The 55,791-nt window shown below is 56.7% G+C and carries 58 protein-coding genes and 1 tRNA gene (1 of these 59 only partly in view); 26 read left to right on the plus strand and 33 right to left on the minus strand.

Annotation, left to right across the window (positions count from 1 at the left end; genetic code table 11):
* Positions 1-8 precede the first annotated feature (8 nt).
* Entirely contained in the window at positions 9-134 is a 126-nt protein-coding gene (gene ykgO / locus GRI39_RS08715; RefSeq protein ID WP_007165381.1) for a type B 50S ribosomal protein L36, read from the minus strand.
* Between the two features lie 90 nt (positions 135-224).
* Complete coding sequence (gene galE / locus GRI39_RS08720; protein WP_425482330.1) at positions 225-1,247, minus strand: UDP-glucose 4-epimerase GalE; 1,023 nt, start codon at positions 1,245-1,247, stop codon at positions 225-227.
* Between the two features lie 111 nt (positions 1,248-1,358).
* Between galE and GRI39_RS08725 the strand changes: the two genes are divergently transcribed.
* Positions 1,359-1,955 (plus strand): DUF4136 domain-containing protein, encoded by a 597-nt coding sequence (locus GRI39_RS08725; RefSeq protein WP_246204998.1) that lies wholly within the window; start codon positions 1,359-1,361, stop codon positions 1,953-1,955.
* Entirely contained in the window at positions 1,952-3,082 is a 1,131-nt protein-coding gene (locus GRI39_RS08730; RefSeq protein ID WP_160739341.1) for a M14 family metallopeptidase, read from the plus strand. Before GRI39_RS08725 ends, GRI39_RS08730 begins: the two co-directional genes overlap by 4 nt.
* A gap of 49 nt (positions 3,083-3,131) precedes the next feature.
* Here GRI39_RS08730 and GRI39_RS08735 read toward each other — a convergent pair whose 3' ends face one another.
* Genes GRI39_RS08735 through GRI39_RS08745 form a run of 3 tightly spaced genes read right to left on the minus strand, consistent with a single transcriptional unit; the run spans position 3,132 to position 4,748 of the window.
* Entirely contained in the window at positions 3,132-3,551 is a 420-nt protein-coding gene (locus tag GRI39_RS08735; protein WP_160739342.1) for a cytidine deaminase, read from the minus strand.
* Positions 3,548-4,246 carry a glycoside hydrolase family 25 protein gene (locus GRI39_RS08740; RefSeq protein ID WP_160739343.1) on the minus strand — a complete coding sequence of 233 codons (699 nt, stop codon included), beginning with the start codon at positions 4,244-4,246 and terminating at the stop codon, positions 3,548-3,550. Before GRI39_RS08740 ends, GRI39_RS08735 begins: the two co-directional genes overlap by 4 nt.
* 19 nt (positions 4,247-4,265) lie before the next feature.
* On the minus strand, positions 4,266-4,748 hold the full coding sequence (locus GRI39_RS08745; RefSeq protein WP_160739344.1) for a UPF0262 family protein: 483 nt from the start codon (positions 4,746-4,748) through the stop codon (positions 4,266-4,268).
* Positions 4,749-4,891: 143 nt separating this feature from the next.
* Between GRI39_RS08745 and GRI39_RS08750 the strand changes: the two genes are divergently transcribed.
* Positions 4,892-6,436, plus strand: a complete 1,545-nt coding sequence (locus tag GRI39_RS08750) for a replicative DNA helicase (RefSeq protein WP_160739711.1) — start codon at positions 4,892-4,894, stop codon at positions 6,434-6,436.
* Between the two features lie 166 nt (positions 6,437-6,602).
* Here GRI39_RS08750 and GRI39_RS08755 read toward each other — a convergent pair whose 3' ends face one another.
* Both GRI39_RS08755 and GRI39_RS08760 read right to left on the minus strand, forming a co-directional pair.
* A complete protein-coding gene (locus GRI39_RS08755) occupies positions 6,603-7,124 on the minus strand; it encodes a hypothetical protein (protein WP_160739345.1) in 522 nt (173 codons plus the stop codon).
* 90 nt (positions 7,125-7,214) lie between these two features.
* On the minus strand, positions 7,215-8,414 hold the full coding sequence (locus tag GRI39_RS08760) for a phospholipase D-like domain-containing protein (RefSeq protein ID WP_160739346.1): 1,200 nt from the start codon (positions 8,412-8,414) through the stop codon (positions 7,215-7,217).
* Between the two features lie 108 nt (positions 8,415-8,522).
* Here GRI39_RS08760 and rpoZ point away from each other — a divergent pair, with 108 nt between their 5' ends.
* From rpoZ to GRI39_RS08775, 3 genes are all read left to right on the plus strand, one after another.
* On the plus strand, positions 8,523-8,867 hold the full coding sequence (rpoZ, locus tag GRI39_RS08765) for a DNA-directed RNA polymerase subunit omega (protein WP_160739347.1): 345 nt from the start codon (positions 8,523-8,525) through the stop codon (positions 8,865-8,867).
* A gap of 219 nt (positions 8,868-9,086) precedes the next feature.
* Complete coding sequence (locus GRI39_RS08770; protein WP_160739348.1) at positions 9,087-10,145, plus strand: CNNM domain-containing protein; 1,059 nt, start codon at positions 9,087-9,089, stop codon at positions 10,143-10,145.
* Positions 10,146-10,241: 96 nt separating this feature from the next.
* A complete protein-coding gene (locus tag GRI39_RS08775) occupies positions 10,242-10,976 on the plus strand; it encodes a ParA family protein (protein WP_160739349.1) in 735 nt (244 codons plus the stop codon).
* Between the two features lie 77 nt (positions 10,977-11,053).
* Here the strand turns inward: GRI39_RS08775 and ftsH are convergent, their stop codons facing one another.
* The gene (ftsH, locus tag GRI39_RS08780) at positions 11,054-13,006 is read right to left on the minus strand and encodes an ATP-dependent zinc metalloprotease FtsH (protein WP_160739350.1); all 1,953 of its coding nucleotides are present in this window, start codon (positions 13,004-13,006) and stop codon (positions 11,054-11,056) included.
* A 93-nt stretch (positions 13,007-13,099) separates the two neighbouring features.
* On the minus strand, positions 13,100-14,275 hold the full coding sequence (locus GRI39_RS08785) for a BaiN/RdsA family NAD(P)/FAD-dependent oxidoreductase (protein WP_160739351.1): 1,176 nt from the start codon (positions 14,273-14,275) through the stop codon (positions 13,100-13,102).
* A 497-nt stretch (positions 14,276-14,772) separates the two neighbouring features.
* Between GRI39_RS08785 and GRI39_RS08790 the strand changes: the two genes are divergently transcribed.
* Genes GRI39_RS08790 through GRI39_RS08805 form a run of 4 tightly spaced genes read left to right on the plus strand, consistent with a single transcriptional unit; the run spans position 14,773 to position 19,911 of the window.
* Entirely contained in the window at positions 14,773-17,058 is a 2,286-nt protein-coding gene (locus GRI39_RS08790) for a glycosyltransferase family 4 protein (RefSeq protein ID WP_246205000.1), read from the plus strand.
* Positions 17,059-17,110: 52 nt separating this feature from the next.
* On the plus strand, positions 17,111-18,400 hold the full coding sequence (locus tag GRI39_RS08795; RefSeq protein WP_160739352.1) for a glycoside hydrolase family 130 protein: 1,290 nt from the start codon (positions 17,111-17,113) through the stop codon (positions 18,398-18,400).
* Between the two features lie 31 nt (positions 18,401-18,431).
* Positions 18,432-19,331: an XdhC family protein gene (locus GRI39_RS08800; protein WP_160739353.1), complete on the plus strand. Its 900-nt coding sequence runs from the start codon at positions 18,432-18,434 to the stop codon at positions 19,329-19,331.
* Positions 19,303-19,911 (plus strand): nucleotidyltransferase family protein, encoded by a 609-nt coding sequence (locus GRI39_RS08805; RefSeq protein WP_160739354.1) that lies wholly within the window; start codon positions 19,303-19,305, stop codon positions 19,909-19,911. The genes GRI39_RS08800 and GRI39_RS08805 overlap by 29 nt, the downstream gene beginning before the upstream one ends.
* Here GRI39_RS08805 and GRI39_RS08810 read toward each other — a convergent pair.
* The 7 genes from GRI39_RS08810 to GRI39_RS08840 all read right to left on the minus strand — a co-directional run bounded on the left by GRI39_RS08810 (position 19,908) and on the right by GRI39_RS08840 (position 26,870).
* The gene (locus GRI39_RS08810) at positions 19,908-20,321 is read right to left on the minus strand and encodes a TadE/TadG family type IV pilus assembly protein (RefSeq protein ID WP_160739355.1); all 414 of its coding nucleotides are present in this window, start codon (positions 20,319-20,321) and stop codon (positions 19,908-19,910) included. The two genes, GRI39_RS08805 and GRI39_RS08810, sit on opposite strands and share 4 nt — an antisense overlap.
* On the minus strand, positions 20,318-20,806 hold the full coding sequence (locus GRI39_RS08815; protein ID WP_160739356.1) for a TadE/TadG family type IV pilus assembly protein: 489 nt from the start codon (positions 20,804-20,806) through the stop codon (positions 20,318-20,320). Before GRI39_RS08815 ends, GRI39_RS08810 begins: the two co-directional genes overlap by 4 nt.
* Before the next feature lie 11 nt (positions 20,807-20,817).
* A complete protein-coding gene (locus tag GRI39_RS08820; RefSeq protein WP_160739357.1) occupies positions 20,818-22,851 on the minus strand; it encodes a Tad domain-containing protein in 2,034 nt (677 codons plus the stop codon).
* A gap of 670 nt (positions 22,852-23,521) precedes the next feature.
* Complete coding sequence (locus GRI39_RS08825) at positions 23,522-24,040, minus strand: DUF3237 domain-containing protein (RefSeq protein ID WP_160739358.1); 519 nt, start codon at positions 24,038-24,040, stop codon at positions 23,522-23,524.
* Between the two features lie 12 nt (positions 24,041-24,052).
* Positions 24,053-24,802, minus strand: a complete 750-nt coding sequence (locus tag GRI39_RS08830; protein WP_160739359.1) for an SDR family oxidoreductase — start codon at positions 24,800-24,802, stop codon at positions 24,053-24,055.
* A gap of 23 nt (positions 24,803-24,825) precedes the next feature.
* Positions 24,826-25,215: a nuclear transport factor 2 family protein gene (locus GRI39_RS08835; protein ID WP_160739360.1), complete on the minus strand. Its 390-nt coding sequence runs from the start codon at positions 25,213-25,215 to the stop codon at positions 24,826-24,828.
* Positions 25,212-26,870 carry a GMC family oxidoreductase gene (locus GRI39_RS08840; RefSeq protein WP_160739361.1) on the minus strand — a complete coding sequence of 553 codons (1,659 nt, stop codon included), beginning with the start codon at positions 26,868-26,870 and terminating at the stop codon, positions 25,212-25,214. The genes GRI39_RS08835 and GRI39_RS08840 overlap by 4 nt, the downstream gene beginning before the upstream one ends.
* 93 nt (positions 26,871-26,963) lie before the next feature.
* Here GRI39_RS08840 and GRI39_RS08845 point away from each other — a divergent pair, with 93 nt between their 5' ends.
* From GRI39_RS08845 to GRI39_RS08855, 3 genes are all read left to right on the plus strand, one after another.
* On the plus strand, positions 26,964-27,359 hold the full coding sequence (locus tag GRI39_RS08845) for a nuclear transport factor 2 family protein (RefSeq protein ID WP_160739362.1): 396 nt from the start codon (positions 26,964-26,966) through the stop codon (positions 27,357-27,359).
* A 131-nt stretch (positions 27,360-27,490) separates the two neighbouring features.
* The gene (locus tag GRI39_RS08850; RefSeq protein WP_160739363.1) at positions 27,491-28,618 is read left to right on the plus strand and encodes a cobalamin-independent methionine synthase II family protein; all 1,128 of its coding nucleotides are present in this window, start codon (positions 27,491-27,493) and stop codon (positions 28,616-28,618) included.
* The gene (locus tag GRI39_RS08855) at positions 28,618-29,403 is read left to right on the plus strand and encodes an IclR family transcriptional regulator (protein ID WP_160739364.1); all 786 of its coding nucleotides are present in this window, start codon (positions 28,618-28,620) and stop codon (positions 29,401-29,403) included. Before GRI39_RS08850 ends, GRI39_RS08855 begins: the two co-directional genes overlap by 1 nt.
* A gap of 9 nt (positions 29,404-29,412) precedes the next feature.
* Here GRI39_RS08855 and GRI39_RS08860 read toward each other — a convergent pair whose 3' ends face one another.
* Both GRI39_RS08860 and nhaA read right to left on the minus strand, forming a co-directional pair.
* A complete protein-coding gene (locus tag GRI39_RS08860; RefSeq protein ID WP_160739365.1) occupies positions 29,413-30,360 on the minus strand; it encodes a calcium/sodium antiporter in 948 nt (315 codons plus the stop codon).
* On the minus strand, positions 30,357-31,544 hold the full coding sequence (gene nhaA, locus GRI39_RS08865) for a Na+/H+ antiporter NhaA (protein WP_160739713.1): 1,188 nt from the start codon (positions 31,542-31,544) through the stop codon (positions 30,357-30,359). Before nhaA ends, GRI39_RS08860 begins: the two co-directional genes overlap by 4 nt.
* A 346-nt stretch (positions 31,545-31,890) precedes the next feature.
* On the opposite strand from nhaA, the gene GRI39_RS08870 reads away from it, so the two are divergent.
* The 3 genes from GRI39_RS08870 to rplA all read left to right on the plus strand — a co-directional run bounded on the left by GRI39_RS08870 (position 31,891) and on the right by rplA (position 34,115).
* On the plus strand, positions 31,891-32,802 hold the full coding sequence (locus tag GRI39_RS08870) for a hydrogen peroxide-inducible genes activator (protein WP_160739366.1): 912 nt from the start codon (positions 31,891-31,893) through the stop codon (positions 32,800-32,802).
* Between the two features lie 172 nt (positions 32,803-32,974).
* Positions 32,975-33,406, plus strand: a complete 432-nt coding sequence (rplK, locus tag GRI39_RS08875; protein WP_160739367.1) for a 50S ribosomal protein L11 — start codon at positions 32,975-32,977, stop codon at positions 33,404-33,406.
* 4 nt (positions 33,407-33,410) lie between these two features.
* Positions 33,411-34,115: a 50S ribosomal protein L1 gene (gene rplA, locus GRI39_RS08880; RefSeq protein ID WP_160739368.1), complete on the plus strand. Its 705-nt coding sequence runs from the start codon at positions 33,411-33,413 to the stop codon at positions 34,113-34,115.
* 218 nt (positions 34,116-34,333) lie between these two features.
* Here the strand turns inward: rplA and GRI39_RS08885 are convergent, their stop codons facing one another.
* The 5 genes from GRI39_RS08885 to GRI39_RS08905 form a co-directional block, all read right to left on the minus strand.
* Positions 34,334-35,308, minus strand: a complete 975-nt coding sequence (locus tag GRI39_RS08885) for a DUF8021 domain-containing protein (RefSeq protein WP_160739369.1) — start codon at positions 35,306-35,308, stop codon at positions 34,334-34,336.
* Positions 35,309-35,371: 63 nt separating this feature from the next.
* Positions 35,372-36,133, minus strand: a complete 762-nt coding sequence (locus GRI39_RS08890; protein WP_160739370.1) for a competence/damage-inducible protein A — start codon at positions 36,131-36,133, stop codon at positions 35,372-35,374.
* 95 nt (positions 36,134-36,228) lie between these two features.
* On the minus strand, positions 36,229-37,092 hold the full coding sequence (folD, locus tag GRI39_RS08895) for a bifunctional methylenetetrahydrofolate dehydrogenase/methenyltetrahydrofolate cyclohydrolase FolD (RefSeq protein WP_160739371.1): 864 nt from the start codon (positions 37,090-37,092) through the stop codon (positions 36,229-36,231).
* A gap of 16 nt (positions 37,093-37,108) precedes the next feature.
* On the minus strand, positions 37,109-37,963 hold the full coding sequence (gene purU / locus GRI39_RS08900; RefSeq protein WP_343033319.1) for a formyltetrahydrofolate deformylase: 855 nt from the start codon (positions 37,961-37,963) through the stop codon (positions 37,109-37,111).
* A 61-nt stretch (positions 37,964-38,024) separates the two neighbouring features.
* Positions 38,025-38,897, minus strand: coding sequence for a methylenetetrahydrofolate reductase (locus tag GRI39_RS08905; RefSeq protein WP_160739373.1), 873 nt, complete (start codon positions 38,895-38,897; stop codon positions 38,025-38,027).
* A 132-nt stretch (positions 38,898-39,029) separates the two neighbouring features.
* Here GRI39_RS08905 and GRI39_RS08910 point away from each other — a divergent pair, with 132 nt between their 5' ends.
* Together GRI39_RS08910 and desA are read left to right on the plus strand one after the other, a co-directional pair.
* Positions 39,030-39,722 carry an alpha/beta fold hydrolase gene (locus tag GRI39_RS08910; RefSeq protein ID WP_160739374.1) on the plus strand — a complete coding sequence of 231 codons (693 nt, stop codon included), beginning with the start codon at positions 39,030-39,032 and terminating at the stop codon, positions 39,720-39,722.
* A gap of 41 nt (positions 39,723-39,763) precedes the next feature.
* Entirely contained in the window at positions 39,764-41,167 is a 1,404-nt protein-coding gene (gene desA, locus GRI39_RS08915) for a syringate O-demethylase (protein WP_160739375.1), read from the plus strand.
* Positions 41,168-41,343: 176 nt separating this feature from the next.
* Here the strand turns inward: desA and nusG are convergent, their stop codons facing one another.
* The gene (nusG, locus tag GRI39_RS08920) at positions 41,344-41,880 is read right to left on the minus strand and encodes a transcription termination/antitermination protein NusG (protein ID WP_160739376.1); all 537 of its coding nucleotides are present in this window, start codon (positions 41,878-41,880) and stop codon (positions 41,344-41,346) included.
* A gap of 32 nt (positions 41,881-41,912) precedes the next feature.
* Positions 41,913-42,107, minus strand: a complete 195-nt coding sequence (secE, locus tag GRI39_RS08925; RefSeq protein ID WP_160739377.1) for a preprotein translocase subunit SecE — start codon at positions 42,105-42,107, stop codon at positions 41,913-41,915.
* Positions 42,108-42,379: 272 nt separating this feature from the next.
* On the opposite strand from secE, the gene GRI39_RS08930 reads away from it, so the two are divergent.
* Positions 42,380-43,924, plus strand: coding sequence for an amino acid carrier protein (locus tag GRI39_RS08930; protein WP_160739378.1), 1,545 nt, complete (start codon positions 42,380-42,382; stop codon positions 43,922-43,924).
* Positions 43,925-44,001: 77 nt separating this feature from the next.
* On the opposite strand, the gene GRI39_RS14390 is transcribed toward GRI39_RS08930, so the two are convergent.
* Positions 44,002-44,151 carry a hypothetical protein gene (locus GRI39_RS14390; protein WP_170324285.1) on the minus strand — a complete coding sequence of 50 codons (150 nt, stop codon included), beginning with the start codon at positions 44,149-44,151 and terminating at the stop codon, positions 44,002-44,004.
* A gap of 194 nt (positions 44,152-44,345) precedes the next feature.
* A tRNA-Trp gene (locus GRI39_RS08935) sits at positions 44,346-44,421 on the minus strand.
* A gap of 148 nt (positions 44,422-44,569) precedes the next feature.
* Between GRI39_RS08935 and aat the strand changes: the two genes are divergently transcribed.
* Positions 44,570-45,265, plus strand: a complete 696-nt coding sequence (gene aat / locus GRI39_RS08940) for a leucyl/phenylalanyl-tRNA--protein transferase (RefSeq protein ID WP_170324286.1) — start codon at positions 44,570-44,572, stop codon at positions 45,263-45,265.
* Here the strand turns inward: aat and GRI39_RS08945 are convergent.
* The 4 genes from GRI39_RS08945 to GRI39_RS08960 all read right to left on the minus strand — a co-directional run bounded on the left by GRI39_RS08945 (position 45,190) and on the right by GRI39_RS08960 (position 47,345).
* Complete coding sequence (locus tag GRI39_RS08945; RefSeq protein WP_160739379.1) at positions 45,190-45,735, minus strand: DUF2155 domain-containing protein; 546 nt, start codon at positions 45,733-45,735, stop codon at positions 45,190-45,192. The genes aat and GRI39_RS08945 overlap by 76 nt on opposite strands.
* Before the next feature lie 2 nt (positions 45,736-45,737).
* Positions 45,738-46,136 (minus strand): NADH:ubiquinone oxidoreductase subunit NDUFA12, encoded by a 399-nt coding sequence (locus GRI39_RS08950; protein WP_160739380.1) that lies wholly within the window; start codon positions 46,134-46,136, stop codon positions 45,738-45,740.
* A gap of 67 nt (positions 46,137-46,203) precedes the next feature.
* Positions 46,204-46,692 (minus strand): DUF192 domain-containing protein, encoded by a 489-nt coding sequence (locus tag GRI39_RS08955; protein WP_343033320.1) that lies wholly within the window; start codon positions 46,690-46,692, stop codon positions 46,204-46,206.
* Positions 46,689-47,345: a regulatory protein RecX gene (locus GRI39_RS08960; RefSeq protein ID WP_246205001.1), complete on the minus strand. Its 657-nt coding sequence runs from the start codon at positions 47,343-47,345 to the stop codon at positions 46,689-46,691. Before GRI39_RS08960 ends, GRI39_RS08955 begins: the two co-directional genes overlap by 4 nt.
* A gap of 69 nt (positions 47,346-47,414) precedes the next feature.
* Here GRI39_RS08960 and GRI39_RS08965 point away from each other — a divergent pair, with 69 nt between their 5' ends.
* Entirely contained in the window at positions 47,415-49,148 is a 1,734-nt protein-coding gene (locus GRI39_RS08965; protein ID WP_160739382.1) for a fatty acyl-AMP ligase, read from the plus strand.
* 75 nt (positions 49,149-49,223) lie between these two features.
* On the opposite strand, the gene GRI39_RS08970 is transcribed toward GRI39_RS08965, so the two are convergent.
* Positions 49,224-50,738: a DUF389 domain-containing protein gene (locus tag GRI39_RS08970; protein WP_246205002.1), complete on the minus strand. Its 1,515-nt coding sequence runs from the start codon at positions 50,736-50,738 to the stop codon at positions 49,224-49,226.
* Positions 50,739-50,905: 167 nt separating this feature from the next.
* On the opposite strand from GRI39_RS08970, the gene GRI39_RS08975 reads away from it, so the two are divergent.
* From GRI39_RS08975 to GRI39_RS08985, 3 genes are read left to right on the plus strand one after another with little or no spacing between them, the layout of a single operon-like run.
* A complete protein-coding gene (locus GRI39_RS08975) occupies positions 50,906-52,111 on the plus strand; it encodes a toxic anion resistance protein (RefSeq protein ID WP_160739384.1) in 1,206 nt (401 codons plus the stop codon).
* Positions 52,112-52,118: 7 nt separating this feature from the next.
* Positions 52,119-52,868 (plus strand): hypothetical protein, encoded by a 750-nt coding sequence (locus tag GRI39_RS08980; protein ID WP_160739385.1) that lies wholly within the window; start codon positions 52,119-52,121, stop codon positions 52,866-52,868.
* Entirely contained in the window at positions 52,868-53,176 is a 309-nt protein-coding gene (locus GRI39_RS08985) for a polyhydroxyalkanoic acid system family protein (protein WP_160739386.1), read from the plus strand. The genes GRI39_RS08980 and GRI39_RS08985 overlap by 1 nt, the downstream gene beginning before the upstream one ends.
* 26 nt (positions 53,177-53,202) lie before the next feature.
* Here the strand turns inward: GRI39_RS08985 and GRI39_RS08990 are convergent, their stop codons facing one another.
* Complete coding sequence (locus tag GRI39_RS08990; protein WP_160739387.1) at positions 53,203-53,643, minus strand: DUF2721 domain-containing protein; 441 nt, start codon at positions 53,641-53,643, stop codon at positions 53,203-53,205.
* A gap of 207 nt (positions 53,644-53,850) precedes the next feature.
* Between GRI39_RS08990 and GRI39_RS08995 the strand changes: the two genes are divergently transcribed.
* Positions 53,851-54,381, plus strand: coding sequence for a biliverdin-producing heme oxygenase (locus tag GRI39_RS08995; RefSeq protein ID WP_160739388.1), 531 nt, complete (start codon positions 53,851-53,853; stop codon positions 54,379-54,381).
* Positions 54,378-55,791 carry the 5' portion of an HWE histidine kinase domain-containing protein gene (locus tag GRI39_RS09000; protein WP_160739389.1) on the plus strand. It continues 1,181 nt past the right edge of the window, so 1,414 of the gene's 2,595 nt are visible here — the first part of the coding sequence; its start codon is at positions 54,378-54,380; its stop codon lies off the right edge, out of view. The genes GRI39_RS08995 and GRI39_RS09000 overlap by 4 nt, the downstream gene beginning before the upstream one ends.

Here is a 55,791-nt window from a genome sequence, read left to right on the forward strand (position 1 = left end):
GGGAATGATTAGCCCTGACGCGCTTTGAAGCGACGGTTTGTCTTGTTGATCACATAGGTCCGGCCGCGACGACGGATGACGCGGCAATCGCGGTGGCGGTTCTTCAGCGACTTGAGGCTGTTACGAATCTTCATCTTGGCGGCTTTCCAATAAAATTTGGGCACCGGGGATAGCCCCGATGCCATCAATTCAGGCGCGCTCGTTAAGCCGAGCGCATCTGCGAGTCAAGTTTCGTTACGAATTTCGGTCAGTTTCCGTTCCCACGCCAGCGCATGGGTAATAATTTCGTCCAGATCAGCATGCTGTGGCTGCCATGGAAGCACCTGCTTGATACGCCGATTGTCAGAAATAAGCGAATCAGGGTCGCCTGCCCGGCGCGGAGCCATCACACGCGTAATCGTGCGGTTGGTCGTCCGGTCCACCGCATCCAGCACTTCGAGCACAGAGAAGCCCCGGCCATAGCCGCAATTCATCGTCATGGATTCGGTGGAATCAGCGATCAGCTTCTCCAGCGCCAGCACGTGAGCGGCAGCAAGATCGCTCACATGTATATAATCGCGCACGCCGGTGCCATCGGGCGTGTCGTAATCCGTGCCAAACACGCCAACGCTTTCGCGCTTACCCAGCGCAGCTTCCACCGCCACCTTGATAAGATGCGTCGCGCCAGCCGTCGATTGCCCACTGCGCGCTTCAGGATCAGCGCCTGCGACATTGAAATAACGCAAGGCGCAATAATTGATCGGATGGGCCGCTGCCGTGTCCGCCAGCATCTGTTCGGTCATCAACTTTGACCAGCCGTAAGGGTTGATCGGCTGCTTGGGCGTGTCTTCCGTGACCGGCGATTCTTCTGGAATGCCATACGTCGCCGCTGTTGAACTGAAGATAAAGTGTTTGAGGCCGCCCTTCACTGCCGCTTCAATCAATGCCCGGCTCTTCACCGTATTGTTGTGATAATATTTGAGCGGGTCTTCCACCGATTCCGGCACCACGATGGACCCTGCAAAATGCATGATCGCCTGCGTGCCCTGTTCGGCAAAAATCCGTGCCAGCAGCGCACTATCTTCAATATCGCCTTCATAAAGCGGCACCCCATCCGGGATGGCAAAGCGAAAACCAGTGGTCAGATTATCGATCACCGCCACCGGCCAGCCCGCATCTTTCAGCGCCAGCACGGCATGACTGCCAATATAACCTGCACCGCCAGTAACAAGCACGGGGCATTTACGGGTCGCATCCATGACAGTCATGTGAGAATAATCCGGACAATGAAGATAGAATAAGGAACGCAGCGCGTGAACAATAGCTGTCGTATTCACTTCCTTGATGCAACCCGAATAGTGCCCATGCGTTGCAAGCCCATGAACACTTTTCGCTCTCTCGCCCTGTTCGCGCCAGCTTTGCTGCTGGCAGGCTGCTCCACCACCTATGTTTCGCCTGTTGAGGTGACGCGATTCGTGGGGAAAAATGAAGCGCAATTGGGACAAGGCACTATTGCTGTGGTGCCGGCTCCAGGCCGCACCATGGACCAGCTTGCCTTCCGCAACTATGTCGCGCCGATTGAACAGGAGCTGGCAGCGCTTGGCTATCGCATTGTCGATGAAGGTGCTGCCTTGCAGATCGCGCAGGTGCGGATTGAGCGGTTTGTGGACCAGCCGCAGAAAAATGGCTCCCCCGTCAATGTGGGCGTGGGCGGATCGACCGGTTCTTATGGCTCAGGGCTTGGCCTTGGCATCGGGCTGGATCTCTCCGGCAAGCCGCAGGCGCGCATTAGCACAAAGCTTGGCATTACCATCAAGGACAAACGCAACGGTGAGCCCTTGTGGGAAGGCCGGGCGGATTTTGTCGCCGAAGAAAAGAGCGAATTTGCCAATGCGGGACCAGCAGCCACAAAACTGGCGCAAGCCATCTTCAAGGACTTCCCCGGCGTGTCCGGTGAAACTATCGAGGTAAAATGACCAATATTTCCATCAATGCCGCTTTTGACAGCGGCAATATCGACGTTGTTTCCATCAATGGCGCTGAAGCCACGCTGAAAATCCGCAAGGATAAGGATAGCGATTTCAACCAGTGGTTCCATTTCCGTGTCACTGGCGCTGAAGGCCGCGAACTGGTGCTGAAGATCGTCAATCTCGAAGAATCAGCCTATCCCCAAGGCTGGCCCGATTACCAGGCCTGCGTTTCGGAAGACCGCGATTATTGGGGCCGCGCTTCCAGTTCTTACGATGCCAATGAAAACGGCGGTACGCTCACCATCCGCTATGCGCCTGCAAGTGACATCGCGTGGTTTGCCTATTTCGCGCCCTATTCGATGGAACGCCATCACGATCTGGTGGCCGAAGTCGCCGCCACCGAAGGCGTGTCCTACAGCCAGCTTGGCACCACCTTTGAAGGCCAGCCGATTGATTGCCTCACCATGGGTGAAGGCGACACCAAAGTGTGGCTCTATGCCCGGCAGCATCCGGGTGAAAGTATGGCCGAATGGTGGATGGAAGGCGCGCTGGAAGTGCTGTGTGATCCGGCCGACCCGGTGGGCCGCACTCTGCGCCAGAAATGCCAGCTCCACATCGTGCCCAATTGCAACCCGGACGGCTCATGCCGTGGCCATCTTCGCACCAATGCCAAGGGGGTCAATCTCAATCGCGAATGGGACAATCCCACGGCTGAGAAATCCCCCGAAGTGCTCGCCATTCGCAATGCGATGGACAAAACTGGCGTCGATTTCGCCATGGATGTTCATGGCGATGAAGCGATTGCTGCCGTTTTCCTCGCCGGTTTTGAAGGCATCCCAAGCTGGAGCGAAGAACAGGGCGACGCCTATGCAGCCTATCGCAGCATTCTTGAACGCCGCACACCCGATTTCCAGACCGCCAAGGGTTATAGCATCGCCGCCAAGGGAACAGCCAATCTCTCGATGAGCACCAACCAGTTGGCGGAACGCTTTGGCGCTTGCTCCATGACGCTGGAAATGCCGTTCAAGGATAATGACGACCTGCCCGACACGGCGCAGGGCTGGAGCCCGGAACGCTCCAAACTGCTTGCCCGCGATTGCCTCGCATCGCTGGTGGAATGGCTTGAACGATAAGCTCTGATTGGATGGCGAGGCCCGCAAGTTTCGCCATCCTTATAATGGCTTAGAGATTACTCGGCCCAAACGCATGGGGCAGTAGCTCAGAGAGCTTCACTTCCAGTACTTTATCAGGCGCGCAGCACCAGACTACCGGGTCGGTTCCGCCCAGATCAGCCAATTCATGCAACACCTGGCGGCAGCGGCCGCATGGCGTCACCAGATCATCCCCGCTGCCCGTCACGGCCACCGCAACCAGACCGCCACGGCGACCATCGCCCATCGCTTTGGCCACAGCCGAGGTTTCGGCACACAGCGTCAGACCATAGCTCGCATTTTCAACATTCGTGCCGGTGACAATGGTGCCATCGTCGAACAATAAAGCCGAACCGACGCGGTAGTTCGAATAAGGTGCATAGGATTGCTCACCCGCTTTGCGCGCAGCAGCAACCAAAGCGTCCCGCTTGTTTTCGAGAGATAATGTCATGGCATGGCCACTACCCAGCGCAGAGGCATCGCGCTAGCCGCGTTCCGCAATTCATCATTTGCGGTCCACAGCGCCCATGGCCTGCCGCCATATTCGGGTTCAAAGAAATTGCGTTCCAGCCACAGGTTCCGATCAATCCGGGACGCGATGTGATAGCGTTCTTCAAACCGGGGCGAAATCATCAGCAAGGCCGGCTTGCCCACATGGCCTTCAATCTGGTTGAGGAAGGTGGTCAATTCACTTTCCACTGCCGGATCGCTCACCTGGGTGGGGCAATTCTCCGCCAATTTGTCGAGCGATATCACCGGCGGCAAAAGGTCAGGATCGCGCGGCACGATGGTGACGAAATTGGCCGCCTGCTTTTCGGCCGGAATGCACGGATCATAAGCGTGAACGGCGCCGAAGGGCAGGCTGGACTGGCGGACAGCCTCCAGATTGCGGGCAAAGGACGGATCACGCCCCCTCTCTCCCTTGCTGGCCTCCAGATAAACGAAATCAGCCCCAATCGCCGCCAAAGCTTTGAAATTGGGTGTTTCATCACGAGCACCGATCAAAACACCCTGCACAGGATAAGCGTCACGATCCGGTGTCCAATGTTCCCATTTCCACCATGCAAAAGCAGTGCCTGCTATGACCAATAGCAATATGGCAGCAGCCAGACGGCGATGCCAGGGAAATGCCCTTTTCTTACCCATAGTGGATTTGTAACGCCCCTTAGGCCTTGATGTGAAGCACGCAAATCAACGTAAACAGCCGCCGCGCGGTGGCAAAATCCGTCTCGATCTTGTCCTCCATCGCTTCCAGCAAAAGCCGGGTCGCCTGATCGTGAGTCGCCCGGCGCGCCATGTCGACGGTCTCGATTTCCTGTGCGGAAGCGCGGCGAACGGCTTTGAAATAGGAATCGCAAATGGCGAAATATTCCCGCACCGGGCGGCGCAGACGAGCCAGCCCCAGCGTGATCGTATCGACCGCTTCGCCTTGCGAATCGCTGATCACCATGGACAAGCGCCCATCCTGAATCGAAAGGCGCAAACGCCACGGCCCCTGCGCCCCGTTTTCCACAGCCCGCAAAGGCGTGAAACTGTTTTCCTCGATCAGATCGGCAAGCGCAATGTTGCGCTCCTGCTCGACATCGGCATTGCGCCACAGGATCGTGGTTTCGTCCAGTTCGACGTGAGAGATGCACTGCGTTTCCATATTCGCCTTACGGCTTTCGCAGAGCATGGCCGTTTGAGCAAACAGGAAAACTTGCTAGCTTTTCCACAGGGGGCATGAACTCTTACGATCTTGCGGCAAAGGCGCTCTGGGCGCATCACGCGCACATGGCCGATCAAACCCTTATGACTCGCACTTCCGCCCTCCCTCACGCCCTTTCTGCGCAAGAGGGTGATTCGCCCGCGAATCAGGCGGTTACGCCCGCAGGCCGTGCGTTGCCTGCCAATCTGGAAGCAGAAGCAGCTTTTCTGGGTGCTGTGCTGATCGACAACCGGGTGCTGGAAGAATTGCCCGTCACCGTGCGGCCGGAGCATTTTTTCGAGCCGCTGCATGGCCGGATTTTTGAACGCGTTCTGACCCTGATTGACCGGCAGATGGTCGTCACGCCGGTGACGCTCAAACCCTATTTCGATGCCGATGAAGCGCTGAAGGAACTGGGCGGCACCGGCTATCTCGCCAAGCTGACCGCGGATGGTCAGGGCCTACTCGCCCCACGCGAACTGGCGCAGCAGATCTATGATCTGGCACTCTTGCGTGAACTTGTCACCGTGGGCCGCGAATTGGTGGAAGGCGCGCTCGACACGTCAGATGAAGTCGAACCGATGCGCCAGATTGAACATGCCGAAGCCGCGCTTTACCGCGTAGCTGAAGGAGCCGCCGGTACCAAGGACGCCGAAAGCTTCCGGGGCGCGACCAATAAAGCGCTCGAAATGATCGAAACCGCGCTCAATTCAGGCGGCCATGTTTCGGGCAAGACCACTGGTCTAACATCGGTGAATGAGAAAATCGGTGGCCTCCATGATTCCGATCTGATCATCCTTGCCGGGCGTCCGGGTATGGGCAAAACCTCGCTCGCCACCAATATCGCCTTTAATTGCGCCGACCGGCTGCTCCGCGATCAACGTGACGGGATTGAGAAATCCGTGGGTGCTGGCGTAGCCTTTTTCAGCCTCGAAATGTCGAGCGATCAGCTCGCCACCCGTATTCTGGCAGAACAGGCGGGAATTTCTTCCGAAGCCTTGCGCATGGGGAAGATTTCCAAGGATGATTTCCAGCAGCTTTCCTATGCCAGCCAGCGTCTGGCCGATTTGCCGCTCTATATTGATGATACGCCCGCCCTCACCATCGGCGCGCTGCGCACCCGCGCAAGGCGGTTGAAGCGGCGGCATGATATCGGCCTGATCGTGGTCGATTACCTGCAATTGCTGCAAGGTTCCGGCCGCGCGCAGGATAACCGCGTGAACGAAATTTCCGAAATTAGCCGTGGCCTGAAAACGCTCGCCAAGGAACTGGAGCTTCCGGTGATCGCCCTCTCGCAGCTGTCGCGTGCGGTGGAACAGCGCGAAGACAAGCGCCCGATGCTCTCTGACCTGCGTGAATCCGGCTCGATCGAGCAGGATGCCGATATGGTGTGGTTCGTGTACCGTGAAGATTATTACATCGCCTCGCGTGAACCCAAGCTGCCGCAAGGCGATGCGGATGTGAAAGCCCATGAAGCCCATGCCGCCTGGCAGGCCGATATGGAACGAGTCTATGGCCTGGCTGAACTGATCGTAGCCAAGCAGCGCCACGGCTCCACCGGCAAAGTCCGCATGAAATTCGAATCCAAGATCACCCGCTTCTCCGATCTGGCAGAAGGCGATATGGCCAGCGGATATGATGACGATTGATTGGGTGGGGTTTAAGTCTCGCGGGCTGGTTGTGTAAATCGACAGGTAGCTTATACTGGCACATGCCTCGGTGCTGGTAGAGCCGCCGTCCGGTGCATCATTCGGGCTACGGCGAGATGTCAGGCCCGGCGGGGCAACTCCATTCATCCGTTCAGATACAACCGACTTAAGGGCCGCAGGTCCATAGGCCGTTCATGGCATTTTCTGCGCCACTTTCGCCGGAAAGAATCATCTTCGCAGGGTAGGGCGGCGATTCTGCGCTGCCATTTGTTGTATTGGCCGGGGAATCCTTGCTCAGCCGCTCAATTGCGACTGTTACGGCAGGGCCTTCAAAAGTGGCGCCATCTGCCAGCCCATCAAAACCCGATGGCTCGCGTGATTTGAGCGGAATAGTCCGCCCGGCGATTTTGATGATGCCGCTGGCCGGGGTGGTGCTGCCGACATTGCCGCGCGCGATCAGCAGGGCGGGCGATTGCTTCTCCAGTGCAAAGGCACAGCCCAGCTCTCCATTAACGGAAACCTGTTTCATATCATCCGCGCTTAAGGCTTCAGGGCTGAACGCCATATCTGCACCGCCAGCGGTTTCAGCAGGCTTGGGAGCGGTTGGCTCCTCTGCATTTTGGGGTTGCGAACAGGCGGCAAGGCCGCAGGCAGCGGCAAAAACAACGGTCAAACGCGGCCAGAACATCAGCAATCTCCCAATTTCTCAGCAGTGGTAGAGAGGTAACGCGCCACCGGCTATCCTTATCCTAGAAACTGGCCTTTCCCGATACCCGGCTCAAATGCCCAGATTGAGCCTCCGGCTGACGGTGTAATCCACCACCGACACCAGAAACCAGCTTGCCCACCAGCGGGCGCGGTTGAACCAGCCTGCATGCTGGCGATAGAGCGCCGGCGTCACTTCCCGCGACGCCTTGGTGTGCTGGCCGATAAATTCCCGCATCCGTTCGGCCAATGCCGCATCTTCGATCCGGAGCACGATTTCCAGATTGATATAGAGGCTGCGCATGTCAAAATTGGCGCTGCCGAAATAGACAACATCATCGAGCACAATCAGCTTGGTGTGGAGCTTGCAAGGCTGAAATTCGAACAATTTGGCGCCCGCTTTCAGCAACCGCCCATAGAGCGCCCGTGATGCAGCGATGGTGGCACTGTTGTCAGACTTGCCCGCCAGAACCAGCCGCGCCGTGCCGCGCCTGGCGATTCGCCTGATCCGCTTGCGCAAGCGCGGTGACGGGGAGAAATAGGCCATGAGCATATCGAGCCGCCTGGCAAACAGCAGATCATGCCCCACCGCCCGCGCCCAACTGGAAAGGCCGCGCGTCGGCCCTCCCACCAGCAAACGCACCGGACCCGAACCGCCTTCCCAATGCCGAACGATCCGGCTGATCGCGCGCCATTGGGCATCCGGGTTGCCGGTCCATTCTTCCAGTCGGTTGAACCAGCGGCCCAGATCATCCACCACCGGCCCTTTAATCATCACCCCCAGATCGTTCCAGCCATTGTCCTGCGGCGGGGCGAAGTAGCTGTTTTCAATATTGAAGCCGCCCAGCATCGCGCGCTTTTCATCGGCAATCACAATCTTCTGATGGTTGCGAATCAGATAGCGTCGCCCCCAGTGTGAGCTGAATTCGCGGAAATTTCCCCCGGCTGCTGAGAAGTCCGCAAAGAAATCAGCATTTACCCCCGCGCCGAAATTATCCAGAATCAGCACCACATGCACGCCCCTGCGCACGGCAGCTTCCAAAGCGCTGCGCACGCGAATGCCCACCTCATCAGGCGCATAGATATAAAAGCACAGGCGCAGGCTTTCCTGTGCGCCGTCAATCAACTCCATCAAAGCCTCAAGCCGGGCGCTGCCTTGCGGGTGAAAGGTCAGATCCAGCCCCTGCGCCTGAAGGGAGAAGCTCTCCGGGTCGCGGTATTGGGCGACGGCTTCGGGATCAGATTGCGATTCGGTCAAGGAAGAGCTGAGCATATATCCCCTTAGCACTCCGGGCAGGTTGGAAAACCTTGACTTTGCAACGCTTCCCCCCTAGAGACTGCGCTTTCAAGACAGACCCGTTCATTTAATCGGAGTGCCCCTATGGCGCGCGTTACCGTCGAAGATTGCGTCGACAAGGTCCCCAACCGTTTCGATCTCGTCCTGCTGGCCGCTCAGCGTGCCCGCGAGATTGCCGGTGGCGCAGAACTCACCGTTGATCGTGACCGGGATAAGAATCCTGTTGTTGCCCTGCGTGAAATCGCTGAAACAACCATCAAGCCCAAGCATCTTCAGGAAAGCCTCACGCAGTCTATGCAGCGCGTACTGCCTGATGATGAAGATGAAGCAGATGCCATCGGTTCACTCAGCCAGTCGGCTGAAGCCATGCGCGTGACCGCTTCGGCACCAGCCCGTTCGACCTCTGTCGGGTCCGATTACGACGGCTAATTGCCACCATCATGATGCGAATAAGGCCGCGCCCTTTTCGGGGGTAGCGGCCTTTTTCTTTGGCGATTGCTCAGCGCCACGCTCTGGCGACCCCACCTTCTGACAGATAGGGCCCACGCCTAAGCGCGATTGGGAAAAGAGCCGCATTGTGCCATCCCGCTGCACTCTCTATGCCTACGGGTTCATGCCTTTTTCGATCAGGACATTTTTGCCCCAACGATGACATTGCTGTTTTTCTACGTCGGCATTGCCCTTGGCATTTCCTTTTTGTGTTCGCTGTTGGAAGCCTCGCTTCTCACGCTGACCCCCACTGCCATTCAAACCGGCAAGACGGCGGGTGCGCGCTGGGCAGACAAGGTGAATATGCTGAAACAGGATGTGGACCGGCCCCTGGCAGCGATCCTCACCCTCAACACTGTGGCGCACACCATGGGTGCAGCAGGCGCGGGCGCGGAATATGCCCGCCTGTTCGGCAGCACCACACAGGCGATCTTCGCCGCCGGGCTGACCGTGGCCGTGCTGGTGCTGACAGAGATCATCCCCAAGACCATCGGCGCGCGCTATGCGCTGGCGCTGGCCCCGTTCCTTGCCCGCATTCTGCCGGTGATGATCTGGCTGCTCGCCCCCCTGGTGTGGTTTTCGCAGCAGCTCACCAAGATCATTACTTTTGGCAAGGCAGCGGACGCCACACAGCATCGCGACGAACTGCTCGCCGTGGCGCGATTGGGAGAGGAAGCAGGACAGATCGACGCGCGTGAAACCACTGTGCTGCACAACCTGCTCGGTCTCAATGAAGTGCGCACACAGGATGTGATGACCCCGCGCACGGTGATGTTCAGCCTGCCCGGTGCCATGCCCTTGCAGGAATTCCTGAGCGCGGTGGAAGGCAAACCCTATACCCGCATCCCGATCCATCGGGATAATCCCGACAAAATCTCCGGCTTCGTCATCAAGAGCGAGGTTCTGGCACGATTGGTCGAGAGTGGTCTCGATACGCAGGAAACCCTCGCCGATGTGGCGCGGCCCATGCTGAGCGTGCCCGATTCGCTCTCGGTAGACCGGATTTTCCAGCGTTTTATTGAAGAACGCCATCAAATCATGCTGGTGGTGGATGAATATGGCACCATTTCCGGGCTGGTGACGCTGGAGGACATTGTGGAAACCATCTTTGGTATCGAAATCCTCGATGAAGTGGACACAATTCCCGATCTTCAGGCCTATGCCCGCCGCTTGTGGAAAGACCGGGCGGAACGACGCGGAACGCTCACCACCAGCTGACTGTGCATGACAAAGCCGTGACTTTGGCGCACTTCATTTGCAAACTGCCCCCGCCTTGCAACAGGCAACGCAGGGGCAGCAGCAAAAGGAGCAGCCATGGCGGTTATTGCCGTTTACAGCGTCAAAGGCGGGGTGGGTAAAACCACCATTTCGAGCAATCTGGCATGGTGTTCTGCCGCCATTTCCTGCCGCAAAACACTGCTCTGGGATCTCGATGCGGCAGGGGGTGCAGCCTATTTGCTGGGCGTTGATGCCCCGGAAAAGCCAGCCGCCCAATCGATCTTTTCGCGAGAGCGCCCCCCTGCAAAGCTCATCCGCCCGACCCCTTATGACCGGCTGGATATTCTCCCCGCTGATGAAAGCCTGCGCGCGCTGGACAGCCAGCTTGCCCGGATCGGCAAGCGTAAACGCTTGGCCAAATTGGCGCAGGATCTGTCCAGAACTTACGAGCGGATCGTGCTTGATTGCCCGCCGGTACTCAATGAAATCAGCGCGCAAGTGATGCGGGCCGCCGATCTGGTGATCGTACCCATGCCGCCATCGCCATTGTCTTCCCGCGCCTTCGAATTGGTGGCCAAGGAGATCAAGCTCCACACAAAGTTTCACCCTCCCATGCTTCCGGTGCTGTCCATGCTTGATCTGCGCCGCACACTGCATCGTGAAGCGCTGGACGCCCATCCAGACTGGCCGGTGGTTCCGCAGGCAAGCGCAGTGGAACAATGCGCCGTGCGCCGTCAGCCGGTGGGCGTATTTGCCCCAAGCTCTCCGGCAGCGCGAAGTTTCGCCCGGATATGGAGCGCGATTGAACGCAAATTGTCCGAGCGCCGATGAAACGCGTCGGCCTCAATAAAAAGCCGCCCCAACCATTGTAGCGGGGCGGCTTCTTTCACTGTTCACAGGTTGAGCGTTCAGGCACCTTGTGGTGCAACACCGCCCTGCCCGCCGAAGCGCCTTCCGGCTTTGGGGATGGAGGAGCCTTGCGTTGGCCGGGTGATGGCAGGCCCACTCGGTTCATTCGGGCGATCAATCTTGCCGCTCTTGATGAGTTCAGCAATTTCATCCCCGGTCAGCGTTTCATATTCCAGCAAGGCCTGCGCCAGAAGCTCCAATTGCGTTTCCTGATCCTTCAGCACCTGCTTGGCGCGATCATAAGCCGTATCCACCAGATTGCGGATTTCGCTGTCGATCAGCTTGCTGGTTTCGCCCGACATCATCAGACGCTGCGTGCCGCCCATGCCCAGATAGCCTTCCTGGCTCTGTTCATATTGCAGCGGCCCAAGCTTATCCGACATGCCCCATTTGGTGACCATATTGCGCGCAAGGTCGGTGGCATATTGAATATCGCCCGATGCGCCGGAGGACACTTTGTCATGGCCGAAGATGATTTCTTCCGCCACGCGGCCACCCATGCTTACCGCAAGGTTCGCGTGCATCTTGTCGCGGTGGTAGGAATAGCTATCCCGTTCGGGCAAGCGCATCACCATACCCAGCGCACGGCCGCGCGGAATGATGGTGGCCTTGTGAATCGGGTCTGATGCCGGTTCATACACCGCCACGATGGCATGGCCCGCTTCATGATAGGCGGTCATCTTCTTTTCATCGTCAGACATGACCATGCTGCGGCGTTCAGAGCCCATCATGACCTTGTCTTTCGCGTCTTCGAATTCCTGCATGGCGACCATGCGCTTATTACGCCGGGCTGCCAGCAGGGCCGCTTCATTCACCAGATTGGCAAGGTCAGCCCCGGCAAAACCGGGCGTACCACGCGCAATGGTGCGCGCATTGACATCGGGTGCCAAGGGAACCTTCTTCATGTGAACGGCGAGAATCTTTTCGCGCCCTTCGATATCGGGGACTGGCACCACCACCTGACGGTCAAAACGGCCCGGACGCAGCAGCGCCGGATCAAGCACATCAGGGCGGTTGGTGGCGGCGATGATGATGATGCCTTCATTGGCTTCAAAACCATCCATTTCGACCAGCAGCTGATTCAGCGTCTGTTCGCGCTCATCATTGGAATTGCCAAGACCATTGCCACGGCTGCGGCCCACAGCGTCGATTTCATCGATGAACACGATGCAAGGCGCGTTTTTCTTGGCCTGTTCGAACATGTCGCGCACGCGGCTTGCGCCAACACCGACGAACATTTCCACAAAGTCCGAACCGGAGATGGAGAAGAATGGCACGCCTGCTTCACCGGCAATCGCACGGGCCAGCAGGGTTTTACCTGTCCCCGGCGAACCGACCAGCAGAGCACCCTTCGGGATCTGGCCACCCAGCTTCGAGAAACGCTGCGGGTCTTTCAGAAATTCGACGATTTCTTCCAGCTCTTCACGTGCTTCATCAATGCCGGCCACATTCGCAAAAGTAACACGGCCCTGCTTTTCGGTCAGCATTTTGGCCTTGGATTTGCCAAAGCCCATCGCGCCAGAACCGCCACCTTTCTGGACCTGGCGCAAGGCAAAGAATGCCACGCCAAGGATCAGCAGGAAGGGCAAAGACTGGATCAGGATATAGCCCAGAACGCCCATTTCTTCCTTCTTCGCCCCGGAATAGCGCACGTCACTATTTTCCAGAAGCTTGGGAAGATCGGTGTCATTGGGCACCGGAACCGTGCTGAAAGTCTGACCGTTCTTAAGCTTACCAGTAATAAGATCAGGAGCAATCTGCACTTCCTGCACGCTGCCTTCGAGGACTTTTGCACGGAAGTCCGAATAACGCAGTTGGGTGCCGGCACTTGTCTGTGGACCGTTAAACAGCGAAACCACAAGCAGCAGGGACAGCAAAATGCCGCCCCAGATCATCAGGCTCTTAACCCAGGGATTGCCGTTCTTATTTTCCGGCTCTCGATTATCGCTCATTCGGGCGTCCTACCTTTCAAGAGTGTAATGTAGGATTTGTGCGGTGAATGGCAAGTTACGGATCATTGCAATCGGCTGATTCATAAGCCCCTCCTATAGCGCCTGCGCCGCAGCCCAGCCGCTGGCCCATGCCCATTGGAAATTATAACCGCCCAGCCACCCGGTTACATCCACCGCTTCACCGATCATATAGAGGCCTGGAACCCGCTTGGATTCGAGCGTTTTGGAGGATAATTCCGCCGTGCTCACCCCGCCTGCGGTGACTTCTGCCTTGGCATACCCTTCCGTGCCATTGGGATGAAATGCCCATGCGGCCAAACGCGCTTCGGCTGCGCGCAAGGCCTTGTCCGATTGCGCCGCCAGAATGCCTTCCAGCCCCAATTTTTCATCCAGCACATCAGCGAGGCGCTGCGGCAGGCGCTCACGCAAGGTCTGGCGGATGGTCGCTTTGGGTGATGCGGCTTTGGCTTCCACCAGCCAGTCAGCGCTATGGCCGGGGCAAAAGTCGATGTGAACCGCTTCGCCGCTCTGCCAATAGGATGAAATTTGCAGAATCGCCGGGCCGGACATGCCGCGATGGGTGAACAGTGCCGCTTCCTTGAACGCTGTTTTGCCGCTGCGAGCCACCACATCCGTCGCCACGCCGGACAATTCACGGAACAGCAGGTCTTCCCCTGCCAGCGTCAAAGGCACCAGCGCCGGGCGAGGCTGCACCACTTTGAGGCCAAATTGCCGCGCGACTTCATAGGCAAAACCTGTCGCGCCCATTTTGGGGATGGAAGGGCCACCGGTGGCTACCACCAGAGCAGGCGCCTGCGCGGTGAAGCTGGTTAGAGAAACAGTATATCGGCCATCACCATGAGCAATATCGCGCACCACCTCGCTGGTTTTGATGGTCACATTGCCTTGCGCACAGCGATCAAGCAGCAAATCGACAATCTGCCTGGCCGAGCCATCACAAAACAACTGCCCCAGCGTCTTTTCATGCCAGGCGATGCCATATGAATCGACCAAAGCGATGAAATCACCCGCAGTGTATCGGCTGAGCGCGGATTTGGCGAAATGCTTATTGGCTGACAGATAGCGATCCGGCGCGATGCCCAGATTGGTGAAATTGCAGCGCCCGCCACCGGAAATGAGGATTTTCTTCCCCACCTTCTCCGCATGGTCAACCAGCAGCACCTTGCGCCCACGCAGCCCCGCCTCTGCGGCGCAAAACAACCCGGCAGCACCCGCGCCCAGAATGATCGCATCATAGATTTCAGTCATCAGCCCCGCCTGCGGATGAAGCACAGGAATGGCAAGCCTTTCGGCAGGTTGGGCCAGACAAATATAGTGCGCGAATTGTTGGGGTGATTGTGGCGGGAAGGTCTATCAGGGCCTTCCCGCCATGATCGCAGATGCATTCACAGGGGGACATGGTGCATCTGCTAAATTCGCGAGCGGGGCGTTCAGGGGGGGGGACAAAAGGCCTGCGTCGCGAATTCAAAGCTAAAATGCCCAAAACCGAATGAAGTTCCCTTTTTCATCGCAATCAAGCCACCTTCTATCGGAAGCTGCGAATTATCTTGCCGCCGGGAACTGACAGGCAGGAACTTCGTCTGATCTGATGCAGCGCAAAACAGCTTTGTTACACGATTTCATGGTCTTGCTGGGTTTGGCGCTTCTTTTCTCTTGTCAGATGGGTCATTTTATGACGCAATGCAGCATTGAACGGAAGCGATTGGGAATCAAGCAGCACTTCATATTTGATCAGGGGGCATACGATGTCGATGGAATCTCATGACATGCTGATGAGCGAAACCCTTCGGGACCGGCTTACTGGCCGGCTTGATAGCTTGAGGTCTAACAGCATGCCGCCTGATAACCCTCGCATTGCCATGATCGGGAATTATCCACCGCGCAAATGCGGCATCGCAACGTTCACGGGAGATGTGCACGACAAGCTTTCGCAATATCACCCGGAAGTCAGTGTCGATCTTTATGCGCTCGATGATCCGAAAAGCCCGCTCCATTACACCAATATCGCCGGAACGATCGACCGCGCCTCGCCTGAAAGCTATTTGCAGGCCGCCCAGGCCATCAACCGTTCAGCGGTGGACGCAGTGTGGTTGCAGCATGAATATGGCATCTTCGGTGGCGATTGCGGCGATATGGTCTGCGATTTCGTGGATACGCTCGCCGCGCCGCTGATTTTGACCCCGCATACGGTGCTGGCAGACCCTAGCCCCAAGCAGCGGGCCATTCTGGAACATCTGGTTGCCCGCGCGTCGCGGATTATGGTGATGTCCGAATATTCGCGCGATTTGCTGGCCGAAAGCTATGGCGCGCCACATGAATTGCTGGAAATCATTCCCCATGGCGCGCCCTTCCGCCCGTTTGGCAGGCAGGAAGAATATAAGGCCCGGCTGGGGCTTGGCGGCAAGAATGTCCTGATGACCTTTGGGCTTCTCAGCCCCGGCAAGGGGTTGGAGCTGGTGATTGAAGCCATGCCCGGCATTTTGCGCCGCCACCCCGATACGGTGTACCGGATTGTCGGGGCCACCCACCCCAATCTCGTCGCGGAGGAAGGCGAAGCCTATCGCGAAAAGCTGGCTGCTCTGGCAGAAGAGCTTGGCGTTGCAGACCATATCCAATGGGATGATCGCTTCCTTGAAACCGATGATCTGCTCGATCAGTTGGAAGCCTGCGATATTTATCTCACGCCCTATCTCAATTTGCAGCAATCGACCTCCGGCACGCTGAGCTATGCGGTGGCGCTGGGCAAAGCGGTGATCGCAACGCCCTATCTCCATGCGCGTGAATTGCTGGCTAATGGCGTGGGCTGTCTGGTGGAGCCGGATTCCGCATTGGCGATCATGCACACGGTGTGCGGGCTGCTCGATGATCCGCAAGAACTCTCAGCCCTGCAAAAGCGCGCCTATGCACGTGGACGGCAGACAATCTGGCCACGTTTTGCAGATAAGACCGCAAATCTTATCCAATCCTGCATTCTGCATGACGGGAATCATGTGCCGCATGGCACCCGCCCCGGCCTCTCCGGCGTCTTTGCCATGTGCGATGACACCGGCATGTTCCAACACGCCAATGGCATCGTGCCCGACCGCGCACATGGCTATTGCCTCGATGACAACGCCCGCGCGCTAATGCTGATGAATGTGGCGCAAGGGTTGTCAGTGGACGAGAGGATGCAGCGCAGCGTCACCTTTGCCTCCTTCATGCAGGCTGCGTGGAATGAAGACAAATCCTGTTTCCGCAATTTCTTGGGCTTTAACCGGCAATGGCTGGAGGAAAGCGGTTCGGATGATTCCAATGGCCGCAGCATTCGCGCTTTGGGGCACACTTTGCGCTATTCCACCGATGCAGGCCTGCGCCGCTGGGCCAGGCATCTTTATGACAAGGTTTTGCCCCATTCGCTGAATCAGGACAGCCCACGCGCCACGGCTTTTGCCATGCTGGGGGCTGCCGATGCGCTTCACATTTTGCCAGACCACGGCGCATCACGAGAGGTTTTGACGGAAGGCGCGGCCTTTCTTTACCGCCTGCTCGAAGCATCCCGCCGGCCGGATTGGGCGTGGTTTGAAGCGGTGTTGGGCTATGACAACCCCCGTCTCTCACAAGCTCTGATTGAAGCCGGTCTGTTGCTGGAGGATGACACCTATCTCGAAGCGGGGCTGGAAAGCCTCCAATGGATCAACACGCAGCAATGCAGCGAAACCGGTATGTTCCGCCCGATTGGCTCAGACAGTTTCGGCAAACCCTATCGGCATTTGCCGTTTGACCAGCAACCGCTGGAAGCCCTCGCGGCGATAGAGTCCGCCCAATGCGGCTATCGCGCCACGGGCAAGAGATGCTGGCTGGACCATGCCGAAAAGGCGTGGAACTGGTTCTTTGGCGGAAATGACCGGGGCGTGACGCTGGCCGACATCGCTACCGGGCGGTGCCGCGATGGCATTAATCCGCGCGGCGCAAACGAAAATTGTGGTGCCGAATCCATCCTTGCCTTCCAACTTTCTCATTATTCGATGGTGACACTTCCCGAGGCCCGCTAACATTCCGACCGAGCCTTTCGGAGAAAAAGTCGTGAAGATGGATAGGGAATGCATGACGAGCCCTTTGCAGGTTTTGGAAACACGCCTTCACGCTGATCCTTCGCGGGTTGTGCTGCGGCCATTTCACCTCAGTTGGCAGGCCAAGAATGCTCCCGGCGGCAGGGCTGGCCAATTGGTGCAGGACATTCTCAGCCTCAGCGAAGAAGAGGCAGTGGAGGAATATGCCCGTGTGGTGGCCGATTTTGGCGAGCGCCACTGGCATACGGAAAGCCTGTTTGAAGATCGCTTTGCCGAAGTAGCAGAAGAGCTGGGCATGGATTCCAGCGCATTATCCACCACCTGCAAACGGTTGATTGGTGCCTATTTCTGCCACGAATATACCTATGCCGCTGCCGCTTTGATGAATCCGTCCATCGTGCCTCACCCCGACCAAAGCGGGATGACAGGCGAAGCGATGCGTTTTGTCATGACGCTGAGAGCAGTGGGCGAAGGGCACATCAGTTCCGTGGTGTTTCGTGAAGGGATTGCCTATCCTGATGGGACTTTTACCCTCTGGCCGCAGGGGCCATTTGCAACGTCCGTGGATCTGGAAGACGCTTCGCTCAGTGCCAGTTCGGGCGCAGTGACGGTGCGCCGCCACCCGGAAAGCACTCTGTCCAATACGGTGATTTTCCCGATCACAGAGCAGCAGCGCAATGGCCTGGAAGATCTGCGCCTGACGCGGTTCGATCACGGTGAGGGCAAATTCGAATGGATCGGCACCTATACGGCCTATTCCGGTTCCTCGATCCGCTCCGAATTGCTGCGCACGGAAGATTTCCGCCGCATGACGCTCGAACCCATCAAGGGTGAAGCGGGCCGCAATAAGGGCATGGCGCTGTTCCCTAAGAAGATCGACGGCAAATATGCGATGATCGGGCGGCAGGATGGCAAGAACCTGTTCCTCCTCACATCGGATAGACTGGATTGCTGGGACGATGAAGGTGTGCTCCTGATGGAGCCTCAATATCCATGGGAATTTATCCAGATCGGCAATTGCGGCAGCCCCATCCTCACCGATGCTGGCTGGCTGGTGATCACCCATGGCGTGGGGGCGATGCGCAAATATGCGCTGGGCTGCGCCTTGCTCGATAAGGATGATCCGTCCAGAGTTCTGGGCCGGACAGAGCACCCCATCCTCACCGCTGTTGATGCCGATCGTTCCGGCTATGTGCCCAATGTCGTCTACACCTGCGGGGCATTGTATATCGGGGATCGCCTGCTGATCCCTTATGGCCTGTCAGACAGCGCCGTGGGCTTTGCCACCGTGGAGCTGGCAGAACTGCTTGATATGTTGGTGTGAACCAATTGCAGGGCTGTGGGTTCGGTCCATAATGGCCTTAACACATTCTTTGAACATCGCGCCTGCCGGTCCCAATTTTGGAGACGATGCGGCGCTCGTTGCCTGTGCGGATCAGGATGCGGCCTTGTGCACATTGATCGGCATAGAGGGCAGCTTTTCGCGCAGGCTGGGCGCTCAATTGGCGATTGGGGCGCAAGGCGTGCTGGCAGGCAGCCTCGCCGATGGGTGCCTTGAGAACCAATTGGTGACTGAAGCGCAAGAAGCCCGGCGCGAAGGTGGCCCGCGCCTTGTGCGCTTTGGAGCCGGATCGCCTTCGATCGATTTTCGCCTGCCCTGTGGTTCGGGACTTGATATCTGGGTTGATCCTACGCCAGACCGCGCCGCCTGCCAGCATGTTGCACGGGAATTGCGGGCCCGTCGCCCGGCATCTCTGGCGCTGGACCTGCCAGCAGACAGCGCGCCCCATCTACTACGCCAGCGCGACTATATCCCTGCGATCAAGCTAATCCTGTTTGGCGAAGGGCCAGAACTGACCAGCCTTGCTTTGCTGGCCGAAGCGTCTGGCATTGGGTGCGACATCTATTCGCGCGACGATCCCCAGCGCCTCTCGCTCGGCCAGGCACCGGTAGGGGCGGAAGCAGACCTCTGGACAGCGATTATCTTGCTGTTCCACGATCACGAATGGGAAGTGCCACTGCTGCAATGGGCGCTCGATACGCCTGCCTTCCTGATCGGCGCTCAAGGCGGCCGGATTGCCCGCGAAGCCCGGCGCGATGCGCTGGCGTCATCTGGGATGAGCGCCAATGCGATCAACCGGACCGTCAGCCCCATCGGCCTCATCCCCCATAGCCGCGACCCGCAGGTGCTGGCCGTTTCAGTGCTCGCCGAAGTGATCGCTGCCTATGAAGCGGCCTACCGCCGCAATGGCTGAGCGCCTGCTCGTCGCGGTGCTGGCGGCGGGCCTTGCCACACGCTTTGGCGGCGGCAAATTGGATGCCCGCTGCGCCGGAAAGCCGCTTGGCCAATGGGCACTGGATGCGGTGGCCGATGCAGGGCTTTTGTCCGGCATCATCATCACCAATCCCGCGCCGCCTCTCTTTGCCACACAAGCGAAAGACTGGCGTATCTGCATTAATCCCGAGCCGGAACGGGGGTTATCGTCCTCGCTCGCGCTGGTGGGAACCCACGCTTTGGCGCATGGCTTTGAGACAGCACTGGTCCTGCTGGGCGATATGCCGCTGGTGACGCCGGAGCATCTGCAGGACCTGTGCCACGTCGCGCCATCAGCCACGGATTACGGCCACAACCGTCCCGGTGTTCCGGCCCTGCTCACTCGCGATCTGCTGGAGGCTTGCGCTGCGCTGGAAGGGGACCGGGGTGCTGGCCCTTTGCTCTCCGCCCACAAAAATCTGCACCTCGTGCCCGCAGATACCGCCATGTTGCTTGATGTGGATCGCCCGGAAGATCTGGCCCTGGCCGAAAGCTATCTCCTCGAAAAACCCTCTCCTTAACCCAGCACCGGATAGCAGGCCGTGGCGACCAAGGTGCCACCCATCCCCGGCACAAAGCCTGTGACTGGTGAATCAAACGCCTTCCTGATTGTCACCAGATTGGCCCCGGCATAGCCCTGACAGGTGGCGTTGCCCTTCAGCGTAATATTGCCATCGGCAATCGCCACACCATAATTGGCCGCACGTCTTTTGGCATATTCGCGCTGGCTCGCTTCATCGGGGCAATCGGTTTCGAGCGACATGCAACGCGCCGTGCTGAAAGCCACTTCATCCAGCGTCTGCCGGGTCCAGATCATCCTCCCGCCCTCAATCACCCCGAACAGCATCAAGAAGAACACCGGCGCAATCAGCGCGAATTCCACCGCGCTCGCACCTTTCTGGCAGGATCGGAGGCGCTGCAAAATCATCATTCCAGACGCACCGTGGCTTTCTGTTCAATCTCCGCATTGGTCAGCACACCATTGGGCAGGATCATCGGCACATAGGGGCGCGATGCTTTGATCGTCATATAATAGCCAGCCGTAGAATTGGCGGTTACGCCAGTACCCGTGCAGACAGCGCCGCAGGTTTTGGATAGATAGCTTCCATCAGACTTCAGGCAGGCGCAGGTTCGCCCGTTCCTCTTGCATGTCCCATCATTGCAAGTGATCGTGACAGTGAGATCGGGGCTTTCTGCCAGAGCGCGGACATAATCGGGCAGTTCATCGAATTTCACATCTTCGCGATTGTTGAAGCTTGCCACACTGGCAGCCGACACAGCTTCATCCACTTGCCCGCGCTGGATATAATACATCCCGAAATCAAGCGCTGCCATCACCACGAAGAAGAACAGAACCGTCCACAGGGCAAATTCCACTGCCACCGCGCCGCGTTCATCGCGGGCGAGCCTGTGCATGAAAGCCCGCATCAGCGCACCAGCCTGATATCGCCGGACGAACCCGATCCGGCATTGCCGAGCATCGATTTGCAGGCAGACCCGGTCGCCGCGCCACCCGTCACAGAAATCTTGTCTCCGACCAGCGAAAAACACTGCCCATTATCCACCGTGGCATTACCACCCGACAGTTTGATTTCAGCCTTGGGGAAATAGATCACCCCGCCAAACACATTGCTGGAACCACCCGACCAGGTGACATGGTTGGTGGTCATACTCGCCAGTAACATTTCACCAATCTGTGCCCCGCTCACACTTTCTGTGGCTGCGAGCAGTTTGGTTCTCGCGCCGCCAGACAGGTTGAGCGCCCCTTGCAGGATAAAGCTGACATTGACGCCCGCCATATCGAAACCGGCCACATTCACCCCTTCCAGCATCTGGCCGTAAGTCTTGCCGTTGACTTTGGAGGTATAGGGCCAGGTCGCGCCCCCGGTTCCATTGGAGACATCGCCATTCACAGTGTAGCGCCCAGCCCCGAACAGAGCGCCGCCTTTGATCGACATATCGCCATTGATGTAGTGATTGGCTGTCTTGCCAAAAGCGATCTTGCTGCCGCCATCGGTGGAGATCGTACCATCAGCACTGAAGGTTCCATCACCCATCAGAAACGCACCGCTGCCCTGCAACTGAACGGCATTGCCATTGGCCACCTTGCCCAGCACGACATTGCCATTGCCGATTGCCAATTCGCTATCGCCGCCAACCTGCACGCCTTTGCGAGCGACGAAATCACCCGACCCAAGGCCTGCTGTACCACCCCCGCCAAGGTCCACCATGCCAAAATAATGGCTGCCATTACCCATCCGTAGATGTTGGCCACCCCCCAGCTTCAAATCATCATTGATGATGACATTGCCATTGCCCTTGGTGTTGGTGCCGGCAAAAATGACCTTGCCGCTACCAATCCACAAGGCCCCATCGCCGATGGTGACACCGCTATAGCCTGTGTCAAAACCGCCGTTCACGTAAAGATTGGCATTCCCGAAATTGAAGCTCGAACCGTCATGATCGAAACCATTGGCAATGGTGATGTTTGACCCATTTTCGAACCGCACATTGATGCCGCCTGCTACGGTAAGCTTGCCGATCGTATAATTGCCAGCCGGCACCACATAGTCGCCAGTGGTGCCCACCCGATAGGCTTTCACCGCATTGGACGGGTTCCAACTGAAATCCCAATTGCTGCCATTAGGAGTGGTGGGATCGCCAAAGCTGGGCATCGCCGCTGTGGTCCCCAGCTTGCTAAAGGCCGAAGCCAGCTCTGCATTTTCCGCCCAGGGGTCGGTCAGGACAGTAGTCTGATTGATGCGTTTATCTTCTGGGGGGATATTGCTGTTCCAGTCAGGCGCTTTGAATGAACCGCCATAGCGCAGTGTTTCCGCTTCCAGTTTCCCGTAACCAACGGTGATGTCGCCTTCCCCGGAAATAATATCGTTCCCGCGGATCAATTCGCCCTTATTGTCAATCGAACCCACCGCCGCCACCGCGCAATCGGGCGCATCGATCGAAGCGCCGCCGGTCACGGTGATGGCCGCCGCGCCATCGGACAGCGCCAGATAGCAAGGCGCAGAATACGGGTCATCGCTGAACAAGATCGCATAGCTTTCGGCAGACACATTATAGTTGCCGGAAAAGCCGAGCACGCGCGCCAGCATATAGGGCACGGGCTTGGTCACCACCACGCGCACGGACTCATCGCCTTCTTCAGGGAAGTTTTTCACCAGACTGGCGGCAACATTGGCACCGGTCAGTCCATTGGCCAGGGCCATATTCTGCGCTGTGGGGGTGAGGATTCCCGCCTCGGCCTTCGCTTTATAAGCCATGGCTGCCGCCAGCGCGCCCATATCGGCAGCACGCTGATTGAAGACCCTTTGTTCATACCCACGATTGAGGTCCACCGCCAGACCAGCCGACCCGATAACCACCGGCAGGCTCAGCGCGGCGATGATCATCACATTACCTTGAAAGTCACCTGATAGGTGGCGCAAGGCACGGAAAATATTCATTATTATGATGCGACTCATAATATCGGAATTACGATCTATTGGTTAAGATTTGCCTGCTAACCGGCCTCGCCCATCCGGGGAACACCTGCGCCGAGGACACATAAAGCTTGACATTTATAACCATATTGGTTATATGCTCCAGCACTTCTCACCATTGAGAAGGTGATATCGGGAGGCTGCAAGGCCGGCTTGTTTCCTCCTTTTGCCTGTATGGTTTGCGTCAGACAGGCAAACGCGGCCGGTGTGGTTTGGCGGCGCTGGTGACGATGCAACAAAGTCCCAGCCCACGGCAAGGCACGCCAGATGAATGTGACAGGATGTTTGCGGTTTCCTGTGGCCCTTTTTCATCCCTGCCCCTGTATTCCGGGCAGGCTCTCAAAGGGGAAAACAGGCCGCCAGTGGCATGGTGTATCAGCCATGCGGATGGGATCAGCGGGTCGCGAGCCCCCGCCCCTTTCCGGCCTGTTATCATGGACGACCGCCCTTCAAGCGGTTCGGGCCAAACCGGCATGTCGCGGAGCGATGCGTGCCGGTCATTCGCACCCAGCACCTCCGCCGCACCAGCGTAGCGCCCCTGGCGCCACGCCGGCCGCGCGGTATCTTTATGCGCAGGCAGATAAGGTCCGGGTTCGCCGCCGGATGGGGCAGCGTGCCCGAACTCTCTTGGCGGTCAAACGAGCGCGTAATAACGTAGCAAATTGCCATCCGCGCGGCGTTCCCCCACCCCGATAAACACATGTTTGGTCAGCCAGTCATGCTTGCCCACCGGGCATTCAAAGCTCGGCTGGCCGCGCAGATAATATTCCTGATTTTCCACCGGCTCGCCATCAGCAAAGGCCCAGTCACGCAAGCGGCTCATCGTGTCGGGCTGGCGGCCCCAGAGGAAGCCCTTATTATTGAGCAAAATCAGCGTGCCATCATCTTCCTGCAAGAGATAGCGGGCATCAAAACAGGCCACATCATCGGGGCGAAAATAAGCATAATCGCCGCCCGAATGGGGCACGGCCTTACCGCGCAGATGGGGGCCTTCAAAAGTGCCTTCCGATACGATCACCGCGCTGCGGTTGCCGCCAGCAGGGGTGTTGGGAATGGTGTAAACATCCGGAAATTTCAGCCGGACTTCCATCACGAATTCCAACCGGGGATTGTCCACCGTGGAGAAAGGGGCTTCAAAAGGTCCATTGGCCATCAGTCAAAATCCTCAGCGCAGTTCGAGAGCGCCGCCATCTACGAAGAGATTGGCAGCGGTAATAAAGGAAGCCTCGTCAGAAGCGAGGAACAGGACAGCGCGGGCCACTTCATCGGCCTCTCCCATGCGGTGCATCGGAATCGCGTTGATCATCTGCTGTTTAAGGCCCGCCACCGCTTCTTCGCTCATCCCCGGATTGCGATAGAGCAGCGGGGTGTCGATCGGGCCAGGGCTGACCATATTGACGCGAATGCCTTCAGAAACCAGCTCGCCCGCGATGACTTTTACCGCCGCATAAAGCCCGCCCTTGGCCGCCGCATAGGTGAGGTTGCCGGGCAGCGAAGCATGGGCCCCAATCGATCCGGTCACGATGATCGAACCGCCTTTGCCCATCAGCTTCAAGGCTTTCTGAATGGCAAAGACGCAGCCCTTCAGATTCACCGAATGGACGAAATCCCAATCCTCCTCAGTGATCTCCCGAAGGGGCGCAAAACCACCGACACCGGCATTCACATAAAGGACATCAATCGCGCCATCGCTCGCTTCAATATCGGCGATCAGGGTCTCGGCGGCTTCAATGTCGGCAATATCCGCCTGATAGCCCACCGCCCCCGGAATGGCGATCACCGCTTCATCCAGCGTCACCTGGTTGCGGCCTGTGATGCGGACCCTTGCCCCTTCAGCGGCGAAGGCTTTGGCGGCGGCCAGACCCATCCCGCTATTGCCACCCATCACCAGCACGGTCTTATCCTTGAAACGCATGGTTCTCTCCCAGAATATGCTTTTCAGAATGGCGAATTGGGGTTTGGCCCACCTTCGATCACATCCTGCATCACGTCCCAATGTTCAGCGATTTTGCCATCTTCGACGCGGAAAATATCGATCACCGCCCAGCCCGGATCATCCGGCCAGCGGCGCACATGATAATGCACCGTCACATGGTCCCCATCGACAAAGGCGCGCTTCACATCATGCACCGCATCCGGGGTCTGCTCACGGATCATGTCCAGAAAGGCCTTGAACGGCGCAAGGCCGGGTTCGACCGACTGATTATGCTGAATGTAATCCGCCGCCAGAAAGCGATCAGCAGCGGCCGAATCCATCGGGTTCAAAACCTGCGCAAACATGTCGAGAACAAGGGCGAGATTGGCCTCTTCCTGCGTGGTCCTGCTCATGCCGCCTTCTCAGGCGGAAGCTCGGCCGCGGGCAGGCTCTGGCCCTTGATAAGGTCCGCACATTTCTCGCCCACCATCACAGCGGGAAGGCCGGTGTTGCCGCCGGGGACGGTTGGCATCACCGAACAATCGGCAATCCGCAACCCCTCCACACCAATCACCCGAAGCTCTGAATCCACTACAGAACGTTCCCCCATGCCCATCGCACACGTGCTGGTCGGGTGCATCGCGACATAGCAGGTAGCGCGGATGAAAGCGTCCAGTTCGGCATCGCTTTCCACATTCACGCCGGGCATCCGCTCCTCACCAATCAGATTGGCTTGCGGCGGTGTGTTATAGATCTTGCGGGCCGCACGGATCGCCGCGCGCATTGTCGCAAGGTCCGATTCCTCAGCCATCAAATTGAGCGTCACCGAAGCCACATCGCGCGGGTCTTTGCTCTTCAGCTTCACCCAGCCCCGACTATCGGGGTGGAGCGCCACAAGGCCTGCCCAGAAGACATGATCCTGCCCCGGTTTCAGCAGCGGGAACCAGGTCTGCGCATCAAAGCGTATGGGATTTGCCATGAACTGAATATCCGGTCGGTCCAGCTCCTCGCGCGTCTTGATCACAACATTGCAACTATTGAGCTGGAGGCCCAGCGGCCCCTTGCCGAACAGTGCCCACTTCAGCGAATTGATCGCGATCTTGTCCCACCGAAGCTGGGTGAGAAACGTCACCGGCTTGGTGGCGAACCACTCCATCGACACATTGGCATGTTCCTGCAAATTGCGCCCTACGCCGGGGCTGTCATGCAGCACCTCCACACCCATTTCGCGCAAATGCTCCGCCGGGCCAATGCCCGACAGCATCAGCAGATGCGGGGAATTATAAGTGCCGCCAGACAGGATCACTTCACGGTTGGCACGAATGATCTGCGTGCCCTGTTCGCTATCAATCTCCACCCCGACACAGCGCTTGCCTTCAAACACCATGCGGCGGACCAGCACACCGGAACGCACTTCAAGATTAGGCCGTCCCATCGCAGGTTTGATGTAAGCGGTAGACGCGCTGACCCGGCGACCGCGATCATCCACCGTCATTTCACCGCGCGCAAATCCGTCCTGCTTTTCGCCCGCCAGATCTTCGCTGGTGGAATACCCCGCATCATGCGCCGCTTCCATCAGCGGTTCGTGGTGAAGCAACGGGCTATTGATCGGGCGCACCTGCATCGGGCCATCCCCGCCGTGATAGAGGCTTTCCCCGCGCCAACTGCTTTCCAGCTTTTTGAAATAGGGCAACACTTCGGCATAGCTCCAGCCCCGCGCACCCATCTGCGCCCACTGGTCATAATCCTTGCGGTGCCCGCGCATCGCGAACATGCCATTGATGGAGGAAGACCCCCCCATCACCCGCCCGCGTGGCAGGGGCAATTGCCGCCCATCCAGATGCGGCTCAGGCTCGGTCATATAGGGCCAGTTGAAGCGCGGATCGGGCACGGCCTTCAGAAAGGCGATCGGCATTTTGAGATAGGGATGGCTATCCTTGCCGCCCGCTTCCAGCAACAGCACCTTGTTGGATGGCACTTCAGAAAGCCGCGCGGCCACCACGCAGCCTGCGCTGCCTGCCCCGACGACAATATAGTCAAAATTCTCACCCGATCCGGTGTTCGCCATTTTCCGCTATCCTCTCATGCATCTTGAGATGCGCTCTTTTCAACTTGCTAACGATCGTTAATGTCTAACGCAAGTGAATGGAGAGGACCAATCATGACTCGTGAAGATTATGAACGCTACGCCGCCGCCTTCAACGCCCGTGATTATGACATGGTGTTTGATTTCTACGCCGAGAATCCCCGGCTCGCCTTTTTCGGGATCGAAATCACGACTCGTCAGCAGTTGAAGGATTTTTACGGCTTCATGCACCAATATGTGAAAGAGACGGTGGAAGTGGAGCGCTTTGCCGCCAGCGATGAACTCGCCGCTGTTGAAGGGGTAATCCGCATCGAAGGGATCAAGGACCTCACCCGCGAAATCCTGGATGCCAACGGGATGGAACAGTTCTACCCCATCGCCCAGGGCGAAGTGCAGTCCATGCGGCAATATATTCACTACCATTTGCAGGATGGGAAAATCACCAGCGTTGGCTGCGCTCTGGTTCCTTGAAGAAGCCAGCCTGAAATTTGGCCTGCCTGATGAAAGAGAAGGTTTGCCACCTCTCTTTCATCCTTGCGTCAATTTCGCGTAGGTGAAATAGAAAAGCAACTTTGCCCCATTTCTTCCGGGATTTGAAATTTATGATCAAGACAACGCATGTTGGCAGCCTGCCACGCGGTAACAATCTGGTTCCGCTTCTCCTCGCCCGCGATAAGGGGGAAGAGTATGATGCAGCAGAATTTGACCGGGTGGTGCAGGACGCAGTTGATGAAGCTGTGGCCCAGCAGGTCAATGCCGGTGTCTCCGTGGTCAGCGATGGCGAATTGGGCAAGGTCGGCTATTCGACCTATATTATCGAACGGCTTGAAGGCTTTGGTGGCCACACACCGCGCAAGCCGGCCAAGGATCTGGCCGCTGTGCCTGAACTGTCCAAGAAGCTCGCCACTATCATGGGCGCGCAGGAATTTACTCGCGCCAGTGCCATTGCGCCGATCAAACTGGTCAACCTCCAGCCGCTGCATGACGACATTCGCCGTTTCAAAGCCGCGCTGGAGAAGAATGGTAAAGGCGTTGAAGCTTTTCTGAACTCCGCTTCACCGGGCCTCATTACCGCCTTCCAGCCGAACCAATATTACCCGACGCATGAAGCCTATCTGGCTGACCTCGTCACTGCGATGAGGCCGGAATATGAAGCGATTGTAGATGCTGGTTTGCAGATCCAGCTCGATTGCCCCGATCTCGCCATGTCGCGCCACACAGGATATCAGGATCAGAGCGAGGAAGAATTTCTCAAGACGATCACTGCCAATGTCGAAGCGCTGAATGCCGCCACTGCCAATATCGCCCCTGAAAAGATGCGGATGCATGTCTGCTGGGGCAATTATGAAGGCCCGCATAATTTCGACATTCCGCTCGAAAAGATCATCGATATCGTGCTTTCCGCGCGCCCGGCCACCATCCTGTTTGAAGGGGCGAATCCTCGCCATGAACATGAATGGGCTGTATGGCGCGATGCCAAATTGCCGGATGAGAAAATCCTCGCGCCGGGCCTGATCGATAGCTGTTCCAACTATATCGAAACCCCTGAACTGATTGCGCAGCGGATTGAGCGCTATGCAGCGATTGTGGGCAAGGACCGCGTGATTGCCAGTTCCGATTGCGGCTTTGGCACCTTCGCCGGTTACGGCAAGATTGATCCCGCCGTGGCATGGGAAAAGCTCGCCAATCTGCGCAAAGGCGCTGATATCGCAGAAGCGCGGATAGGATAATGATCACGAGAGGGGCGCCCACGGGTACGGCCAGTCATGCAAGCGCGAATGGGTCCAGCCAGGTCAAGTCTGCGACCCGCACGCTCGACATTATCGAATATGTCGTGGCGCATGAACGGCCATTGGTGGCGCAGGAAATCGCCACTGCTCTAGGCATTCCTGTCTCGAGCCTGTCCTACCTGCTCGCCACTCTTGTCGATCGCGCCTATCTGGTACGTGAAGGAAGGCGCTATAGCCCCGGCCCCGGCCTGGAACGATTGCAAGCCAATCGTGGCGGCTTCACGCTGGCAGAACGCGCAGCACCTCTGGTGCGCACCTTGCGGGTGCAACTCAACGAAACGACCAGCTTCTTCATCCGTACCAATTGGGATGTGGAAGCGATCGTGACCGAAACCAGCGATCACGCTCTGCGCTATTCGATCAATATCGGCACGCGCCAGCCGGTCCATGCGATGGCTTCCGGCAAAGCGCTGCTGGCGGCGCTGCCTGATGAAGATCTGGATCGCTATTTTCAGGAAGCACAACGCAAGCGTTTTACCCCTGCCACGGTGACAAGTGAAACGGCACTGCGCAATCAGATCAATCAGATCCGCCGCACCGGCTTTGCCAAGACCGAAAGCGAATATAGCATCGGCATTCGCGGGATTGGCCGCGCGGTGCGGGTGGAAGGTCAGGTGGTTGGCGCGCTCTCTATTGCTGTGCCGCAAGCCCGCTATGATGCTGCGTTGGAGCGTCGTGCAATGGACCTGCTCGAACGCACTGCCGATCTGCTCGACACAAAATAATCAGGCCCATCAGGCCATCGCCACCAACGCGCCAAGATAGGCAAGATACAGCACGGTAAAGAATCCGCCCAGCACACGCCCGATGCCCTTGGCAAAGGCGGCAATCAAGGCAATGGCCACAGCGCTCATCACCATCAGCGGAATATCCAGCGTCAACATGGTGCGCGGAATCGCCACGGGGGACATCATCATGGTCGCCCCGCCGATACCGAGGATATTATAAAGGTTGGAGCCAAGCACATTGCCCAGCGCCACGCCGGATTGGCCTCGCCATGCCGCGATGGCTGATGTCACCAATTCAGGCAAGGATGTGCCAATCGCCACGACGGTCAAGCCAATCAGCGTTTCAGACATACCGAACGCGCGTGACAAGTCGATTGCCCCCGACACCAGAAACCGCCCGCCCACGAGCAGAATCGCCAGGCCAACAGCGGTTTGAACCATTGGCTTTCCCCAGCCTGCCGGTGGCGGACCAGACGCCTCTTCTGGCACCTCGGATGCCGTCTCTGTGCCCCGGTCCGTCCAATAGCGACTGACGATATAGGCGATCAGCAACAGCACGAGTGCAAGCCCGATGAGAACATGCGCGACCCCGGACCATGCCAGAACCAATAGCACAACACTGGCCGCCAGAACCACCATCGGATCGCGCCGATCCCCCTTGCCGCTCAGCACAATGGGGGCCACCATAGCTGCCACCCCGAGGACCAGTAAGCTATTGGCGATGTTCGAACCGACAATATTGCCCCAGGCAATATCCGGCGATCCGGCGCGTGCGGCTTCAACGCTGGTCACCAGTTCGGGCATGGATGTGCCAAAGCCGATAACCACCAACCCGATCAGGAGCGGCTGAAGGCCGGCCTTTTGCGCCAGACCTACTCCGCCCCGAACCAGAAATTCACCGCCAATGGCAAGCGCTGCAAGGCCGCCCAAAACGCATATTATAGAAAATATCACGCGGTGGCTTCACTCTGCTTAGAGTCACCTTTGACCGGAGGCAGTTTCACTGTCTGACGGCGCAGCAGCAAGAAGCCGCCCACCGCAGACAGGATTGAACCACTCAGCACACCGACCTTGACCATCGAAAGCTGCTCAGGATCAGAAAATGCGAGGTTGCCGATAAACAGGCTCATGGTGAAACCAATCCCGGCGATCAGCGAAAGCCCATGGACCTGCTTCCAGCTGGTGCTTGGCGGAAGGCTCGCCCAGCCCATCTTCACGGCGGCCCATGCGAAGCCGAAAATGCCGAGTTGCTTGCCGACAATAAGACCCAGCGCGATGCCCAAAGGCAGCGGCGCGACAAAGGAGGACAGCTCTATCCCTGCCAGTGATACACCCGCATTGGCAAAAGCGAAGACCGGCACCACGAGAAAAGTAACCCAAGGGTGAAGCGCATGCTCCATCCGTTCGAGCGGCTTCTGCCCTCGGGCCGTAATGGGCACAGTCAGTGCAGCAGCCACACCTGCCAGCGTGGCATGAATACCTGATTTCAGTACGAATACCCACAGGATCAGGCCCAGCACCACGTAAGGCCAGTTCCGCGCCATACCCATGCGGCTCATCAGCGCCATCACAGCAAAAACAGCAACAGCCCCGCCGAACATCGCCGCATCAAAGCCATGGCTATAGAATATGGCGATAATCAAAATCGCGCCGATATCATCAATCACCGCAATCGCCAGCAGCAAGGCTTTCAACGCCACCGGCACCCGATCACCCAACAGGGCAAGGATACCCAGCGCAAAGGCAATATCGGTCGCGGCAGGAATGGCCCAGCCATTGAGATTCTCCGGCGTACCGAAATTGAGCCCCAGAAAGATCAATGCTGGAATGGCCATCCCGCCAACCGCTGCAAACAGCGGCAGGGATGCCTGTTGCAGACTGGATAGCTGACCTGTCAGCACTTCGCGCTTCACTTCCAGCCCGACAACAAAGAAGAACAGCGCCATCAGCCCGTCATTGATCCACAGGATCAGTTCCTTGTCGATCGCAAAGCCACCAAAACTCACGGCTAGCTTGGTATCAAGCCAACCAACATAGTCACCGGCCAGTGGTGAATTGGCTACGATCAGCGCAAGCGCCGCCGCGATCATCAGGAAAATGCCACCGGCACTTTCATCGTCCAGAAACTCTTTCAGCATCGGTGCTAGACGATCGGGCAAACGCGCCTCCTATTCAGATGAGTATGGGATAAAAAAAGCGGCGCACGGAGGTACGAGGGGTCAGGGGGGCCTCCGTGCGCCGCTGTCATGGCCAGCAATAAGCTGACAGGCAGCTGGCCACTGTAAAAGGGCTGATTGAGACAGGGAACACCATGGTGCATATGATCGCCGACTATGTCCTTGCGAATATTTTGCACCTGCGGCCCTTCTGCAGCTCTTGGATAGGATAATGGGGTATGCTGGGTAATACTGCCAATTGAAAGATAGGGTTCCCACCGATAGGCATAGACTATCAGAAGCATGGCAGATGCTCTAAGGAACCACCATGCCTACCCTGCGCCAATTGGAATATCTGGTTGCGATTGCCGATACGCAGCATTTTGGCCGTGCGGCGATTGCGGCCAATGTCTCTCAACCAACACTAAGCCAGCAATTGCGCAACCTGGAAGTGCGGCTAGGCGTGACTCTGGTGGAGCGGGGAACCACACCGATCCAGCTCACCCCAGTAGGACGCGAAATCACCGATCGTGCACGCCAGATGGTTGTGCAGGTAGACGACATCAGGGCGCTTGCTCAGCGCAGCATTTCAGGCGTGGCTGGCACCATCCGCTTTGGCGTCACCCCCACGCTCGGCCCCTATCTCATGCCCGCAGTGATCGCCGGAATGAATCGCACCTATCCCGATCTGCGCCTCCTCATTCGGGAAGGCATTCCGGATGAACAATTGGCAGAATTGCGCCGGGGCGCGCTCGACATGGTGCTGGCACCCATGCCTATTGGCGGAACCGACCTTCATATAGAGCCGCTGTTCCGCGAGGCGCTGCATCTGGTGGCTGCCAGCGATGATGCCCTATGCCAGAAAAACCCGCTTCGGCCTGAAGATCTCGCCGGGCAGCCGGTACTGAGCCTTGACCCGCGCCATCATTTTCATCGTCAAACCCGTGCGATCTGCGCCGAACTGAAGGCCGACCTGCTGGATGATTATGAAGGCACCAGTCTGGACAGCCTGCGCCAGATGGCAGGTTCCGGCCTTGGGCTGGCCGTTCTGCCCGAACTCTACCTGCGCTCAGAGGCGGGCGGTGAAGCCACGATCCGCAGGCTGGCCATCACTGGCTGGTCCGCCACACGGTCCTTGGCAGCGGTTTGGCGCGAGGGCGCTGCCTTTAGCGAAAGCTACCAACTGATCGCAGAAGCGACCGCAACAGAAGCACGGCGCATCATGGAAAGTTGCCAGTAGAATGGCAGCAAACGGGCAGACCGCTTGCTTTTGCGTCCATTTCTGCTAAGCGCGCCCCTTCCCAAGCAAATACGAGGGAATCCGTGCGGGAGGAGACATCTCGAGTCTCTGCCTGACCGCTCAACATGAGGGTTGGCATTCGCCCGCCCGACAGTGTGAAAAGGAGTGGCCCGTGGCCAAAAAAATTACTGGTTATATCAAATTGCAGGTGCCTGCCGGCACTGCAAACCCTTCACCGCCAATCGGCCCGGCACTGGGTCAGCGCGGCGTGAACATCATGGAATTCTGCAAGGCCTTCAACGCCTCCACGCAGGAAATGGAAAAGGGCGCTCCGATTCCGACGGTTATCACCGTTTATGCGGATCGTTCTTTCACTTTCGTCACCAAGACGCCTCCTGCAAGCTTCCTGATCAAGAAGGCTGCTAATCTGAAGTCCGGTTCCAAGGAACCTGGCAAGATTTCTGCCGGAACGATCAAGCGTTCGCAGCTCTCTGAAATCGCGCAGACGAAAATGCCCGATCTCAATGCGAACGACATCGAAGCAGCAACGAAGATCATCGAAGGCTCCGCTCGCGCGATGGGTCTCGAAGTGGTGGAGGGCTGAGAACATGGCCAAGCAAACCAAAAAGCAGAAGATGCTCGCCGAAAAGCTCCCTAACGCTGAAAAGCTGTACGGTTTCGACGAAGCTCTCAAGACGCTCCGTGAAATTTCCGAAACCACCAAGTTCGACGAAACTCTTGAAGTTGCGATGAACCTCGGTGTTGATCCACGTCACGCTGACCAGATGGTCCGTGGCATGGTTTCCCTGCCATCGGGCACGGGTAAGGAAGTCAAGGTTGCGGTCTTCGCTCGTGGCGACAATGCCGATAAGGCACTGGCCGCTGGTGCCGACAAGGTCGGTGCTGAAGATCTCATGGAAGACATGCAGAACGGCAATCTCGATTATGACCGCGTGATCGCCACGCCGGACATGATGGGCATTGTTGGCCGTCTCGGTAAGCTGCTCGGCCCTAAGGGTCTGATGCCTAACCCGAAGCTCGGCACTGTGACGCCTAACGTGGAACAGGCCATCAAGGACGCCAAGGGCGGCCAGGTCGAATTCCGCGTTGAAAAAGCTGGTATCATCCATTCCGGCCTCGGCAAGCTGTCTTTCACCGATGAACAGCTCAAGACCAACTTCGACGCTTTCACGAATGCGATCGCCAAGGCCAAGCCAGCAGGCGCCAAGGGCAAGTACATCCGCAAGGTGTCGCTCAGCTCCTCAATGGGCCCAGGCCTTCAGATCGACGCAGCGGAAGTCGAAGGCGCGTAAGATCACGCCAACGATCCGAACAGATCACCAAGAGGGGTGGGAAGGCAACTTCCCGCCCTTTTTGTTTGGGCGGGACACTCCTCAACAAACCACTTTCCTACACATGCCTCTTGAGCATAGCTTCGCTTCGTTCCTTGAAATCTGTGAAGTACTCCAGAGCAGCGCTTAGAAAAGTACCCTCAGCACGTGTTGGGTTAACCAACACGCCTCAAGCCAGATTAACGGATGTCATGCGCGGCAAGTGGCCATGCTGGTTCGGTCCCATAGGGAACGGGCGTCATCAATGCTTCAATCCGGGTGAACAGCCCTTTCTCAATGCGAAAGACTTCGGCAATCATCCATGTAAAAGGGCGGTCCAGCCCTCCACTTACTGCCTGACCATTGGCCAGACGATAATCGCGCACCGTGCCGCTATGATCGAAAAAAGCATAGGTAAAAACGCAAGCTCTCTCCTCATCCACAATCGGAAAACGGCGATGACGAATGCGGTCCACAAAAGCAAAGAAGCCCGTCTCGAACTGTTCTTTTGCCGACATGGTGAGGAAGTTCCAGCTATAGGGTGACTGCCCGGCTCTGCTGTCAGGATCATGCCCACTGGCCTTATCCGCCAGCTTTTCTGCTTCACGCCGGTCAATCGGCGCAGTGGCCAGATAACCATTTTCGATACGAATACAGTCTTCAGCGAAAGGGTAGTCACCCTTGCCATCGTTCTTTTCCAGCCCGGTGAAATAGAGATTGGCAATCTGCCGCAATTCGTCACGGGAAAGACGCTCATTTTCAGGAATAGCTTCAAACCATCGCAAATCTGGCTTGGCTGATTCATTCAGCTTTTCCGCACCATCTGCCATCAGGCCCTTCGCACCGCCAATATCAGGCCGGGCAATGATGGCTTCAATTTCGCTGATAACACCTTTTTCCAACCGCAGACGCAGGTTGAGGATAGAGCGCGTCTTTCCTTCACGGATGGTCACAAAGCTGGCCATCTGGCCGGTTTTGCTATCCGCAATATCGTGACGATATGGCCCGAAGCCATCCATTGTCGCCCATGCACCTTCGCCCATCGGCAAGGCAATGCCATTTTCTGTGTAACGCGCTGTCTGGCTTAATGGTGCTAAGGACGGATCACCTGCCACCATGGCAGATAGTAGCCTATCCATCTGGCTGGCCAGATCCGTGCGAGTGTAAAGCTCCATAACCCCTCCTCTTTTTGCCACTGGGCCAGAGAAAGAGTGTGAAGGCAAGTGTTTAGCGCGCTATCAAATCCCGCCGGGCGTGAAGTCATACCCAGCCGTGGCGAGACCATCGCACAGCGTGTCCACGGCACTTTGCAGCTCTGCTTCGTCGGTGGAGCGGATAACGAAATTCGCACCGCTCTTCCCTTCCCGATAGAAGGGGTAGCTGCCGATCTGGCACTTTGAATGCGCTTTCTCAATTTCGCGCAGCATGTCGGCCACTTCGCTTTCGGCAATCCAGCAGCCAATGGTTTCGGCCAGCAGCGGAGCGCCGCCTTCAAGCATTCCTGTCAAAGCGTCGAGCATTCCGGCAGTGATATGCGGGACCCCTGCCATCAGATAGACATTGCCGATCTGGATACCCGGCGCGCCGGACATGCGGTTGGGGATGAGTTTGGCCCCTTCCGGTGTCCGCGCCATCCGCAGCCGCGCTTCGGTGAGCCCACCGCGTGTGGTGTAATAGTCTTCCAGAATGGCGCGCGCTTCTGGGTGGATGATAACCGGAAGATCCAAGGCCTGCGCAATGGCATCCACGGTAATGTCATCATGGGTCGGGCCGATCCCGCCCGTGGTGAAGCAATAATCATTCCGTTCACGCAGAATGTTCACGGCTTCTCCGATGGCATCCATATCATCAGCCACCACGCGCACTTCGCGTAAGCGGATGCCCTGAACCTGCAGCCAGGTCGCAAGCTGGGCGATGTTCTTATCATGCGTTCGGCCGGAGAGGATTTCATCGCCGATCACGATCAATGCGGCGGTCCAGATGCGATCTGCTTTGCTCATGGGAACAGCTTTAGGGCAATTGAAAAACTTACGCCACAGCACTTTGTGCGCTGCAACCAGAAAAGCCGGACAATCTGCCCGGCCTTTCCTAAAGATCACTTCTTTTCGAGGGCTTCTGCCGCCTGCACTGTATTGGCAAGAAGGCAGGCAATGGTCATCGGCCCCACACCACCCGGAACCGGTGTGACCGCCTTGGCGTGCTGAACTTCATCAAAGGCGACATCACCCACCAGCTTGTCCTTGCCGCTTTCACCCTTGATACGGGTAATGCCGACATCGATGATGACCGCACCTTCCTTCACCCAATACCCCTTCACCAATCTCGGCGCACCGGCTGCAGCGATGATGATATCGGCCTTGCGGCAAATATCGGGCAGGTTCTTGGTTTCAATGTGAGTCACAGTCACCGTCGCCTCACGCTCCAGCAGGAGCATGGCAATCGGTTTACCGACGATGTTGGACTTGCCGATCACAACCGCGTCCAGCCCGGTCAGATCGTCGATCACCGTATCGAGTAACTTCATCACACCCAACGGGGTGCACGGGACTAGCCCTCCGGTCCCGGTAGACAAGCGCCCTACATTGACCGGGCAAAAGCCATCCACATCCTTGGCAGGATTGATCGCCCCCAGAACGGCGCCTTCCTCAATATGCGCTGGCAAAGGAACCTGAACCAGAATGCCATGGACATTCGGATCAATATTGAGCCGAGTGATCAGCGTTAGCAGATCATCCTGACTGGTTTCTGCAGGCAGGCGGTGTTCATAAGAGCGAATGCCGACCTTGGCACTCTTTTTGATCTTATGCGCCACATAGACTTCGCTGGCCGGGTCATTGCCCACCAGCACAACGGCGAGGCCTGGAGCCTGACCATTGCGGGCAGCGAAAGCTTCCACTTTCGCCGCCGTTTCGTCTTCGATCTGCGCCGCTACAGCGCGGCCATCGATCTTGTCCGCCATGCCTTGTCAGGCCTCCTCAGGATTCAAATACAACGGTGCGAGCACCGTTCAGGAATACACGATCTTCCAGATGTGCCTTCACCGCCTTGGCGAGCACCCGACGTTCCACATCGCGGCCTTTGGCCACAAGCTGATCAGGCGTTTCACGATGGCTGCAAATGGCCACGTCCTGCGCGATGATCGGACCTTCATCGAGGTCTTCGGTCACATAATGGCTGGTCGCACCAATCATCTTCACGCCACGCTTATAGGCCTGATGGTAAGGCTTGGCACCCTTGAAGCCGGGCAGGAAGGAATGGTGAATATTAATGCAGCGGCCATTGAGGAAGCTCGCCATATCGTCAGACAGAATCTGCATATAGCGCGCCAGAACCACGAGATCAGCGCCGGTTTCGGTGACAACCTGCTTGATCTGGGCTTCTTGCTGCGGCTTCGTGTCCTTGGTGATCGGGAAGTGATGATAAGGAATATCACCTATCAGCGAGGTGGTGAGCACTTCACGTGGGTGGTTGTTGATAATCGCAACCACTTCCATGTTAATTTCACCAATACGCATCCGGTAAAGCAAGTCACCCAATGCATGGTCGAATTTCGAAACCATCAACACGACCTTGGGCATGTAACCCGGTTCGCGCAGGCTCCATTTCATGCTGTGCTCATCCGCGATGGCCTGGAAATCGGCACGAACCTTCGCAGGATCAGCAGAGCCGCAGTCGAACTCGGCGCGCATGAAGAAATTGCCGCTGATCGGATCAGCATATTGCTGCAAGTCCGTGATATCTGCGCCATGCCCAGCCAGATAGGCCGACACCAGTGCGACCAGTCCAGACTGGTTCTTGCAGGACAATGCCAGCGTACTTGTGTTGCTCACCAATTCTCTCCTTGATGTAATTATATCAAGCGGCGGCGCATTTCTGCGCGCGCCCGCTCTATCAACTATGCTTTGCGTCGTAATCGTTGATCCATTCAGCCGAAGCCTTGAGACTGCCGAACGGATAGAAGTGCAAGCGAACACGGCCATGTTCAGGGGTCAGGCCACGTTCCAGCGATTCCACCAATTTGTCCGGGCCGGCCTTGCCGATGAGATTGGTCAACGAAACGCCATATTTCTTCATGACATTGGCCGAAGCCCCCACACCGCAGCGTTTGGCAAAACCGATCAGGCGCTTGATGCCGGCAGGGCCGGGAACGCCAATACGGACCGGCGTATCAATACCGCGGTCACGCATCTCCTTGATCCAGCCCAGAATCGCTTCATCGTCAAAGGCAAACTGCGTCACGATCAGCGGGGTGATATTACGCGCACGTAAAGCGGCAATCTTGCGCTCCATCCACACCCACAAATCGTCTTTGGAAACATTCGGATGGCCTTCAGGGTGCCCGCCAATGCCAGCAGCTTCGATGCCGTATTTTTCCAGCAAGCCAGACTCTATGATCTGCAGCGAATCTTCATACGGGCCTTCTGCCTGTGGCGGATCGCCAGCAATCATAAAGACGCGCTTCACACCTGCTTCGCTTGTCACACGGGACAGCAGATTTTCGAGAACTTCTGTCGATTCGAGACGGCGAGCCGAAAGATGCGGCATAGGCTCGAAACCCAATTCCCGAACCAGCTTGGCGGCGGCAATCCGGTCTTCCATTTCCTCGCCGGGAAGGAATGTAACGGCAATCGGTGTGCCCGGGCGGATCAACGGTGCGGCCTCACGCAGATGATCCATTTCCTTGGCAGTCATCTCCAAAGAATATCCATCGACCATGTTGCTGGCGGGCTTCTCCCAATCCGGGTGAATGGCGGCATATGACATCGCTACAATCTCCTCTCGCGTGGGTAGCGGATAGCTTCCCCACGTTCTTGCGGAAACCCCCTAGCGCAATCGGTTTTCTTCGTATAGACGAAACTTTCATACAGGCGAACTGATCTGAGCAATTGGATTCATATGATACTTTTTCTTCCCGGACTGATTTGTGACTCAAGGATTTTCGCTCCGCAGCTGGAGGCGTTTCCTGATTCGCACGCCGTGGACGGATATGGTCTGGCCGATAATTTCGAAGACATGGCCCGTGTTGCACTCGATCAGGCACCAGCCGAATTTGATCTGTTCGGGCACTCCATGGGTGCCCGTATTGCTCTGGAAGTCTACCGTCTCGCACCCGAACGAGTACGCCGGCTCGCTTTGGTCAGCACAGGTGTGCATCCGGTTAAGGAGGGAGAGCCCGCCAAACGGGCCAGACTCCAGAAGCTCGGCCACGATCAGGGCTTTGCGGCACTGGTCGATGAGTGGCTCTCACCGATGATCGCCGAACCCAATCGCCGCAATAGCGCGATGGTTGCTGAATTGCGGCAGATGTGCCTCGAACAGGGGCAGGAGATGTTTGACGCGCATGTCCACGCACTTTTGAGCCGCGAAGGCCGCCACGATCTCTTGCCGCAGATCACCTGCCCAACGCTGGTTATGGTCGGTGAACTGGACGCATGGAGCTCGGCCGAACAGCATCAAGCTTTCGCCAAGGCCATTCCCAATGCCGAACTCGTGATCGTTCCAGGCGCAGGACACATGATTCTGCATGAAGCGCCCGAAGCAGTGAATCACGCGATCCGAAACTGGCTGGAAATGCCAGCTTCGCACTGATTTTTTTAATTCTAACCCAAACCCTCAGGAGAGGATTTCCAATGAGTGAACAGACCCTTCAACAGAAGCTGGATGCAGCCGGTGACCTCGTCACGTTCCTGCGTAATCAGCAGACCGGTCCTAACGTATATCCCGGCGTTCCGGCCGAATATTCAAACTGGCGCAATGAACAGCGCGGCTGGGCCAAAACCGCAGTTCTGTTCAACCAGTCCTACCACATGGTTGAACTTTACGTTTCCGGCCCGGATGCGGAAAAGCTCCTGTGCTACCTTGGCATCAACAGCTTCAAGAACTTCCCGGTCGACAAGGCAAAGCAGTGGGTGCCTGTGACACCTGATGGCTATGTCATTGGTGACGTGATTCTCTTCCACCTTGAAGAAGATGTCTACAGCCTCGTAGGCCGCGCTCCGGCGATTGAATGGCTCGAATTCCACGCTGAAACCGGTGATTGGGACGTGAAGGTCGAACGTGATGAACGTTGGGCCATGCGCAACGATGGCAAGCGCAAAAACTATCGCTTCCAGCTCCAGGGCCCGAATGCGATGAAGGTTCTGGAAAAGGCGATGGGCACCACCCCGCCAGATCTCAAATTCTTCAACATGGCAACCATCAGCATTGGCGGCAAAGATGTCCGCGCTCTGCGTCATGGTATGGCTGGCCAGCCCGGTTATGAATTGTTCGGCCCATGGGCGGACTATGAAGCGGTACATTCTGCGCTTGTTGAAGCTGGTAAGGATTTCGGCCTCACCCTGGTTGGCGGCCGCGCTTATTCTTCCAACACGCTTGAATCCGGCTGGGTTCCGTCACCTCTGCCAGCACTTTACACCGGCAATGACCCCATGCTCGTCGCTTTCCGCAAATGGGCCTCTGGCAAGTCCTATGAAGGCATGTGCTCCATCGGTGGCTCCTATGTGCCTGAAACCGTGGATGGTTATTATCTGACGCCATGGGATCTGGGCTATGGCATCATGCTGAAGTTCGACCATGACTTTGTCGGCCGTGAAGCGCTTGAAAAGATGAAGGACCAGAAGCACAAACAGAAGGTCACTCTGGCGCTCGACAATGAAGATGTAATGCGCGTGATGAGCTCTGCCCTGATGCGCGGCGATCGTGCAAAGTACATGGAATTTCCAAGCGCGGTCTATTCCATGCACCCGTTCGATGAAGTGAAGTGCGACGGCAAGGTCATCGGTGTTTCCACCTGGATCGGCTACAGTTCCAACGAAGGCAAGATGCTCGCCATTGCGATGATCGACCCTGATTATGCTGAATTCGGCAAGACCGTTCAGCTTGTTTGGGGTGAGCCTGATGGCGGCACCTCCAAGCCAACTGTCGAGCCACATGTGCAGACCGAAATCAGTGCCATTGTCTCTCCGGTTCCCTATTCGGAAGTGGCACGCGATGCCTATGCCGATAGCTGGCGCCAGAAGGGCAAGGGCCAGTAACACCTGAAGCGATACGCAAGAAAAGGCGGTCACCTCACAGTGGCCGCCTTTTTTGGTTCAAAACCATGTTGTTCCACAAGGCAGACATAAGAAACGCCGCATAAGCGGCGCCTCTTTCAGATCATATTGCTGCGCAAAGACACAGAGCATGAAGCCCTGTGCCCATTCCGGCAAAATTACTTGGCCAGTTCGACCTGTTCGAAGTCGAGTTCCACTGGGGTCGCACGGCCGAAGATCGACACGGAAACCTTGACCTTGTTCTTGTCGAAATCCAGTTCTTCAACCACGCCGTTGAAGCTGGCAAATGGCCCATCCAGAACCTTGACCTGATCACCGATTTCGTAATCGACATCGACATGGCGCTTGGGCTGAGAAGCTGCTTCTTCAGCCGCACCGAAGTAACGCGATGCGTCGCGCTCGGAAATGGCTTGCGGCTTATTGTTGTTACCCAGAAAGCCAGTGACCTTGGGCGTGTTTTTGACGAGGTGATACACATCGTCATTCATCCGCAGCTTAGCCAAAACGTAGCCTGGCATAGTCTTGCGTTCATTCTGAACTTTTTTGCCGCGCTTGATTTCGGTCACCGTCTCAGACGGAACCTGAATATCTTCAACCGCTTCGGACAGGCCAAGCCGTTCGGCCTCAGCGATAATCGAATCGCGAACCTTGTTCTCGAAGCCGGAATAAGCGTGGATGATGTACCAGCGTGCCATATTGCAAATCCGTTAGTAGAAGAGACTGCCGATCAAACCAGCGTCAAAAGCCAGCGAACGACGGCACCGAAAAGCGTATCAATACCAAGGAAGAAAACTGACAGAATCACCATCAGAATGAATACGAAAATCGCCGTAGTCACGGTTTCCTGGCGTGTCGGCCACACCACCTTGGAAGCTTCAGCGCGAACCTGACGGATAAATTCGCCGGGGCTGGTTTTGGCCATTACGATTCGACCTCTTGAAAAATTCTTGTGTCATTCCCGGTAAAGGGTCCGCGCCGTCCCGATCTGGATATGATCGGGAGGAGGCTTACTTCTCCGATGTCGGAATTGATTAGCCATGTAGCGAGCACCTCAGCTGAAAGCAAGTCCTGCCCCTACGCGTATGAATGCTTCACACATTGCCATCTTGTTTCAAACGCAACTGTGCTGTTAAACGGTATACAACATCTTTACGATGCTGAATCTCCGGAAGAATTAGAGGGGGACTAACCCGGGTGTCATCTCAAGAACCAGCGGTCGGCCTTATCGACCATATCACCAATGTTTCTGACTTTATCTGGGCAGGGCAATGGAATGGGCAGGAATTGCTCCCTTTCCCTCCCATGACCATTATTTTGCTGGGCATTGGCCTGTGGATCATGGTTGGCCTGCGGTTTTATCCCATTGTCAAATTAGGCAGTGCCTTTGCAGGCCTGTTCAAAGGACGCAAAAGTGCAGGGGCCGGGGAAATCTCCCCTTTTGCCGCTCTCTCCACCGCACTTTCCGGGCAAGTCGGAACAGGGAATCTGGCAGGCGTGGCGACAGCCATCGCATTAGGCGGCCCTGGCGCGATATTCTGGATGTGGATAACAGCGCTGTTCGGCATGGCACTAGGCTTTGCCGAGGGTGCCCTTGCCATCCGTTACCGTGAACGCACGACCGATAACGTCTATCGTGGCGGGCCGATGAGTTACATAATGCGCGGGCTCGGCCCCAAATGGACATGGCTGGCGATTGTATTTTGCATCGGCACTTTGTTCTCGGCGCTTGTGACCGGCAACTCTATCCAGTCCAATGAAATGGCCAGTGGCCTCAACGAATTGTTCGGGATTGATCGCTGGGTTGGTGGGATGATTACCGCCATCGCCGTTTTCGTGGTGATTATTGGTGGCATTAAATCCATCGGTGTCGTTGCCGAGAAGGTCGTCCCTTTCATGGCGGCCGCCTATATCGCCATGGCCTTCATCGCCCTGATGATTAATCTTCCTGACATTCCTGAGACTTTCTCACGGATTTTCGCTGGCGCGTTTAACCTGCAAAGCGCCACGGGTGGCTTTGCCGGTGCGGCCTTGATTATGGCTATTCGGGCAGGTGTTGCCCGTGGGCTTTTCTCCAACGAAGCGGGTCAGGGCTCCACCCCGATTGCCCATGCCGTTGCGCAGACCAATGACCCTGAACAGCAAGGTCGCATGGCCATGCTGGGTACGTTCATTGATACTATCGTGATCTGCACCATGACCGCACTGGTTATCCTGACCGTTGAGGGCAACTTCACCCACACTCTCGCCGATGGCACGGTCGAAAATGTTCGCCATGTCTGGCAATCCGATCTTGGCACCACAGCACAGTCAGGCTTTGTGACCACATCCGGTGCTTTTGCTGCGGCCTTCCCGTTCCAACTGATAGGCATTCCGGTCGGCACCCTGATTGCGAGTGTCGCGCTGATCCTGTTCGTCTTCACGACGATCCTGACATGGTCTTATTATGGTGAGCGCGCGATCACCTTCATCTATGATCGCATTCCAGGGTCGACGCCGAGGGGTGAAAAGATCCTTCACAACATCTGGCGGGTCATCTGGTGCATCGGCGTCTATGTCGGCGCGACACAGCCCTCTCAGCTTGTTTGGCGGTTGGGGGATATTTCAAACGCTTCAATGGCCTTGCCCAACCTTCTGGCCTTGCTGCTGCTCTCAGGCGTGGTCTTCAAGCTCGCCCGCGGGGATAAGACTGCTGGCCCTGACTTTGTTGAGGACGAAACATCAAAGCCCACACTTCACTGATCAATTTCACATGACGCATTAAAAAGGGCCGTTTCGAAATTTCGAAGCGGCCCTTTATTTTGGAATGAGCATTATTTTTACGCTCGGCCGAGCAAACGAGCCACCCAACCGCGTTCTTCCATCGGGCGGATCGCGCCATGGGTCATAAAGCGTTGACTTGCGTCACGATGGGGCCGGGGGACAGTCCAGCCATCGGGGCGACTGCTACGAAAACTAAGACTAGACATTGAGCACCTCACAAGCAGTTTTTGCGTTCTGGCGCTAATAATGCCCGGTTCGGCGCAGGAGTTCCGTCATACTATCTGATTTTTAGAAGCAAACCGCTGCTTTGCACTGCGTTGCCTAGGGAAACTGCGGGAGTTCCCAGTTTACAAAAATTTAAATTATACTGAGAAATCGGTCGAATTATATTCGACTTACCTGGCAGGAGCGGAGGGACTCGAACCCACGGCCCTCGGTTTTGGAGACCGATGCTCTACCAACTGAGCTACGCTCCTGCAGGTGGGAGGCTCCTATCGCCAAGGTTCGACAATGGCAAGGACGAAGGCATGATTCCTTGCCATGAATCGTAAATTGGTGACCCCGCTGTCGAAATTCAGCATCATCAGAAGACGAAGTCATCACCTTTTGATAAACCAGCCAACAATGCATATGCCCCGGCCATCCGTGATTCCTTCCGAAATGTTGCTGCTTGCCTACCGCAGCGGCATTTTCCCGATGGCCGATAGCAGAGACGATCCGGAGATTTACTGGGTTGAGCCTAAAAAACGCGCAATATTGCCACTGGATGGTTTTCACTGCTCCAGATCCTTGCGTAAGATTTTACGCCAGGATCGCTTTACCGTGAAATGCGATACGGCCTTCATGGAAGTGATGGAGGCTTGCGCCGCCCCTCGCCCCGATCACCCGGAAAGCTGGATCAATAGCTCCATCAAAATGAGCTACGATGCTCTCCACACCAATGGCCATGCCCATTCAATCGAATGCTGGGACGGCAATCATCTGGTAGGAGGTCTCTACGGCGTTTCGTTTGACAAGGTGTTCTGCGGTGAAAGCATGTTCAGCCGGGCAGACAATTCGTCGAAAGTCGCCCTGGCATGGCTTGTGGCCAGCATGAGACGTGCTGGCTTTGTGTTGCTCGACTGCCAGTTCATGACGGATCACCTATCGACAATGGGGGCGATCGAAATCCGTCAGAAGTCTTATATTCAGCTATTGGATGCAGCGGGCGAAAGCGGAGAGCAGGCTGATCTGCTTGCTGGATTTCAATCTTTGGTAGATGAAGCCGCAGCTTCCTCGCCAGGGAAGCTCATTGCGCAATCTTTCACCCAAACATCATAGATCGGGTGCTGGACGACATTGAGGCTGGGGGAGTTCTTAAACAGCCAGCCGGAAAAGACGCGATGCCATTCAGGCTTCGAATTGTCCGCATTGCGCCCTTTAACAATCACCTGAACAAACGCGCCGGTTTCCTGCGTGGCTTCCCATGGGGCTGTCTTTTCGCACGTCGCCAAGCGAATCACCACATCACCCACCCGCTTCGTTTCACCGGGCTTCATTTCGATGTCTTGCGTAAGGTTGTTACGCTTGTTCAAAAGCCCAAGCGTCGCCACTCTTTGTTCGCGCGGAGTGCCAGCACCTTCCTGATCTTCAGTACCGGCCTGAGGTACCTTTAGAGGCTCCTTGGCCAATTCTTCAGGCACTTTGGTATCTACCGGCGCAGGTTCAGGTGCTTCTCCGCTACAAGCAGCAAGCAAGAAAAAAGCCGGCAGAATCGCTGCCGCTGTAAAAGGCGCAAAAGCGCGCTTCATAATCAGGCGTCCGGTGTCCAGGCTTCGTAATCGCCCGTAGCACGCGCGCGCTTACCGCCCTGCTCCAGCGCGCCTTTGGGGCGATAGGCGGACAAGGTGCCGGTTGCATTGGGGGTGTAATCCACTTCCCAGATCTTTGGCGGAGGCAAATGGCTTTCCGGCAAATCATCATAGGAATGGTGCAGCCAGCCATGCCACTCTGCTGGCACACGGCTCGCATCATTTGCCCCAGCATATATCACCCAACGCCGTTCACGCCCGCGCGCGTCCGGCTTCTTTGAGCGGAAATAGCGGTTCCCTTGCGCGTCGGTGCCAACGTGCTTGCCGTTACGCGAAGACCAAAGTGAGGTGCCGATTGTGGCACCATCCCACCAGGTGAAGATTTTCGACAGGATTCCCATGGCCAGCGCGTTAGCCCCAATCGGCCTTCGGGTGCAAGCGGGCGTGTGCTTTCATCGAAAATTCCTTTTACCAGGAAACCTCATCACCAGGCTTAATACCCAGTTCCGCCGCGCGACCACCATTCAGTTCCAGCACGGCAAGAGCAGGCCCATCGGATGGAATCGGGTCAAGCGAATAGGGTTTTGCATTGGCAATGTTCAGGATCTTGTGATCTGCACCGATATAAATGATATCGAGCGGAATAACGGTGTTCTTCATCCAGAAGCTGGCTGGCTGGGCATAAGGCCGAGGAAAAATCATGCCCTCATCTTTCCCCATTTCCGTCCTGAACATCAGGCCCTGCGCCTGCTCACGCGCGGTCTTGGCAACTTCTGCACGAAACACATGCTTGGCTCCGTGGCTTGTGATCGAGACTGGAATCACCTCCAGCCCAGACACGGGATGCGTAGCCGGTGCCGTTTCAGCAGCAACCGCTGGACTTACCACCGCCTGCTGAGTGCAGGCAGCCAAACCCAGCGCCATCGGAATCACAAGAGAGAAAAAGCGCTTCATCATTCTCGTCCTAAATGTTCATCATCCATTTCAGCGGCCCATTCCTCCGCCGATTCCATTGTTTGCGCATTGATGATTTCACGCGCATTGTCGAGCGAATGTCCTGCCCGAAGAAGTGAAGCGAGTTGTTTTGACCGGCGTGCCATATCTGGTTCCTCGCGCCCGAACGGACCGAAACGTTTCTTGCGCGCCATTGCTAAAATCGCGTGTCTTTGCCGCGATACGCTAGGAGTAAGGTCCTCTCGCACATCTTCAGCAATTCCGGCTGCACCCAACGCCTGCGACACCCGCCTTGGCCCATACCCCTTCCGTAAAAGGCTATTCCTCTTGGCCCGCGCGTAGCTTTCATCATCGACATAGCCATAGGCGACGAAGCGATCAATCAGCGCGGGAATATCCGGCTCTGGCTCGCCCTCTTCCCAGCCCCGCTCGCGCAGTTTTCGTTTCAGATAGACTTCCAGCTTGGCAGCGGTGGTTGCAAAACGGGCAACATAGGCAAGTGCCATTTCCTCGAATCGCTTGGGATCAAGCGGTCTGGGAGTGCGCTTAGCCGCCTGATATGTTCGCTTATCACGATCCATCGGCCATATTCGTGCCACAGTCAGGATAGACAAGGAAGGGATATAAATGTGGTCCGCCCGCTGTTTAGCGGTCATGTAATGTTCAGGACTTCCCTCAGATTGATGAGGTCATTATGGAAGCTACCAGTTTCATATTAAAGAATTATGATGGATAGAACGCTGACCCCAACGCCTAACACTTGCGCCCTGCCGCGCCGTTTTTCGGATTTCGCGACATTTTGTGATGCGCTGGATTATGCTGCGCAGGGATCTCGTGGTCTTAATTTTCATGACCCGAGAGGCAACCTCGCCCGATCCTACCCTTATTCCGAATTGCGCAATGATGCCTTGGGTATGGCCCGACGTCTGGTTGCAAGCGGGATCAAACCAGGCGATCGCATTGCCCTCATCGCAGAAACAGGCCCGGAGTTTGCCGCCATGTTCTGCGGTGCGATTTACGCCGGAGCATGGCCGGTTCCCTTGCCTCTGCCGACCAGTTTCGGCGGTAAGGAAGGGTATATCGATCAGCTCACCGTGCAGCTCAACAGCTCTGATCCGACAGTGTTGCTATTCCCTGCCGAAATCGCTGCAATGGCATCAGAAGCGGCCTCTCGTCAGGGTTGCGAAGCTGTGAGTTATGAGGATTTCGCGGCTCGGGAAGAAGGTTCGCAAGAGCTGCCTGAACCGCAACCCGATGATATTTGCTATCTGCAATATTCGAGTGGATCTACCCGCTTTCCTCACGGCGTTGCCGTAACGCACCGTTCACTTCTGAACAATTTGCGCGGCCACAGCACAGGCATGAAGCTTGAGCCAAGTGATCGCTGTGTGAGCTGGCTGCCCTGGTATCACGACATGGGGTTGGTCGGGTGCCTGCTGTCGCCCATCGCCAATCAGGTATCGACAGATTACCTCAAAACGGATGATTTTGCGCGTCGGCCATTGGCCTGGCTCGATATGATCAGCCGCAATGAAGGCACGACGCTCTCTTATTCGCCAACTTTTGGCTACGATATTTGCGCAAGGCGCATTTCCAGCCAATCTTCCGTCTCAGAGAGATTCGATCTGTCGCGCTGGAGAATTGCAGGCAATGGCGCAGATATGATCCGCCCCGATGTGATGCAGAGCTTCGTCAACGCATTTGCGGACGCTGGCTTTCGCTCAGATGCATTCCTGCCAAGCTATGGCCTTGCAGAAGCAACACTGGCCGTCACGATCATGCCTCCTGGTGAAGGCATTCGTGTTGAACTGGTTGAAGAAGAACGCCTCTCTGGCAGCCCCCGCGATCTGTCCCGTCCTGCGCGCTATCGCGCGATTGTCAATTGCGGCAAGCCAGTGCTCGACATGGACGTCGAGATTCGCGGTAAAAATGGTGAAGTCAAAGCGGATCACCAGATCGGTAAAGTTCTCTGCCGTGGGCCGAGTGTCATGCACTCCTACTTCCGCGACCCTGAATCCACTGCTGAATGCTTGGTGGATGGTTGGCTGGATACGGGTGACATGGGCTATATGGCAGATGGTTATCTGTTCATCGTTGGCCGCGCCAAAGACATGATTATCATCAATGGCAAGAACCATTGGCCGCAGGATATTGAATGGGCGGTAGAACAGCTTCCCGGTTTCCATCAGGGCGACATCGCCGCCTTCTCCGTTGAAACGGAAAATGGCGAAGAAGTGCCGGCCGTTCTGGTCCATTGCCGTGTCAGCGATCCGGAAGAACGGCTGAAGCTCCATTCAGAAATTCGTGACAAGGTTCGTTCTATCACTGGCATGAACTGCGTGATCGAACTGATCCCGCCGCGCACTCTGCCCCGCACCAGTTCAGGCAAGTTGAGCCGTGCCAAGGCCAAGAAGCTCTATCTCTCCGGTGAGATTGAACCCTTCAAAGTCGCCGCATAATCGCACAACAGAAATTAAAAAGCCCGCCGCTCTCACTCAGAACGGCGGGCTTTTTATGGCTTCAGTAATGAGGCACTATTCGTCAGGTGTGGCCCAACGCGCCTGCACATCACCCTTCGCATTCTTGCCATCTCGCACGGCAACATGGCGCGCTAAAAGCAGTTGCTCCACCTTTTTACGAGCCTCTTCCGGCCCATCGATAATCACTGGTGCATCAATCCGGCCCGCCGCCCATGCGATCAGATTCAACGCTTTTGCACCTTCATCACTTGGCTCACCCTCTTCATTGAGGGCAACATTGGGCAGAGCTTTTGCCGGTGGAAGCAGTTCTACACGCCAATCAGGCTCTGTCGCGGCAATGCGCTGCTCCAGCGCGCGATAGACTGCCAGGCCAGCCCCATCGAGTTCAGCGGCACGGACAAGAGCCCGGCGGCGTTCACGGTCGACGATCACTTCGCTATCGGGCACACCAGCTATCAAGGCGAGGCGCGCGGCCAGTTCATCCGCGCGCTGCGAAGCATCTGCTTCGGCTTTTTCCCGGGCAGCGGAAAGTTGCGCCTGTTCGGCTGCTGTAGCGCTGGTGCCGACCTGATATTGTGTCAAAGTGAAGTTGAGCGGACGATTGTTCAGCAATCGGTGCAATTCGCGGCGGCTGATGGCCTCAGCTTCCGGCATGAGTTCCGGCGTGAGAACTGTGGCGCTGACATCGATCGGAGTGGCATCAAATTTGATGTCCATTTCGGACAATCTGGCCCTGCTACCGAAATTATCCATCACCGCACTTTTGGCCTGACGCGAGACATTCGCTTCCCATGCGATCTGCCGCAGGGAATAACCCAGCGGCAACGCCAAAGCCACGAATGTCACCACGATTACAAAGACTTGCAGCTGCGTTTGCCGCTCTGACAACGATGTTCTGAAACCGTACAATCTGGCCATCACAGCGGCAGTGAAAGCGATGGTCATGAGGTTAGTCACATAGAGCATCAAGGCTCCGGTGAAGACCGTCCAGTTGAAGGTCGCCAACCCAAATCCAACCACGGCAAGTGGCGGCATCAGGGCGGTTGCGATGGCCACGCCGACTACAGTGCCTTCGCGCCCCCGGATCATTGCATAGGCACCGGCAAGCGCAGAAAACAGCGCTACCAGGAGGTCAAACAGGTTCGGTCGGGTGCGCGCGGCGATCTCGGCTGTAACGGTCTGTAAAGGACTGAACAGCACCACAAGGGCACAGAAAGCGACTGAAAGGACCGTACCGACGGCCAAGGCCTTCATACAACGGCGCATCCATGGGAAGTCCCCAATCGCGAGCGAAAACCCAAGCCCGATGATCGGCCCCATCAATGGGGAGAGCAACATCGCACCAATCACCACCGCTGGTGAAGAAAGCAGCAGACCCAGAATGGCAATGCCGGCAGACATCGTCAGCATGAAAAGGTAGCGCGCGGAAAGATCCCCTTCTTCGCGCCGTCTTTTGATGACATCAGCCTGATCCACCGTGTTGACGACGGAACTGCGCCACCAACGCCGAAAGCTGAAAATCACGTAAGCGAAGGAATGGTGTTGGGGATTGTCCGACTTGGAATTCATAAATGTCGTGCCGCGTCTGTTCATCAAAAGGATGATGCTTAGCGCGATGCGGTGCCTCGACAAAGCCTCGGGCCAATAAAATGCCAATTGCACCGGATCACCTTGTCAGGCGTGTCTTACGTGCTTAATACAGTGACTATTGGTGATACAGGATTTGAGCGCTGAATATGGCAAGTACGAGCGAAACCAAAACCGCGACCGATTTCGAACTCACCCCGCCCGATCCGGTGCCTGAAGTGAAGGCCGAAAAGGCTGCGGGTCTGGTTCCGGTAAGCGACGAGAAGAAAAGCAAGCTCGACGAAAAGGTCGATAGCTTCGTTTCCGAACTGGTTGCGCTGGATGCCAATTCGCCCGACTTCGGCCAGAAGGTCGATCAATTGACCAATATGGGGCGCAAGGAAATTGCGGCGGCGGCTGGCCAATCCAACCGCTTTCTTGACCGTCCAGTGCGGGCAATCGACAAGGATAGCGGCGTTGGCACCGATTTGGCCGAACTGCGTCGCACGGTGGAAGAGCTTGACCCTGGCCGCCAGGGCAAACTGTCCGGCCCGCGCAAAATTCTCGGCATCATTCCCTTCGGCAACAAGCTGAAGAACTATTTTGACAGCTACACATCAGCGCAGGGGCATATTCAGGCCATTCTCGCGCGGCTTGCCAGCGGCAAGGATGAATTGCTGATGGATAATGCGGCCATTGATGTGGAACGCAAGAAGCTGTGGGATGCGATGGGCAATCTGGAGCAGATGATTCACATCTCCCAGTCGCTCGACGCGAAGTTGGAAGAAAAGGCCGACGATCTGGACGCTACCGATCCGGCCAAAGCGAAAGCTATCCGCGAAACGGCGCTGTTCTACGTCCGCCAGCGAACACAGGATTTGCTGACCCAGATGGCCGTCAGCGTGCAAGGCTACCTCGCGCTTGATCTGGTGAAGAAGAACAATGTCGAACTGGTGAAAGGCGTTGATCGCGCCAGCACCACCACGGTTGCGGCCCTGCGCACAGCGGTGACGGTTGCACAGGCGATGACGAATCAACGCCTTGTGCTCCAGCAGATTACCGCGCTCAATCAAACAACGGCGGGAATCATTGATTCCACCGGCAAGATGCTGCGCGAACAGACCAGCAAAATTCACGAACAGGCCGCCAGCTCCACCATTCCGCTCGAAACGCTGCAACGCGCTTTCCAGAACATCTATGACACGATGGATGAAGTGGACGAATTCAAGGTAAAGGCCCTGTCTTCCATGAAGCAGACCGTCACCACTCTGTCCGGCGAAGTGGAAAAGTCCAAAGGCTATATCGCCCGTGCTGAAGGTCAGGCCAATGCCCGGCTGAGTTCCAGCGAACCATCACTGCTGACGCTGGACGATTGAGCGCATTATGGCCGATCTCACTCACGATAGCGACCGACTGATCGATCAGGGCCGCGCTTTGGTGCAGGACAATCAAGCGGGTGGGCGCCATCGGCAAGCCGTTTCCATCGGTCGTGGGTCTGCTGAAGCCAAGCGCAACCATCTTATACGCAAAATCAAGCGGATCGCCATTTCCATTGTCGTGATTGTTGTGACAGCCGGGATCATCGGCGGCATCGTCAATGGTATTGGCTTTACCGGTGTCATGCTGACTATGCTGGCGATATTCGCAGCCATTGTTGCCTTCACCGTATTTCCCCGCATGAAAGTGCCCAAGCGCGCTGATCTTAATCGCGGCGATGTGCAACAGCTCGTATCCAGAACCGAATTGTGGCTTGAAGCGCAGCGTCCTGCCCTGCCTGCCCCTGCGGTGGGGTTGATTGACCAGATCGGCGTTCAATTGGATGGGTTGGGTGTGCAACTGGATGGTATTGATCAAACCCATCCGGCAGCGGTGGAAACCCGCAAGCTGGTGGGGGAAACCTTGCCGGAAATGGTCGATGCCTATCGCAAGATTCCGCAGCATCTGCGGCGTGAAGCCCGCAACGGTTCAACGCCCGATGCGCAATTGACTGAAAGCCTTGGCAAGATCAGCGAAGAGATCGATTCCGTCACCCGCCAATTGGCCGATGGCGCGCTGGATGATCTGGCCATCCGCACCCGCTATCTCGATTATCGCTATGGCACAGCGGATGAGCCGTCCTCAGGGCTGAACTGATGCAAGTCGCCATTCCGCATAATCTCAGCAATGATGATGTCCGCTATCGCTTGCGTACACGCAGCCATGAAATTGCTGATCACATTCCTGGCGGCATGGCGGAGGTTGAAACCGAGTGGCCATCGCCTGACACAATGTTGATGACCATTCGCTTCATGGGCCAGACCCTTGCAGGCAATGTCGTACTGGAAGAAGGGCAAATGGTCCTCAACCTCGACCTCCCTCCTGCACTTGGATTTATCGCGCCTTTGGTGGAAAGTTCCGTCCGCAAGCATGGGCAGGACTTGCTCGCCCCGCCGGAAGCATAACCCCCCACAACCTCCTCACAGAACCGTCAAAGCTTGCGGTCCCATTCCATGTAACTGTCTGGTATTTCCAGAGCCAGCGTCGCTTCGCGCGTTTCACGCAGGAATAACAGCAGTGCCCACATGAGCAGAAATACCGCGATCAGAAAGCAAATCGGCGCTGTATAAAACAGGTTCACCCTTGCAAAGACTTCCAGAAACAGCAGCGCCACCACCAGTCCGACAAATAAGCCGCTGACAACCAGAACACGGATAGCCTTGCTGATGATGGAAATGCGCCGGGCGACAAAGCGTATTTCCCGCACAATCGCGTCATGTTCAGACCCATCAGTGCTTTTGTGCCGTTCCTGCAAGGTCCGTGATCTGTCCACCACCCGCCCCAGCCGGGTGGAAAGCAGGTTCATGATATTGCCGATCGCCACCAGCATGAAGACCGGGGCCAAGGCGAGCTGTATGGTTTGCGCTATCACTCCTCGCCCCTTTCAAAACTTTTTAAACCACCTGAAAACATAGACGTTTCCCTTACCCAACAAGCGTATTACGGGAACATTAAACTTATAAAGTTATTTCTCGAATACGGGCCCTTACGTCAGATGCGGGCGCATAAATATGCAATCTGGCCAATTGAAGCGGGGTCGTCATTAGTGGTGGATAGTCAGCAGCCAAAGGCTCTAAGAATGCATCTCAAGCAGGAGACGCGTGCGTTGCATGATCTTCTGGATAGCCGGATGAGCAAGCTCGACCTTGCCGTAGCCGAGGACTACACCGCGTTTCTGAAAATACAGCTCGCTGCTCGCGCTCCGATGGAACGGTGGGCGCGCAATGATTGCCCACCTCACCTTCGTCCACCCGAACAGCTTCCCTTGCTGATCGAAGATCTTAACGCCATAGGTAAGCCGTTTTCCCTGCCTAACCGGCAGTTTTCTTTGCCATCCGGTTCCAATCCTCTGGGGTTTGCCTGGGTGGTGGCCGGTTCGCATCTGGGCAATCGCGCCATGCTGGCCGATTTGGAAAAGCGCAACACAAGCGGGCTGCCCACACGATTTCTGGCTGATCCGCGTATGATCGCGTTCTGGCGCAACCTGCGCCCACAGCTTGAGCAAGACACAAATGATGACACTGCGGCGAAGTCTCTTGAAGCTGCCATTGCAACCTTCCGGTTTTTCTTCACCCAACTGCCCAGTGAAGAAGGACAGCGAGTTGCATGAGTGACAATAATGCAAATGCTTACGACCTGACCAATTGTGACCGGGAACCGATTCACAAGCTCGGTAAGATTCAGCCATTTGGCGCGCTGATTGCAGTAACTTCGGATTGGATTGTAGCGCACCGCTCGACCAATTTGGGTGAATTTCTCTCCAACAGCGTACCGAATGTAGGCGACCGCCTGCAAAACCATCTGTCAGCATCATCCTTCAAAAAGATGGTGAGCACGCTGGCAGGCTCGCACACCGAAGATACTCAGGAACGTATCTTTGGGCTGGATTTGCAGGGCGACGGCAGGTTGTTCGATATCGCCCTTCATACGCAAGGCGACATTTCCATCGTCGAGATTGAACCGCATGATAAAGATGCGACAATGGATCTCACGCTCGCATTGCGTCCTGTGATGGCCCGGCTTGAAGGTGCCGACACTGTATCTGACTTGTGCAATCAGGCAGCCCGGCAGATGAAGCAATTGCTCGGCTTTGATCGGGTAATGGTCTATCAGTTCCACCCCGATCAAAGCGGGGAAGTAGTGGCCGAAGCGCGAGAGCCGGATTTGGAGAGCTTCCTCTCGTTACGCTACCCGAAAACGGATATTCCGCAACAGGCGCGCCAGCTCTATATGCGCAACCTCTTCCGTATCATCGCTGATGTGAATGCAGGGCCGGTTGCCATTGAACCAGAGCGCCGGATCACTGGCGAAGAACTGGATCTGTCGCTCAGTACATTGCGCGCGGTTTCACCGATCCATATCGAATATCTCAAGAATATGGGTGTTGGCGCATCCCTGTCCATTTCCATCGTTATTGATGGAAAGCTGTGGGGCCTGTTTGCCTGCCATCATTATGGCCCGCGCATTTTGCCCTATTCCCAGCGTACAGTGGCCGAGCTTTTCTCACAGCTTTTCTCGCTTAAATTGCAGATCGCGATCACAGATGCCGGGTCGAGATTGAAGGAGCGCGGACGGCAGTTGCACGACAGACTGATGTCGCGTCTCGCAGGTGGCACCGAACTGGCCGAAGAATTGGCGACGCTGGACGAGCTTTTGGGGGATATTATTCCCCATGATGGCGTCAGCGCCTTCATCGAAGATTCCTACCGGTCGCGCGGGAATACACCTGATGAAGAGCAATTCCGTACCCTTGTGCCTGCGCTCAACACAGCCTCCATTAGCCAGATCATTCACACTGATAGCCTGGCATCGCTGGTGCCTGCAGCGGCCGAATTTTCTGACAAGGCTGTCGGTGCATTGATTATTCCAGTATCCCGCCGTCCGCGCGATTACATCGTGCTGTGGCGGCGGGAGCTGCCGCAAACCGTCACCTGGGCAGGTAATCCTGAAAAGCCAGTGGAGCATGGTCCCAATGGCGAACGGCTGACGCCGCGCAAGAGCTTTGAGGCCTGGCAGCAAT

This window comes from Altericroceibacterium indicum (assembly GCF_009828105.1).
GTDB lineage: Bacteria > Pseudomonadota > Alphaproteobacteria > Sphingomonadales > Sphingomonadaceae > Altericroceibacterium > Altericroceibacterium indicum.

Bases quoted from the DNA above. Each gene is read 5' to 3' on its own strand.
- GRI39_RS08975 (WP_160739384.1), top strand. From the start codon at position 50,906: ATGGCAAGTACGAGCGAAACCAAAACCGCGACCGATTTCGAACTCACC.
- GRI39_RS08790 (WP_246205000.1), top strand. From the start codon at position 14,773: ATGTCGATGGAATCTCATGACATGCTGATGAGCGAAACCCTTCGGGAC.
- GRI39_RS08965 (WP_160739382.1), top strand. From the start codon at position 47,415: ATGATGGATAGAACGCTGACCCCAACGCCTAACACTTGCGCCCTGCCG.
- GRI39_RS08825 (WP_160739358.1), bottom strand. From the start codon at position 24,040: ATGGCCAATGGACCTTTTGAAGCCCCTTTCTCCACGGTGGACAATCCC.
- GRI39_RS08985 (WP_160739386.1), top strand. From the start codon at position 52,868: ATGCAAGTCGCCATTCCGCATAATCTCAGCAATGATGATGTCCGCTAT.
- GRI39_RS08830 (WP_160739359.1), bottom strand. From the start codon at position 24,802: ATGCGTTTCAAGGATAAGACCGTGCTGGTGATGGGTGGCAATAGCGGG.
- GRI39_RS08855 (WP_160739364.1), top strand. From the start codon at position 28,618: ATGATCACGAGAGGGGCGCCCACGGGTACGGCCAGTCATGCAAGCGCG.
- GRI39_RS08785 (WP_160739351.1), bottom strand. From the start codon at position 14,275: ATGACTGAAATCTATGATGCGATCATTCTGGGCGCGGGTGCTGCCGGG.
- GRI39_RS08735 (WP_160739342.1), bottom strand. From the start codon at position 3,551: ATGACATTATCTCTCGAAAACAAGCGGGACGCTTTGGTTGCTGCTGCG.
- GRI39_RS14390 (WP_170324285.1), bottom strand. From the start codon at position 44,151: ATGTCTAGTCTTAGTTTTCGTAGCAGTCGCCCCGATGGCTGGACTGTC.
- GRI39_RS08770 (WP_160739348.1), top strand. From the start codon at position 9,087: ATGACATTGCTGTTTTTCTACGTCGGCATTGCCCTTGGCATTTCCTTT.
- ykgO (WP_007165381.1), bottom strand. From the start codon at position 134: ATGAAGATTCGTAACAGCCTCAAGTCGCTGAAGAACCGCCACCGCGAT.
- GRI39_RS08755 (WP_160739345.1), bottom strand. From the start codon at position 7,124: ATGTTCTGGCCGCGTTTGACCGTTGTTTTTGCCGCTGCCTGCGGCCTT.
- GRI39_RS08745 (WP_160739344.1), bottom strand. From the start codon at position 4,748: ATGGAAACGCAGTGCATCTCTCACGTCGAACTGGACGAAACCACGATC.
- GRI39_RS08750 (WP_160739711.1), top strand. From the start codon at position 4,892: ATGACTCGCACTTCCGCCCTCCCTCACGCCCTTTCTGCGCAAGAGGGT.
- GRI39_RS08870 (WP_160739366.1), top strand. From the start codon at position 31,891: ATGCCTACCCTGCGCCAATTGGAATATCTGGTTGCGATTGCCGATACG.
- GRI39_RS08955 (WP_343033320.1), bottom strand. From the start codon at position 46,692: ATGATGAAGCGCTTTTTCTCTCTTGTGATTCCGATGGCGCTGGGTTTG.
- desA (WP_160739375.1), top strand. From the start codon at position 39,764: ATGAGTGAACAGACCCTTCAACAGAAGCTGGATGCAGCCGGTGACCTC.
- aat (WP_170324286.1), top strand. From the start codon at position 44,570: ATGCATATGCCCCGGCCATCCGTGATTCCTTCCGAAATGTTGCTGCTT.
- GRI39_RS08960 (WP_246205001.1), bottom strand. From the start codon at position 47,345: ATGACCGCTAAACAGCGGGCGGACCACATTTATATCCCTTCCTTGTCT.
- GRI39_RS08840 (WP_160739361.1), bottom strand. From the start codon at position 26,870: ATGGCGAACACCGGATCGGGTGAGAATTTTGACTATATTGTCGTCGGG.
- GRI39_RS08775 (WP_160739349.1), top strand. From the start codon at position 10,242: ATGGCGGTTATTGCCGTTTACAGCGTCAAAGGCGGGGTGGGTAAAACC.
- GRI39_RS08810 (WP_160739355.1), bottom strand. From the start codon at position 20,321: ATGATGATTTTGCAGCGCCTCCGATCCTGCCAGAAAGGTGCGAGCGCG.
- nhaA (WP_160739713.1), bottom strand. From the start codon at position 31,544: ATGCTGAAAGAGTTTCTGGACGATGAAAGTGCCGGTGGCATTTTCCTG.
- ftsH (WP_160739350.1), bottom strand. From the start codon at position 13,006: ATGAGCGATAATCGAGAGCCGGAAAATAAGAACGGCAATCCCTGGGTT.
- GRI39_RS08910 (WP_160739374.1), top strand. From the start codon at position 39,030: ATGATACTTTTTCTTCCCGGACTGATTTGTGACTCAAGGATTTTCGCT.
- GRI39_RS08760 (WP_160739346.1), bottom strand. From the start codon at position 8,414: ATGCTCAGCTCTTCCTTGACCGAATCGCAATCTGATCCCGAAGCCGTC.
- GRI39_RS08905 (WP_160739373.1), bottom strand. From the start codon at position 38,897: ATGTCATATGCCGCCATTCACCCGGATTGGGAGAAGCCCGCCAGCAAC.
- GRI39_RS08890 (WP_160739370.1), bottom strand. From the start codon at position 36,133: ATGAGCAAAGCAGATCGCATCTGGACCGCCGCATTGATCGTGATCGGC.
- GRI39_RS08995 (WP_160739388.1), top strand. From the start codon at position 53,851: ATGCATCTCAAGCAGGAGACGCGTGCGTTGCATGATCTTCTGGATAGC.
- folD (WP_160739371.1), bottom strand. From the start codon at position 37,092: ATGGCGGACAAGATCGATGGCCGCGCTGTAGCGGCGCAGATCGAAGAC.
- GRI39_RS08945 (WP_160739379.1), bottom strand. From the start codon at position 45,735: ATGAAGCGCGCTTTTGCGCCTTTTACAGCGGCAGCGATTCTGCCGGCT.
- GRI39_RS08885 (WP_160739369.1), bottom strand. From the start codon at position 35,308: ATGGAGCTTTACACTCGCACGGATCTGGCCAGCCAGATGGATAGGCTA.
- GRI39_RS08805 (WP_160739354.1), top strand. From the start codon at position 19,303: ATGAAGCGGCCTACCGCCGCAATGGCTGAGCGCCTGCTCGTCGCGGTG.
- GRI39_RS08800 (WP_160739353.1), top strand. From the start codon at position 18,432: ATGGCCTTAACACATTCTTTGAACATCGCGCCTGCCGGTCCCAATTTT.
- secE (WP_160739377.1), bottom strand. From the start codon at position 42,107: ATGGCCAAAACCAGCCCCGGCGAATTTATCCGTCAGGTTCGCGCTGAA.
- GRI39_RS08820 (WP_160739357.1), bottom strand. From the start codon at position 22,851: ATGAATATTTTCCGTGCCTTGCGCCACCTATCAGGTGACTTTCAAGGT.
- GRI39_RS08730 (WP_160739341.1), top strand. From the start codon at position 1,952: ATGACCAATATTTCCATCAATGCCGCTTTTGACAGCGGCAATATCGAC.
- GRI39_RS08980 (WP_160739385.1), top strand. From the start codon at position 52,119: ATGGCCGATCTCACTCACGATAGCGACCGACTGATCGATCAGGGCCGC.
- rpoZ (WP_160739347.1), top strand. From the start codon at position 8,523: ATGGCGCGCGTTACCGTCGAAGATTGCGTCGACAAGGTCCCCAACCGT.
- GRI39_RS08970 (WP_246205002.1), bottom strand. From the start codon at position 50,738: ATGAATTCCAAGTCGGACAATCCCCAACACCATTCCTTCGCTTACGTG.
- GRI39_RS08835 (WP_160739360.1), bottom strand. From the start codon at position 25,215: ATGAGCAGGACCACGCAGGAAGAGGCCAATCTCGCCCTTGTTCTCGAC.
- GRI39_RS08850 (WP_160739363.1), top strand. From the start codon at position 27,491: ATGATCAAGACAACGCATGTTGGCAGCCTGCCACGCGGTAACAATCTG.
- GRI39_RS08845 (WP_160739362.1), top strand. From the start codon at position 26,964: ATGACTCGTGAAGATTATGAACGCTACGCCGCCGCCTTCAACGCCCGT.
- GRI39_RS08815 (WP_160739356.1), bottom strand. From the start codon at position 20,806: ATGCACAGGCTCGCCCGCGATGAACGCGGCGCGGTGGCAGTGGAATTT.
- GRI39_RS08740 (WP_160739343.1), bottom strand. From the start codon at position 4,246: ATGGGTAAGAAAAGGGCATTTCCCTGGCATCGCCGTCTGGCTGCTGCC.
- GRI39_RS08725 (WP_246204998.1), top strand. From the start codon at position 1,359: ATGAACACTTTTCGCTCTCTCGCCCTGTTCGCGCCAGCTTTGCTGCTG.
- GRI39_RS08950 (WP_160739380.1), bottom strand. From the start codon at position 46,136: ATGGGAATCCTGTCGAAAATCTTCACCTGGTGGGATGGTGCCACAATC.
- rplA (WP_160739368.1), top strand. From the start codon at position 33,411: ATGGCCAAGCAAACCAAAAAGCAGAAGATGCTCGCCGAAAAGCTCCCT.
- GRI39_RS08795 (WP_160739352.1), top strand. From the start codon at position 17,111: ATGACGAGCCCTTTGCAGGTTTTGGAAACACGCCTTCACGCTGATCCT.
- galE (WP_425482330.1), bottom strand. From the start codon at position 1,247: ATGACTGTCATGGATGCGACCCGTAAATGCCCCGTGCTTGTTACTGGC.
- nusG (WP_160739376.1), bottom strand. From the start codon at position 41,880: ATGGCACGCTGGTACATCATCCACGCTTATTCCGGCTTCGAGAACAAG.